This is a genomic window from Undibacterium sp. CY21W, assembly GCF_014284265.1.
Classification (GTDB): Bacteria; Pseudomonadota; Gammaproteobacteria; order Burkholderiales; family Burkholderiaceae_D; genus Undibacterium; species Undibacterium aquatile.
Genome location: NZ_JACOGE010000010.1, coordinates 1 through 48124, shown reverse-complemented (window position 1 = coordinate 48124; position 48124 = coordinate 1). Strand labels below are relative to the sequence as shown.

At 50.6% G+C, this 48124-nt stretch carries 40 protein-coding genes and 1 pseudogene; 6 read left to right on the top strand and 35 right to left on the bottom strand.

Going from position 1 to position 48124, the window contains the following annotated elements; genetic code table 11:
- Positions 1-419 precede the first annotated feature (419 nt).
- The 9 genes from H8K29_RS17655 to H8K29_RS17615 form a co-directional block, all read right to left on the bottom strand.
- Complete coding sequence (locus H8K29_RS17655; RefSeq protein WP_186898652.1) at positions 420-563, bottom strand: hypothetical protein; 144 nt, start codon at positions 561-563, stop codon at positions 420-422.
- A 138-nt stretch (positions 564-701) separates the two neighbouring features.
- On the bottom strand, positions 702-962 hold the full coding sequence (locus H8K29_RS17650; protein ID WP_186898651.1) for a hypothetical protein: 261 nt from the start codon (positions 960-962) through the stop codon (positions 702-704).
- Between the two features lie 125 nt (positions 963-1087).
- Positions 1088-2185, bottom strand: coding sequence for a DUF2220 family protein (locus tag H8K29_RS17645; RefSeq protein ID WP_255423446.1), 1098 nt, complete (start codon positions 2183-2185; stop codon positions 1088-1090).
- A 44-nt stretch (positions 2186-2229) separates the two neighbouring features.
- Positions 2230-5862 carry an SbcC/MukB-like Walker B domain-containing protein gene (locus H8K29_RS17640; RefSeq protein ID WP_186898649.1) on the bottom strand — a complete coding sequence of 1211 codons (3633 nt, stop codon included), beginning with the start codon at positions 5860-5862 and terminating at the stop codon, positions 2230-2232.
- Positions 5859-6530, bottom strand: a complete 672-nt coding sequence (locus H8K29_RS17635; protein WP_186898648.1) for a DUF4194 domain-containing protein — start codon at positions 6528-6530, stop codon at positions 5859-5861. Before H8K29_RS17635 ends, H8K29_RS17640 begins: the two co-directional genes overlap by 4 nt.
- Positions 6527-7999, bottom strand: a complete 1473-nt coding sequence (locus H8K29_RS17630) for a Wadjet anti-phage system protein JetA family protein (RefSeq protein WP_255423445.1) — start codon at positions 7997-7999, stop codon at positions 6527-6529. Before H8K29_RS17630 ends, H8K29_RS17635 begins: the two co-directional genes overlap by 4 nt.
- A gap of 1187 nt (positions 8000-9186) precedes the next feature.
- Positions 9187-9612 (bottom strand): cupin domain-containing protein, encoded by a 426-nt coding sequence (locus H8K29_RS17625; protein WP_186898646.1) that lies wholly within the window; start codon positions 9610-9612, stop codon positions 9187-9189.
- Positions 9613-9684: 72 nt separating this feature from the next.
- Positions 9685-10512 carry an SDR family oxidoreductase gene (locus H8K29_RS17620; protein WP_186898655.1) on the bottom strand — a complete coding sequence of 276 codons (828 nt, stop codon included), beginning with the start codon at positions 10510-10512 and terminating at the stop codon, positions 9685-9687.
- Positions 10513-10555: 43 nt separating this feature from the next.
- Positions 10556-11539: an aldo/keto reductase gene (locus H8K29_RS17615; RefSeq protein ID WP_186898645.1), complete on the bottom strand. Its 984-nt coding sequence runs from the start codon at positions 11537-11539 to the stop codon at positions 10556-10558.
- 101 nt (positions 11540-11640) lie between these two features.
- Between H8K29_RS17615 and H8K29_RS17610 the strand changes: the two genes are divergently transcribed.
- Positions 11641-12528 (top strand): LysR family transcriptional regulator, encoded by an 888-nt coding sequence (locus H8K29_RS17610; RefSeq protein ID WP_186898644.1) that lies wholly within the window; start codon positions 11641-11643, stop codon positions 12526-12528.
- Between the two features lie 66 nt (positions 12529-12594).
- Here the strand turns inward: H8K29_RS17610 and H8K29_RS18100 are convergent, their stop codons facing one another.
- From H8K29_RS18100 to H8K29_RS17595, 4 genes are all read right to left on the bottom strand, one after another.
- Entirely contained in the window at positions 12595-13152 is a 558-nt protein-coding gene (locus H8K29_RS18100; protein WP_255423444.1) for an XdhC family protein, read from the bottom strand.
- 129 nt (positions 13153-13281) lie between these two features.
- The gene (locus tag H8K29_RS18095; RefSeq protein ID WP_255423443.1) at positions 13282-13557 is read right to left on the bottom strand and encodes an XdhC family protein; all 276 of its coding nucleotides are present in this window, start codon (positions 13555-13557) and stop codon (positions 13282-13284) included.
- Between the two features lie 23 nt (positions 13558-13580).
- Positions 13581-15818 (bottom strand): xanthine dehydrogenase family protein molybdopterin-binding subunit, encoded by a 2238-nt coding sequence (locus tag H8K29_RS17600; protein WP_186898643.1) that lies wholly within the window; start codon positions 15816-15818, stop codon positions 13581-13583.
- 10 nt (positions 15819-15828) lie between these two features.
- Complete coding sequence (locus H8K29_RS17595) at positions 15829-16302, bottom strand: (2Fe-2S)-binding protein (protein ID WP_186898642.1); 474 nt, start codon at positions 16300-16302, stop codon at positions 15829-15831.
- Between the two features lie 217 nt (positions 16303-16519).
- Between H8K29_RS17595 and H8K29_RS17590 the strand changes: the two genes are divergently transcribed.
- Positions 16520-17488 carry an AraC family transcriptional regulator gene (locus H8K29_RS17590; RefSeq protein WP_255423442.1) on the top strand — a complete coding sequence of 323 codons (969 nt, stop codon included), beginning with the start codon at positions 16520-16522 and terminating at the stop codon, positions 17486-17488.
- 370 nt (positions 17489-17858) lie between these two features.
- Positions 17859-18461 (top strand): NAD(P)H-dependent oxidoreductase, encoded by a 603-nt coding sequence (locus H8K29_RS17585; protein WP_186898641.1) that lies wholly within the window; start codon positions 17859-17861, stop codon positions 18459-18461.
- Between the two features lie 1457 nt (positions 18462-19918).
- Here the strand turns inward: H8K29_RS17585 and H8K29_RS17580 are convergent.
- From H8K29_RS17580 to H8K29_RS17570, 3 genes are all read right to left on the bottom strand, one after another.
- Positions 19919-20698, bottom strand: coding sequence for a metallophosphoesterase (locus tag H8K29_RS17580; protein ID WP_186898640.1), 780 nt, complete (start codon positions 20696-20698; stop codon positions 19919-19921).
- An 83-nt stretch (positions 20699-20781) separates the two neighbouring features.
- Positions 20782-22098, bottom strand: coding sequence for a hypothetical protein (locus tag H8K29_RS17575; RefSeq protein ID WP_186898639.1), 1317 nt, complete (start codon positions 22096-22098; stop codon positions 20782-20784).
- 135 nt (positions 22099-22233) lie between these two features.
- Positions 22234-22662, bottom strand: a complete 429-nt coding sequence (locus tag H8K29_RS17570) for a DUF6538 domain-containing protein (protein ID WP_186898638.1) — start codon at positions 22660-22662, stop codon at positions 22234-22236.
- A gap of 243 nt (positions 22663-22905) precedes the next feature.
- On the opposite strand from H8K29_RS17570, the gene H8K29_RS17565 reads away from it, so the two are divergent.
- Positions 22906-24102, top strand: coding sequence for a site-specific integrase (locus H8K29_RS17565; RefSeq protein ID WP_186898637.1), 1197 nt, complete (start codon positions 22906-22908; stop codon positions 24100-24102).
- Positions 24103-24123: 21 nt separating this feature from the next.
- On the opposite strand, the gene H8K29_RS17560 is transcribed toward H8K29_RS17565, so the two are convergent.
- The 4 genes from H8K29_RS17560 to H8K29_RS17545 all read right to left on the bottom strand — a co-directional run bounded on the left by H8K29_RS17560 (position 24124) and on the right by H8K29_RS17545 (position 29245).
- Positions 24124-25068, bottom strand: coding sequence for a nucleotidyl transferase AbiEii/AbiGii toxin family protein (locus H8K29_RS17560; protein WP_186898636.1), 945 nt, complete (start codon positions 25066-25068; stop codon positions 24124-24126).
- Entirely contained in the window at positions 25061-25684 is a 624-nt protein-coding gene (locus H8K29_RS18090) for a hypothetical protein (protein ID WP_255423441.1), read from the bottom strand. The genes H8K29_RS17560 and H8K29_RS18090 overlap by 8 nt, the downstream gene beginning before the upstream one ends.
- Positions 25685-26398: 714 nt before the next feature.
- Complete coding sequence (locus H8K29_RS17550; RefSeq protein WP_186898635.1) at positions 26399-26776, bottom strand: hypothetical protein; 378 nt, start codon at positions 26774-26776, stop codon at positions 26399-26401.
- Positions 26777-27202: 426 nt separating this feature from the next.
- Positions 27203-29245 (bottom strand): hypothetical protein, encoded by a 2043-nt coding sequence (locus H8K29_RS17545; RefSeq protein ID WP_186898634.1) that lies wholly within the window; start codon positions 29243-29245, stop codon positions 27203-27205.
- Between the two features lie 402 nt (positions 29246-29647).
- Here H8K29_RS17545 and H8K29_RS17540 point away from each other — a divergent pair, with 402 nt between their 5' ends.
- Positions 29648-30577, top strand: a complete 930-nt coding sequence (locus H8K29_RS17540) for a PIN domain-containing protein (protein WP_186898633.1) — start codon at positions 29648-29650, stop codon at positions 30575-30577.
- A 118-nt stretch (positions 30578-30695) separates the two neighbouring features.
- Here the strand turns inward: H8K29_RS17540 and H8K29_RS17535 are convergent, their stop codons facing one another.
- From H8K29_RS17535 to H8K29_RS17470, 14 genes are all read right to left on the bottom strand, one after another.
- Positions 30696-35264: a hypothetical protein gene (locus tag H8K29_RS17535; protein WP_186898632.1), complete on the bottom strand. Its 4569-nt coding sequence runs from the start codon at positions 35262-35264 to the stop codon at positions 30696-30698.
- 312 nt (positions 35265-35576) lie between these two features.
- Positions 35577-36086, bottom strand: a complete 510-nt coding sequence (locus H8K29_RS17530) for a hypothetical protein (RefSeq protein WP_186898631.1) — start codon at positions 36084-36086, stop codon at positions 35577-35579.
- Entirely contained in the window at positions 36086-36844 is a 759-nt protein-coding gene (locus tag H8K29_RS17525; RefSeq protein ID WP_186898630.1) for a hypothetical protein, read from the bottom strand. The genes H8K29_RS17530 and H8K29_RS17525 overlap by 1 nt, the downstream gene beginning before the upstream one ends.
- Positions 36825-38477, bottom strand: a complete 1653-nt coding sequence (locus H8K29_RS17520) for a GspE/PulE family protein (protein ID WP_186898629.1) — start codon at positions 38475-38477, stop codon at positions 36825-36827. The genes H8K29_RS17525 and H8K29_RS17520 overlap by 20 nt, the downstream gene beginning before the upstream one ends.
- A 14-nt stretch (positions 38478-38491) precedes the next feature.
- Positions 38492-39679: a type II secretion system F family protein gene (locus H8K29_RS17515; protein WP_186898628.1), complete on the bottom strand. Its 1188-nt coding sequence runs from the start codon at positions 39677-39679 to the stop codon at positions 38492-38494.
- A 15-nt stretch (positions 39680-39694) separates the two neighbouring features.
- Positions 39695-40108 (bottom strand): type II secretion system major pseudopilin GspG, encoded by a 414-nt coding sequence (gene gspG, locus H8K29_RS17510; RefSeq protein WP_255423440.1) that lies wholly within the window; start codon positions 40106-40108, stop codon positions 39695-39697.
- A gap of 27 nt (positions 40109-40135) precedes the next feature.
- Positions 40136-40594 (bottom strand): type II secretion system protein, encoded by a 459-nt coding sequence (locus H8K29_RS17505; protein WP_186898626.1) that lies wholly within the window; start codon positions 40592-40594, stop codon positions 40136-40138.
- Positions 40595-40966, bottom strand: coding sequence for a type II secretion system protein (locus H8K29_RS17500; protein ID WP_186898625.1), 372 nt, complete (start codon positions 40964-40966; stop codon positions 40595-40597).
- 2 nt (positions 40967-40968) lie between these two features.
- Positions 40969-41454 (bottom strand): type IV pilin protein, encoded by a 486-nt coding sequence (locus H8K29_RS17495; protein ID WP_186898624.1) that lies wholly within the window; start codon positions 41452-41454, stop codon positions 40969-40971.
- Positions 41455-41456: 2 nt separating this feature from the next.
- A complete protein-coding gene (locus H8K29_RS17490; RefSeq protein WP_186898623.1) occupies positions 41457-43772 on the bottom strand; it encodes a cohesin domain-containing protein in 2316 nt (771 codons plus the stop codon).
- Positions 43773-43775: 3 nt separating this feature from the next.
- The gene (locus tag H8K29_RS17485; RefSeq protein WP_186898622.1) at positions 43776-44273 is read right to left on the bottom strand and encodes a hypothetical protein; all 498 of its coding nucleotides are present in this window, start codon (positions 44271-44273) and stop codon (positions 43776-43778) included.
- 25 nt (positions 44274-44298) lie between these two features.
- Positions 44299-44766, bottom strand: a complete 468-nt coding sequence (locus H8K29_RS17480) for a GspMb/PilO family protein (RefSeq protein WP_186898621.1) — start codon at positions 44764-44766, stop codon at positions 44299-44301.
- A gap of 185 nt (positions 44767-44951) precedes the next feature.
- Positions 44952-45125 (bottom strand): hypothetical protein, encoded by a 174-nt coding sequence (locus tag H8K29_RS17475; RefSeq protein WP_186898620.1) that lies wholly within the window; start codon positions 45123-45125, stop codon positions 44952-44954.
- A gap of 537 nt (positions 45126-45662) precedes the next feature.
- Positions 45663-45905 (bottom strand): hypothetical protein, encoded by a 243-nt coding sequence (locus H8K29_RS17470; protein WP_186898619.1) that lies wholly within the window; start codon positions 45903-45905, stop codon positions 45663-45665.
- Positions 45906-45943: 38 nt separating this feature from the next.
- Here H8K29_RS17470 and H8K29_RS18085 point away from each other — a divergent pair, with 38 nt between their 5' ends.
- Positions 45944-46075, top strand: coding sequence for a hypothetical protein (locus H8K29_RS18085; RefSeq protein ID WP_255423439.1), 132 nt, complete (start codon positions 45944-45946; stop codon positions 46073-46075).
- A gap of 1202 nt (positions 46076-47277) precedes the next feature.
- On the opposite strand, the pseudogene H8K29_RS17800 reads toward H8K29_RS18085, so the two are convergent.
- A pseudogene (locus H8K29_RS17800) lies at positions 47278-48124 on the bottom strand (hypothetical protein); the annotation flags it as partial.

Here is a 48124-nt window from a genome sequence, read left to right as displayed (position 1 = left end):
AGATGTATCGCCGCTGATGGATCTTGCTCGATTTAAAAGCGGGAGAACGTTGTCGTTGCTGAGTGTTGTGATGGCGACGACACCATGTCTTTTGGTTGAGAGTCTTCTGCTGACTCTGTTGAAGTCCAGCAGAGAGTGGTTTATTAAGACGGATACGTAACATGTAAGCTCTACATTCTATTAACAGTCACATGACTGCAAATACGTATAGAAACAACGAGGGGGGATAAAACGAATATTTTTTAAAAAGATGCGTTGCGATCGCATTTGCTACTTTGGATTTAGGACGCACACTCGTTTGCGTCATCTCCTTTTGCGCCTATAGGCAACAAACATGAGGACACTGACAAAGTGAGACCAACTATTGCACTGGACGCTGATGGTGTCCTTCTCAACTACCACCAAACTTATCAATTGGCCTAGCAAAGAGCGTTCGATGTGCTTCCAGCGTTACGCGATCCCATTGCCGGCTCATCGACCGATGGGATATGCGCCGATTCGGTGGCGACGAACTGGATCAGTTCCGGCGCTGTTTCGACTACCAGTTTTGGGTCAACAGACACAGCATTCAGTACATCGTCTGCATCAACGCCGTTCGTACATCTCCCGCCGTAACCGCTGCATCAAGCAGCTTCTGAACCACTGGTCTTAATCTCTACCGGAAGTAGTCCGGCAACGCACTGACGGTGGGATCGCCTGAGCTAGTCGCTGACGACGATAACGCCCTTCCACTGTTCCACGGGCAGTGTCGGCGGAGCCTTCGCTTCCAGCCAGGCCACACGCATCCAGACGTGTTCGCCATCCAGCTTGATGTCGAAATCGACGCCCGGAAGCCCTTGGAGGTCAGCTCGGCCCTTAAGGAACCCCTTGTAGCCCTGCAGCTTGAAGCCGCGAGGGTCAATTTCCTTGTCTTGCTCCAAGACGTAGCCCAAGAGTTTGTTCAGCAAGCTGTTTGGGCTCATCGGCCCTCCCTGTTCATGGTGTTTTGGTACGGCTGTAATCTGTGGTCATCTAATCAGCAAGTTACATTTTGGTGCGTCTTGCGGCAATACTCCTGAGCCCTGCCCCGCTGCGGTATGGCGAGGCGTTACAGGTAGATTTGCTCCTGGTCGACGAACTTGCCGTGGACCTGAAGGACCGGAATGAGCTGGGCATCCGCATAGGCACAACCAGCGATTTCGAGTGGCTTTTGACCTTGTTTGTCCGCAGCTTCAGGGGAGTGCCCCTTACCCTCTTCGAGCACCACTCGCATCAATGAGTAGCCGGGTTCCCAGGCGGTGAGGCTGGGGAAGCTTGTGCGCATAGCAGACAAGATTCGCATACCTGACCAATCCAGGTCACCCCAGAAGAAAGCGGGTGTACTACCCTTACCAAAGAGCCAGACCTCGAAGCCATCGCGGAGGTCTTGACTGATGCCGCCGCGGGCGGCGTAGTAGAGCGAGCAGCCGTCAGGCGTCCGAAGCCGCTGTGCGCTGCCCTTGAACCCCGACGCATAGACCAGAGCCAGCCCCTCAAATGCTGAGCTCATCGAACGGGTAGCTCTCTCAAAGCTCATCAGGTTCTCGATGAACAGGACGCCCCGATAGCCCGCCGGCGGCAGGAATACCTGCAGCTGAATCGGAGATTCTGGGAAAGGACATTCATCGACGCCCAGGATGGCCGCGACCAGTCCCTGTCGCTTGTCCAGAACTTTAGACATGCCCCAAAAGAGCTGTGACGAGACTTCGCGTAGCAGCAGGGGCTTGCCGGCCAGCGAAGGCAGTTCGTTCAACCGCTCGACGACCTCCGACATGGCACGGTCCGGCATGTCGACGCAGAACTCGGACACTGCTGCCTTGACTTCATCGGAGCCTTGAAGCCCTTCCCTGACAGCCGCGCGCCAACGCTCCGGCGCCGACTTGATGCGCTCGCCGCGGCTCACCGCCCTCCGCACTTCCGCCTCATTGGCGACCGTGACGCGTGGCGAATTGGCGTAGCCCGATTGGGAGCGAACTGCTGCGTCGGGTTTGACAGCAAGCCAACCCCATTTCGCCAGCTCTCCAAGGTAGCCCCATAGCTCTTCCTTCTCGGACTCCCGTTGCGCTTTGTAGAGCGCGGGCCAAGTTCGTTCGCCAAGCGCCACAGACTGCGCATTCGCGCTGCCGCGTTTCTCGGCGGAGTCAAGTCGGTCTACGAGCAGGTTCAACAACTGTCGGACAGGGACAGATTGAAGCCAAAGCGGTTGCCCTGTCACTTCTCGGCTCCCGCAGCGTCATCAGGCTCCGCTGAGTCAAAGAGCAACTTGGCCTGTTCACGAACCGCTTGCCGCTGAGCTTCCCAAAGTTCGCGCATGCGGTCCTTCTTGAAAATGCGCTCGTCGCACTCGGAGACGAAGTCAATCTCGCCGTTGTCCGGGACATTCATCCGGCTGAAGCTGAACTCGCGGTCGAACTCAGGCCGCAGCGCGCCGGCGTTTCTCGTAGGCATGGCACTGACCAGCTGCAGACCCATGCTGTCGCACAGATATCGCAGGACAGCGCGCGTCCGAGACTCGTCCATCCGGGCGAATGATTCGTCGCTGACGAGCAATTTCAAGCTGGCGCCCTTCTCGAAGAGCCGCAAGCGGTTCGTCACGACTGCAGCGCGGACGATGTACGCCGGCGTTTCCAGCTGACCGCCCGAGCCCGTTCCCCACGTCGACAACGCGATGCGCCCGCCGCTGTCCGAGTCGTTCCAGATTTCGTAGTGTCGGTAGTTGCGATAGTCAGCGATACGCAAGAGCTCCCGCCCTGCCCTGTCTTGGTCCGGGTCCAGCAGCAGCTTGACAAGGCGGTCACGGACTTCGACATGCTTGGCCGACAGTTTCGTCTCGCCGAACAGGTCCACCGATTCCGGTGAGTCGGCGAGTTCGGCCACTGCAGAGAAGAACCCGTAGTACTCCTGGAATTCAGGCTCCCACTTCGACCAGTCGATGCAGAATCGGTCAGTACCGAACTTCATCTTTTGGAGCTCGACGTTCAGCTGGCGGAGCATCCGCACGCCCTCATCGACCTTGCTCTTGATTTCGACGCAGAACTGCTTGGTGAAGACGTCGTGGAATGACCGCTCCGCTTCTCCCACCTTGGCGCGGTTGCTGTACAGACCGATACTCTCCAACTCGTTGTGGAGCGTACTGACTGCGCGGCCCAAGATGACCAATGGGCCATAGTAGGGGTCAAAGTTCTGTGCGTCGGCCAAATGCGGCAGTGCGGATTGAAACCGCTCATCGAACCGAACTGCAGCGTTGTATTCCGCCAGCAGTTCCCGCACGTCGCCCAAGTGCTTGTCCGGTTGTGTGCGGAGATGCGCCAATCTCGCCTGAACTGCCGGCACGTCCATGGTGCGTGAGGCAATGAGGTCGTCAACCTCCTGAGACATCACCGTGTAAGTCTTCTCCGAATTGGCCTCGCAGAGGTGCTTCAGCCGTCGAATTTGGCTTTCACGCTCCTGGAACCGGGCGTCACGACCGGAGTTGATGCGCTTAATGACTTCCTCAGCGGTCACGATGCGCTGCTCCGCCAACGTGACGGCCTTGTTCGCTGCGTCGATTGCCGCCTCATGGGTCGTAATGAGCTCTTCTAGCCGCGAAAGCTCGGTGCGGAGTTGCTCGACTTCAGTCAAATCGAGCTGTGACAAGGACCGACGAATCGAATCCAGGTCACTGGCGTGCTGGGCCAACGGCTGAGCATCAAACGTCGGCTCCTTCAACGTCGTAAGCATCCGCCGGAAGCCTTCCAGGGTTTCCTGTGAGTCTCCGAGCGCCTGGATGTCGCGGTCAGCGGTCTCCAGCATTTCCGTGGTGCGCTGCAACGCCCGTTCCCGAGCCTTGCGGCCGAGCACAAATTCCCGACGCTCGCAAATGAACATCGTCATAGCGCCGCTGCCCTTGCCGTCTTTGGTGAGCCCACGCGGAGTGCGCCGCAGCTCTTCGGAATCTGTCACCTTCACAACGGAACCGAACTGCTCAATCAGGTAGGCCTTTGCGATGGGATGGTCCGTGCGCAACTCATGGATGATGGACGTCCCCGGTACGCGGGATTGGTCGGCGCGCTCCAAGCACCGCTTGCCTTGAACAACCTTCGAGCGCGAGCCCCAGGACTGCAGGAAGTCAATCGTGCGGGCTTCCCATTCCGGCTTGACGATGAGGTTGAACCTCGCGCCATCCATGTACCCCTCGATGGCACCTTGCCACTCTTCGGACACCGGTTCGACCAGGTCACACAGAACCTGAACACCTGCTTCGGGCAGCCTTTCCCGAATACGGTCGAGCGCCGCGCGCGTATCCCGGTTGTAGTCGCCCGCGCCAGCCGCAAGCCGCTGCTTGCGTTCCGCCAGCTCACCCCGTTCCTTCTTCGCGGCCTCGACACGCTGGCCGAGCGATGCCGATTCCGCAGCAACAGCCATGAGCACGCTGGCTTCGGTGCCCACCAGAGAGGCATGGAGCTGACCCAAGCCAGTTTCGATGCCCTCGAATGCGGGAGCCAGTTGAAGGAGCTTCTCGACCGACAAGACGTCATCCCGATTGGCATCGAGCACAGAATTGAGCAGTCCCGCCAGTCGGTTCACATTGGTGGTCGTCAACGCCTTGGCGACAGCGTCAACCGCAGCCCGCAGCTTCAAGAACTGCTCGGGAACCGGTCGTTTGACGATGGTGTCGGCAGTGTTCTTGATGTGCGCCGCTGCGTGAAGGTTCGCATGTAAGTCGGCGAGCGTGCTTCGGGCTTCCGACGTCGCTCGACGAAGGTGCTCATCCAGCGACTCCTTCTCGGCATGTGCCGGAATTCCACTCAGCTTTGCCGCAATCTCGATGCGGCTGTTGTCCACATTGCGCTTGAGCTGCAGCTCGGTCTTCGAACTGAGCTCGTACTTTTCGGCCAGCGCCGTGTCGTCCTTGATTTTCTTCCGCTCAGCTGCGATACGGTCCTCGTCCGCGGCGACCTGCATCTTCGCAAGCAGCAGGTCGTACTGAACTTGCTCCTCGAAGGAAGCCGTGGTCTTGCCGACCACGTCCTTGAGTTCTCGAAGGCGGGTGACGGTCGATTCAATCCGCTTACCTTCGACCTTCAGGCTGGTCACCTGACGCATCAAGTCGCTGATGCGCGTGATGCTCTCTTGCAAGAGCTTTCCGTCGAATTCCAGGATTTCGTTCCGCACCAACTCGTGCACGGAGCCAATCGGCTGGTACGCAATGGACTGCGACCAGGCTCTGGCAGCGTTCTGAGCTTCGTCCCAAGCAATGGAACCACGGCCGCGGAACCTGCCGTACAGGCCGCAGAGGTAGTCGCGCTTGTCGTCGTCGTAAGCGACCACCTTCGAATGCTTGGCCTTCAAGCGCTTGACGACATCCTCGACCGGAATGCAGATGCCTTGGTCAACGTCTTCGAAGAAGTCTTCAACCGAAAGTGCTGCTTCTTCGACGATGATGAGAACAAGACGCTCTAACTTGATATCCCGACGGTCACCATTGCCATCCACCCGAGCGGATACGGCAACAACGGCGGTAAACATCTTGGCGGAGCCCTCGTTCTGACCAGGTCGAAAGACAGCTGCGATGTAGCCTTGGGCACCGGCGGGTCGGGAGAACAGGCTGTACTCAGCGCCGACGACGAATGACTCAAGCGTCCGCTTCGACTTCCCACGACGCTGGCCTTGCTGCACCTCTTCCTGGCCAGGGTTGTAGGCCACGATGCCGTGGTAGGCAGCAGTCATGATGGTTTGAATGCCGTCCAGCATGGTCGACTTGCCAGCACCGGTTGACCCTGTCAGCAAGGTCATGTTGCCCATCTCGTAGTTGCCCGGGCACAGCTGGCCCCAGTTCACCAGAACCAAACGGTCGAGCTTCATTCGTCTTTCCCCTCGGCAGTCGTTTCTTGGTCGACCACGCCATCTGCATCAAGCGCTGCACTCAGCGCATCGTTGGACACGATGCCCAAGATGGTCGGTCGAATTGCCAACAATGCGTCCTCGTCAGAAATCGAGAATTCGGCGGTGTAGCTGAGCAATCGGTGCCGTTTCAGCTCGGCCACCAGCGCCAGCTTGTCGCCCATGCCACTTGGCAATGGACGCTTCAACTGCGTTTGCATGGTCGCCGCGATTTCCTCGAAGTTGACCAACGCCTCACCTTGCGGCTGGATGTCGCCCGAATTGAGCTTGTTTTGGTACAGGAAGCGCAGCGCGAGGGCCATCGCCACGAAGTCGGGAGACACCCGAGCCCGCAAGGAGGGTGTCGGCTCCAGCGTGTCTTCCGTCAAGCCATCGACAACAGCGCCAGCCACGTACAGCCGGTAGAACTGGTTGTTGCTGTCATGATGCAGTCGGAAGCCTGCGACATCGAAGTAGTCCTCGAGCAAGTTCTCCACACGCCTCGCGTCGTCGTACATCAGTTGTTCGACGCGGTCTTCGTCACGCACGATGACGCCGTAGGCCATCAAGCGGTTGATGATTTCCCGGAACCGGTCTGGCTTGATGTTGGCAAGCTCAAGTTGTTCATTGATATGCGACAGGGTGCTCATTTTTTGAGGTCAATCTCGTAGTCGTTACCGCTGTACAGTTCGTTGTCTAAGCGGATGGAAAGCTTCTTGATAGATAGATCTGCGCCAACCTCGCTTCGAACCGCCTCCACGGCCTGCATGGCACGGAGTGTGTCGCGGGCGGTAGCCGTTGGGAGCGTTGAAATACGAATGGGATGCTGAAAGATGCGCAGGTCGCGCCGAAGCATCTGGGCAACCTCTTCGTTGGGAATGGAGAAGGCCTCAGCCTCAGCCTGGGCCATGGCTGCACTCAAGCGCTCTTCGCGAGAGGGTCGCGGCCGAACAGAAATCGTGATGGCCTTACGACGCTGGGCAGCGGTTCGAAGCTTGAAGCTTGCTGGGTCTAGCAATCGTACCTCTGCTGGCGCCAAGAACTGCCCGATATGCGTGAGCAATAGGTCCTGTCGTTCCTTGGGGGCCTCAGCGACCTGTTGAATTGCTGCGAGGTAGGCATGCCTAGTCTGACCTGCACGCAGCATCATCGACTGCAGCGCCAAACCGTTGACCCTCTTGAGGTAAGTTTCCATGGCCTTCAGGAAGCCAGGCTGCTTCGATTGGCACGCAGCATCGACGATGTCTTCAATGCGGGTCAGGAGCCAGTCATAGACGGACGTCCCCACGTGTTCCTTGACAGCCCAATGGGCAACGTCTCGCAGTTGCTCGTCCATCCGCTTGAACTTGCTCTCTGGGACGAGACGAAGCCGTTCCAGTTTCTGGACGATGGCCTGCCGGTTGAGAGTCGCGTTGTCGGAAGTGAGTTGCTTGGAGTAGTCGCGTTGGAAGCGGTCTAGGAACTCGACGAACTCACTCCATTGCGTTTGCACTGACGCTGTCAGCATCAGGTGCCGCACCAGCTCCTGGAAATAGTCGATGCCATCGGTCAGGTCCTCGATGACCTTCTCGGCGTACTCGTAGGCGTCGACCAGGTCGTGCGCATCTCCACGCTCGGACAGCGCGGCCTCCAGCGCATTGCGACAACCACGCATGTTCCGCTGCCGGCTCCGGCTCGGGCGGTCGAGCGACCACAGTGCCTCCGCAAAGAGCTTCCCTGGTCGGGAGAAGCGGAAGGCCGAGACAAGGCCGGCGCGGTCAGCAAACTGCTCAAGCCACGCGTCGGTCAACAACGCCTTGATTACCATGTTAACCAGCGCCTGCGGGTCTTCTGTTTCAGCAGCACTCAGTTCATCGTCGCCCCCCTCTTGTGCTTTGACGCTTTGGTACTGACGGACGACCGGCAACAGGAGTTCACGCAGCGCGTCTCGAGTTAGGTTGTGGGCATAGTCGGCCATAGGGCCATGCAGCCGGTCATAGAGCGTGCGCAAGCAGGCGGCGACCAGCTCTCGACGGACGCTGTTCAAGGGGCGGAAGAACCTCTGACGCTCCGCCTCAAAGAAGACCGGGTGACCCGCCGGCGGAGTCACTGATTCAGGCGATAGGTCTGTCGATGTCAAGGCTATCTGCTCCCATTGGACCTTGCATAGCCCAAGCATTTTTGAAGTATTATCTTAAAAGATAACTTATCTTGCAAGATAAAATATGAACGAGTCACTCACCCCGGCGCAGCTGCGCGTGCGAGACATGAAGGAGCTGCTTCGTTGGGAAGGCGAGATTGGTAACAGTCGCCTTCGCGAGGTGTTCGACGTTCAGTCCGTGCAAGCCAGCCGAGTTCTTGATGGAGTTCGCAGATACCTGTGGATAGCTATGACGAAGAGGATGTGGAAACGCTGACTATTGAGATCTATCAGCATATCTGGAGGGCGTACAAACCAGAAGGTCGAGTCGCCACGCGTTGGCCTGGCGAAGCCTCGGGGATGGTCATGCTCATACGTCATTGAGCCAGAATCCCCCCTACCCCACTTCACTCAAACGATGACAATTAAATTATTAATAAGTTAATTTTAAAAATGCAAATTTATGTGCAGGGTAGACGAGCTCTCCGACGTTAGAGAAGAGTCATGTGACCCCTGGTCGCTGTCCGACTTCATACAGGATGGTAATAAAGTGAAACGAACTGAGATTACACAATTGTCAATTAAATAATGATTGTGGATTCATTTTACGACGAACCTCTTCATGCTGCCCGTCACAAACTACGACACAAGCAATCTGAATAACAGAAGGCGGAGTACAGCAAAGGCATGTCTGGCAGGAGAAACACTTTGCACTGGAAAATACAAAAGTTGCTCGATAGGAGGCATGGGGTCTCGTTACGACTAAGCGGCTGACGAGTCGTCACACAAAGGCACCAGTGTGCTGACTTCATGATTCCAGTGTTGTCTCCCCTGCTCACAACATTACTGGTGCTGGCCAAGTCGCCACTCTGTTGACCCAAGTAGCAAGCGCGGTGAATCGTAAGTGACGTCTGAAGTGATTGTCTAAGAGAGTGACGCAGGCACTCAACAAGGAACGACAATTGACGCAATCTGGCAACCATGAGGTGCCTTGTGAGTCGCCTGCTTAGTCGCTTGATAGACGCTCAAGAGGCAACCAACAAAGCAACTAATCACGCTCTACCAACAGCAAAGTTGCGATCTGACCAGCATTCAATGTGGCGCTGCATGATAGTGATACCCTCCCCGCCTGGGATCGCTACCTCTGGTTTGTTGGCGACTCCCCTATTGATGTCGGATAAGGACGGTCAGTTTTTGTTCTTTTCTGTCACAGGCGAACCTGCAAAGTATTCCTCATCGGTGACCTTCTCCATCCAGATGACATTCTTTCCATCAAGCGCCTCCTGTACGGCGATATGAGTCATTGCTGTCGTGGGTGTGGCACCGTGCCAGTGCTTATGTCCGGGAGGACACCAGATGACGTCCCCTACTCTGATCTCAATGATAGGCTCACCTTCGCACTGAGTCCAACCGCAGCCAGATGCGACTATCAGCGTCTGTCCCAATGGATGCGTGTGCCAGGCAGAGCGGGCACCGGGTTCGAATGTGACGCTGGCGCAAGAGACACGTGAGGGAGCGGGCGCAATGTTAAGCATGTCGACGCGTACATTCCCGGCAAAGTATTCTTCAGGACCTTTTGCTGAAGGCTGTGAACCTGGGCGTTTAAGTTGCATAATTTGTGTCCTTGGGATTAATTATTCGTTTCAGTTTTATCGTGCGAGGTGTAACGCCGATATGCCTGTCAGTTACTTCGGAGCGAGTTCTCCGTACCAATAAGATGCCGTCACACCGCCATCCATCAGGAAATCGCTGCCGGTGATGAATCGTCCCTCCGCACCCATGAGTAATGCACCGACAGTCCCTACCTCGTCCGGTGTGCCGCCACGTTTGGCGGGTGACAGATTAATCATGCGGCGATACCCTTCACCGCGCGGGCCATTCAGTTCGTCCCTGGCGAGAGGAGTGAAGATAATGCCGGGACTGATCGTGTTGACGCGTGCGCCATGTTTCCCCCAGCGCACAGCTTCGGCCATAACCCGCAGAGAATTCCCGCGTTTTGCAAGTTGATAGGCATGTAACGAGTCTTTGACCTGGTCAGGCTGAAGCATCGGCAGCGCTAGCAAGTCTTCCGTCGGCGTCGTCGCGAGCGCCGTGTTTTGCTCGGTGCTCAGAGCGGGCAAGCGATGTCCCGATTGTGAGGCGATGACGACGCCAGCGCCTCCCTCTGCTGTCACGTTACCGAATTCTTCCAGAACAAGGGCGGTGCCGTATAGATCAACTTTAAGAATTGTTGCCGGAGAAGCTTGCGACGGTGAGACGCCTGCGGCATGGATCAAACCCATGACGCGGCCGATTGCTGTCGCGGTTTGTACGAGGGTATGAACCGACACGCGTGACGATACATCTACGACGGCCGTTGTTACCTCAAAGCCGGCATCAGCAAGAATCTTCGCAGCGGCATTCGCGTTCTCCTGTTTCAGGTCGGCGAGCAACACGTGTTGACCGGCGCTGACGCGGCGTGCGATAGCCTGGCCGATGGAACCGGTGCCAATAACAACAATCACATTCTTCATAGTCATTCCTTCTGGATAAATGATATTGGTTAGCGTTGGATCTTCACTTGCCGACCAGCTTTTGACGATCTGCAGAATAGCGCGCGCCTTGCACCGGAACGCTGGAAACGACGGCTTCAATTTCGCTCAGTTCATCTGGTGACAGCACGACATCCACAGCACCAAGGTTTTCCTCAAGTCGATGCAGCTTGGTCGTGCCTGGAATCGGAACGATCCAGGGTTTCTGCGCGAGCAGCCAGGCGAGCGCAAGCTGAGCTGGCGTGACCTGTTTGCGGGTAGCAATGCCTGCCAGCACCTCCACCAGCGCCCGGTTGGCCTGACGCGCCTCCGGTGCAAAGCGTGGTACGGTATTGCGGAAGTCTGTTGCGCCAAACGCCGTATTTGCATCAATAGCCCCCGTCAGAAATCCTTTTCCTAAAGGACTGAAAGGCACAAAGCCGATACCAAGTTCTTCAAGCAATGGAAGAATTTCTTTTTCTGGATCACGCCACCAGAGCGAATACTCGCTTTGCAAAGCGGCGACGGGCTGGATTGCGTGTGCACGACGAATGCTCTCCACCCCTGCTTCCGATAAACCGAAATGCTTCACTTTGCCTTCCTGGATCAGCTCTTTGACTGTCCCAGCCACATCTTCGATCGGGACATTCGGGTCAACGCGGTGCTGGTAAAACAAGTCAATACGGTCGGTACGCAAGCGTTTCAGCGCTTCTTCAGCAACCTGACGAATGCGCTCAGGCCGACTGTCGAGCCCTTTGCTGACGTCGCCCTCCCTGAAACCGAATTTGGTCGCGATCACGACCTCATCACGCACAGGTGCCAGCGCTTCTCCAACGACGCTCTCGTTGATAAACGGGCCATAGACTTCCGCCGTATCGAAGAACGTAACGCCGCGCTCGACACCGGCACGAATCAGTTTAACGGCCGCCGCCGTATCGGTTGCAGGTCCATATCCGAAACTCAAACCCATGCAGCCGAGGCCGAGTTCAGAAACGGTAAGGCCGTTACGACCTAGCTGACGTGTTTTCATGATGCTTTTCCTGTTGGTTATTGATGTCGTGTAGGTTAGGTCAATTGACATTCAATGACTAGACTGCTAAAACGACATTCACATATTAGGAGAACTAATCAATGGCAGTATTCGATGATCTTGCCGCCTTTGCGGCAGTGGTAAGAGCGAAGAGCTTTACGCGTGCAGCAGCACAGATTGGCGTTACACAATCCGCTCTCAGCCAAACAGTCCGGTCACTGGAACAGAGACTTGATCTGAAGCTGCTCAACCGCACGACGCGCAGTGTTGCACCGACGGAAGCTGGCGAGCAGTTGTTCCGGACGGTTGAACCAAGGTTGCAGGAGATTGAAGCCGAGCTGACAGCCCTCGGTAACCTGCGTGGCAGGCCAGTTGGCACTGTTCGAATCACAGCGACCGAACACGCGGTACGGTCTATCATTTGGCCACGACTTTTGCCGTGGTTACCAAAATATCCGGAAATCAAGATTGAGATCAGCAGCGACAACCGATTTGTTGACATCGTGGCGGAGCGTTTCGATATCGGTATCCGTTTAGGCGGCGATGTTGCTAAAAATATGATTGCATTTCGCATTGCACCTGACATGCGCATGGTCGTCGTGGGAAGTCCCGCTTATTTCGAACGTAATCCACCTCCACAAACACCATCGGATTTGAGCGAACACGACTGCATTGGATTACGTCTACCGACCTACGGCGGTTTGCTGCCTTGGGAATTCAAGTATGGTGAACGAATCTCTTCCATTCACGTTGATGGCCGCCTCGTGTTTAACCGTAGCGACCTGATGGCCGAAGCCGCCATTGCTGGGAATGGACTTGCCTGGCTTCCGGCAGACATGGTGCGTGAACACATTGACGCAGGACGGCTGCTGACAACGCTCAATGACTGGGAGATTACTTTTCCTGGGTATCACCTCTATTATGCAAGTCGTCGCTCTTCGTCAGCGCTTTCGCTTGTGGTTGACGCATTGCGACTTCCTCAGTCTTGAGATTTAATCTGAAAGAAAGTCGCACTGGTCACTCTTGATGGAGGACTGATAACAGAACGCTGAAGATTACTGATGAAGTCCATTTTTAATAGATACAATTTCAGCGATAATTGACAGCGCGATTTCTACCGGAGTCTTACTACCAATAGAGATACCTGCCGGTCCATGCAATGCATCTAATTCAGACTCGGTAATATTAAAGTATGTACCCAAACGTTCTCGTCTTAGCGCACTGTTGCGACGTGAACCTATAGCACCCACATAAAAAGCTTGGGATTGCAATGCATCTATTAATGCCAAGTCATCCAATTTGGGATCGTGTGTTAGAGCAACCACCGCGGTACGTGTATCCGGTTGCAGTCGCTCAATCAGATCATCTGGCATTTCTTGGCTGACTTCCACGTCGAGCAATTGCCAGCTTTTAATATATTCCTCACGCGGGTCGCAAACAATAACTTCAAAGCCTAAACTAAGCGCAAATTGGCATAAATAGCGTGAAAGATCATTGGCACCGATGACAATGGCCCTGGCTTGCGGACCAAAATAAGTAATCAATTTTCGTTCATCTAGCAGAGGCAAACCATCGTGCTTACCAGCACAATGGCTGACATTACCAGTTTGCAAATCCAGTGTCCTTTCTATACTGCGCCTCTGTTCGCAAGCTACCAATAATTCATGTAGACAACTATGAGCTGACACTGGTTCTAGCACCAGTTCCACTGTGCCACCGCAGGGTAGTCCGAAGCGATGAGCCTAGTCTGCAGAGACACCGTATCGCAGCACCAATGGTAAGGCATCAGAGCAAACTGCCGATATTCCTTCCTCTCTGATTCGATGGATTAGGTCGTCTTCGATGCAACCACCAGATACCGAACCTACGGTTTCACCACTTCCATTGATCCCCATCAACGAACCAGGTGGGCGAGGTGAAGACCCCCACGTACGCGCCACTGTCACGAGAATGACGGGCAAGCCCTGCGTATGCCAGGCCAAGGCAGTACGTAATACCAAGGTGTCGATATTTTCCATGGTGCTTATTCCTTTTACTCTGCCTAGCTCACATTGAACGGCAACCGGCGTACTGGCTTGCCAGTCAGCTTAGCGACGGCATTGGCAAAGGCCGGTGCCAGTGGCGGTAAACCGGGCTCTCCCATGCCGGTTGGTGGCTCAGCACTGGGCACGACATGCACATCAATGGTGGGCATGTCGGTGATGCGTGCAACCGTATAGTCACCAAAATTGCTTTGCTCAACCACACCGTCCTTGAGCGTGATAGCCGCCCCCGGCAAACACATGCCCAACCCCATCAGCGCCGCACCCTGTACCTGTGCTTCTATCGTGCGCGGGTTGACAGCCAAGTTGCAATGCACACCAGCCGTTACCTTTTTTAGTACGGGGCGGCCTTGCTGCATGCTCGCCTCCACCACATAGGCCACAACGGTAGAGAAGGATTCATGCACCGCCACGCCCCAGGCACGCCCGACAGGAAGACGCTTCTTGCCATAACTACTTTTATCCACCGCCAGTTGCAAGGCAGCGCGGTGACGTGGGTGTTTGTCGCCAAATAAGTTCATTCGATATGCAACAGGGTCTTGCTTGGTCGCCCGGGCAATGTCATCCAGCAATGTTTCCATTACAAAAGCCGTGTGCGTAGAACCTACGCTGCGCCACCATAGCACTGGCACATTCAGTTTGGGATGATGCACAGTCAATCGCATTGGAAATGGGTAAGGATCACGCATACCTTCGGTAGCAGTTGCGTCGATACCATTCTTGACCTGGAATTGTTCAAACACCGAGCCAGCGGTGATCGACTGACCAACGATCACATGATCCCATGCCAGTACATTACCCTTGTCGTCAAAACCGATGCGGGCGCGGTGCAAATGCATGGGCCGGTAATAACCGCCGCGCATATCGTCTTCACGGCTCCAGATAGTACGCACTGGCACATTCAAACCTGCTGCGCGGGTTGCTTTCGCGATCTCGCAGGCTTCCACCACAAAATCGCTGCTGCTGGCAAAGCGGCGACCAAAGCCCCCCCCTGCCATCTGCACATGCATGACTACCTGTTCCGGCTTGATGCCCAGCGTACGTGCCACCGCTGCCGCATCCAGTCCAGGGCATTGCGAGCCGGTATAAATATCTGCGGCATCATCCTTCAGTGCAACGGTGCAGTTCAGCGGCTCCATCGCGGCATGCGCAAGGTAAGGGAAGATGAATTCAGCTTCCAGATGTTTTGGCGCAGTACTTATTGGCGCAATGTCTGCATCAAACTGGCGTGGGCCCGGCTCATTGGCCAGCTTGCGGTAATCAGCCAGTTGTTTTGTGCTATCGACCTTTTCGATACCGGCAGTATCCCATTCCAGCTTCAAGGCATCACGTCCCTGCTTGGCGGCCCAATAACTATCGGCTGCCACGGCCACTCCTTCGGCACCACGGTCCAGCGGCAAGCGGAAAACTGCCTTCACACCTCTGATGGCGCGTGCTGCACTGTCATCGACAGTTTTCAGTTTTGCGCCGAATACCGGCGGGCGTGCCACCACTGCTGTCAACTGACCGGGTAAGTGCATGTCGATACCGTAATCCTGTTTGCCGCTGCTTTTGGCACGCGCATCCAGGCGCCCCGTTGGCTGGCCGATCAGGCGAAAGTCTTTCGGATTTTTGAGTTCGACTTTTTCTGGTACAGGCAATGCCATCGCAGCTTCGGCCAGTTCGCCATAGCCCAGCTTGCGGCCATCTGTGGTAATCACATTACCTGCCTGCGTACGCAGGGTAGCAACATCGACATTCCAGCGCGCTGCTGCCGCAACCAGCAGCATGGCGCGGGCGCGTGCACCCAGTTCACGATATTGCATGAAGCTGTTCTTGACGGAATTGGAACCGCCGGTGAGATGGATGCCAAAGAAAGGGTCGTGATAGGCCGCATCACTGCTGCCATGACGACTGCGAACCAGGCTCCAGTCTGCATCCAGTTCTTCTGCCAATATCATCGGTAAGGCAGTCTGCACACCTTGACCAAATTCCAGGCGGTTGATGATGACCGTGATCTCGCCATTCGTCGCAATTTGCACGAAGGCAGAAGGCTGCTGTGCCGGTCTCAAACCTGTTACTGCCTGAGCCAGCGCAAGTTGCGGAAATGCACCCAGTGCCAAGCCACCTATGCCGGCAAATTTAAGAAAACTGCGACGTGTCAGCGTGGCTGTCTCGACGGTTTGGTTGGCTTGGTCGCGCTCTAACATATGCTGTAAGGCACGTGGCATTTCGCTGTAATCAATATTTGGCAACATGATATTTCCTTCAGATAATGGCTTTGGCGGCATCGGCAACGGCAGCACGGATGCGGGCATACGTACCACAGCGACAGATATTGCCGGCCATGGCCGAATCAATTTCTGACGCAGTTGGTTGTTTGCCACGCGGCAGCGATTTTAAAAACGCCGTGGCGCTCATGATCTGCCCGCTTTGGCAGTAACCACATTGAGCGACATCGTGCTTGATCCAGGCGGCACTGACGGCATTGCCAACCTTGTCATTGTCACCAGTTGCTGCTTCTATCGTGGTGAGTTTTTTGCCTTCAACCGCAGAAGCAGGCGTGATACAAGAACGTATCGCCTGCCCATCCAGATGTACAGTACAGGCACCACACAAGGCTGCGCCGCAACCAAACTTGGTACCAGTCAGTTGTAGCGCGTCGCGTAACATCCACAACACAGGGGTGTCAGGCGAGACGTCGACACTGATATTCTTGCCATTAATCGTTGTGGTAATCATTTCAATCCCCGGTGTGAGTAAGAAAAAATAAAATAGAAAGAATAAAAATCCCCTCGAGTCAAGATGCCTTTTAATTAATTCACGTCGGATAAAATTTGCAAAATGCGGCACAAGAGATAGAAAATTTTTATTGATTGCTATTGTGTCGCCAGCGTTATAAAAGTCGATTGCCTGATTCGATGCATTTGTTGCCGGATTCAACGGATTGCCAGCGAGAATGAAAATTCCGGCATCGAAAATGGTAGGCTTTAACTATATAAAAATTTCTGGGACTAGCATGCAATCTGGACCTCAAACATCATCTTTGAATAGCCATACGCTAGCTGAGTTAATCAGCAATATTGCCCGAAGTGACGGTGACTACGATACTGATATACCTGGTGTAATGATGTTCCGGCGAAGCAAGGTCACCGATCCCATGCCGTGTATCTACGGCCTCGGTCTCGGTGTGACAGTGCAGGGAGGTAAGCGCGTCATGTTAGGGGATCAAATTTTTGACTATGTGACGGGACAGTCACTTGTGACTTCACTTGATTTGCCGGTGGTGTCTCACGTAACACGTGCTAGCATTGATCAACCATTTTTGGGATTAGGTCTGACGCTGGACGCTCACGTCATTACTCAGTGTGCAGCCGACATGAATTTTACAGCTCCGTTGAAAATCTCAACATCTTTGGCGATGTCGGTTGTTACTCTCGATCAGGGTTTGCTCAATGCAATTACCCGCTTAGCGAGTCTGGTAAGCGAACCACAATTGATACCTTTGGTTGCACCATTGATAAAGCAAGAAATTATTGTGCGCCTACTCAATAGCGAGCATGGTCCAATATTGCGCCATTTGATGGCGGCAGGCTCACCTGGGCAGCAAATTGCCAAACTTATTACTTGGTTAAAACGACACTACACCGAAAATATAGCTATAAGCGATTTGGCAGACAAAGCTCACATGAGTGAGTCTACGTTTCGCCAGCATTTTCGAGCTGTGGCAGGTATGAGTCCGTTGCAATATCTAAAACATCTGCGCTTGCAGGATGCTCGGCAACTTATGCTTAATGAAGACATTGACGCCGGCAGCGCAGCACTGAGGGTCGGCTACGAAAGTGCATCACAATTCAGTCGTGAATATACGAGGTTGTTTGGTGCACCGCCTTTGCGCGATATCAAACGCGTTAGACTATCGATATAGTCATAGCAATGTAATTTTTTATCGTAGCTAACTTGTCATTCGTTTAGGTACAGATCAAATACAACTTCAACGAACCCTTTCGGTTAACTACAAAGGATTGCTGAAATAAGAAATTGCAATCATTCCAATTGAGGCATTTCAATCCAACTCTTCCTCCCCCTATTTGAATGTCATTTATTGAAACTAACACTACGAACAAGTTTAGTTTCTAGAGTGATTGCATTCTTTGTTTTGACAGACATTCATCGAAATAGGCAGGAAATGCGTCAAATCTAGCAATCGGTTTTACGACTCGCTACGGCATACTACAGTCATTAAATGACCATCAATCGCATGCATCGGATTCCGTTGCAATCTCGAAGGAGTAGTAATGAAAAATATCTTGATCATCAACGCACACCAGTTTTATGAAGGCATTTCTTCTGGAAATCTAAACAAGACGATGGCCAACGTTATTAAAGACGAAATGGAAAAATCCGGATATCAAGTACAACAAACTAACGTTGAGCTTGGATATGAGATTGAAGCAGAAGTGCAAAAGCATTTATGGGCGGACGTCATCATTCTGCAATCACCAGTCTACTGGTTCGGAATGCCTTGGATATATAAAAAATATGTTGACGAAGTCTTCACTGCAGGAATGATGCAAGGGGCTTTCATTATGGGCGATGGTAGAACGAGAGAACATCCGAGTAAGCAGTATGGAACTGGTGGGAAATTGCAGGGGAAAAAATACATGCTATCCCTTACTTGGAACGCGCCAAAAGAAGCGTTTGGCAATAAAGAGCAAATTTTGTTCGAAGGAAAAACTGTTGATGATGTATTCATCGCGAATACTGCCAACTATAAATTTTGTGGAATGGAAATACTCCCTTCATTTTCTAGTCATGACGTTATGAAACAACCCGATGTTGAGGGCGACATTTTATTACTTCGTCAGCACTTGACGAACGTCATTAAAATAACCGCGTAAGGGATCGCACGTTGGTAATGGCCTTCCCCCAGCAGCACGGACACTTAGCATTATAAGTAACGCGATGGCAAATCTCATGAGCATCCTAACGTACAAGCTCAGCGGACGGCGAAGGGTTGCACGTCACAGCAGGCCAGAGCCTCAAGCTCGCGAACATGCAGAGACCGGGGCAGTCCTTCCCCGCCGCCTATGGCACAACTAGCGCACCAGCGATCGCCTTCCAAGGCGCGGAGTATTGCTTTCCTGAACTGCAGAGATGCTGCCCGGGCATGCGCTGCCTGAAGTGCTACTCCCGCATAGTCGCAGTCGCGAAGCCAGCCAAGTCGATCCGATTCAGTTGCCAATTGCGCGAACAGCGGGGAAAGAAGCGCTGGGTCTTGCGAATGAGCAATTGCCTGCACCACGGCATCAGCAGTTGCGGTGCTTCCGCCAGTCGCCTGAACTTCGTTGCGATATGCGTGCAGTTCATCCATGACTTTCAACGTCGAAGTTGAGCCGCGAGCTGCGGCTGGGCAAGGAAGGCCCAGAATGAAATGAGGGCTTGGAGTGACCAGCCGTTGCGAGCCGGCTCGAACGCCCGGTTAGCCATCTTCGCGCCTAGCGTTCGCATTGCATTCCCTCATAGTTCCACCGACCTCCGCTGTCGAGGCAGCGATCAACCTGGACAAACTGATGGACGCTTGGCCAAACGCCGAGCACTGCTGAAACTACAGCAAGGGCAATTGTGATTCGCGAAAGCGCTGGAATCTCTCGAATGACGCGGAAAACGGCAAATCCAGCAAAGGCGACTGCGCCTGCGTATGCCAATTGAGCCTGAGATCGCATTGCCCAGCCTTGTGGAAATGGATTTGGCGGCCCGCCCGACATCCACGCCGAAAACGCCGCTCCGTTTAGAAAGAGTAAGGCGAATCCGAGGGCCACAAGAAGCAAAAGCCAAGCAGCGCCTGCGCGGATGATGGAAATTGCTGCGCTCATATTCACCAGATGGCTAACGTGTTTTAATTTTCATTTTGCAACATTAACCGTCAGTGATCAACATGTCAACATGTTGCCCCCCCTTGAAAAGCGCATGAACATTGACTGCACTTGTTTATACTGATAATTAATACAGTATAAAAAAATGGACAAAAGCATCACCCCACAAAAACCGCGCTTGCTGGATCAGGTTCGCGAACGTTTACGTTATAAGCACTACCGTTTATCGACTGAAAAGTGTACGTGTACTGAATACGTTTTTTCATACGCTGGTCCGGGATGCGTCTTCCGGCGATAAAAGTCACGGACCGAATTCTCGGTGACGTTCTCGCTGCAGCGTACGACTTGGATGGAATGTCCCCCCATCTGAATACTTGCCTGCCTCGTGGCTCACAGGGCGCATGCCAATCGGTAGCTCAGTCTCAAGGACAGCAAGCATACCCTCCCCCTAAGGGATCTAATAGACGGCATTGCTGCAGCCACTAAATTTCCACAATAAGGTTTGGATCGAAACCACCATTCTCTGCGTTGCCACCACGCTTCATATAGCCACACGGGTTGCAAACAACCCTACACTTTCCCAGTTTATAATCAAACGAGTCGTGCATGTGCCCATGTATCCATAGGTCTGTTTGCTTGACCAGTTCATCTGAGTTGGAAGCGTATGCCGCAGAAACCATGTCATCGGCGTATCGTTCAGCAACAGAAAGCATCGACGGTGCCATGTGGGTGACGACCACCGTTTTACCTGAGAACTCTTCCGCCAATTTCGTTTTAAGCCAGTGTTTTTGTATCGCATGCATTTTTGCCGTGTCGGATGCTCTTAATTTCCGATATCCAGCGTTGGCCAGTCGAATGCGCTTGTAATCCGTCATGACCGCCTCTGCTTCCCGCATTGCCGCTTGCCTGGCATCGTTCCCAAATAAACAAAAGTCAGTCCACATTGTGGCACCAAGAAAACGAACGCCATCAACAATGAGTTCGTCTTCATTGAAGAAATGGACATGGCTGGTTGCCTCGCAGGCTTCTGCGATCTCAGCTTGTACGCTATCGAGATTTTTACCGTAGGCTTCGTGATTCCCGTGGACATATAAAACAGGAATACCTGCAAAAGTCTGAGCGGCCCACTCCACTGCTTTCGCACCAGTGTGGATGTCGCCGGCCAGAACAACTACGTCAGGCCGGCTGATCGAGATATCAAACTTCGGTGCGAACTCTTTCCAAAGTTCGAGATGTAGATCTGAGAGTGGAAGAATACGCATAGCAGTGCTTTGGTTAGATTTTTTAACGACGTCGGTCTCGCCAGTCTTAAACTCTTCAGAAAAGAGTCCACATTAAGCCAACACTATCGAGGATTATGCTTCGCGCGAGAAACACTAATCCGTAAATGCTGAGATACAGGTAAAACACCTCCCAACCACTCTTTAAATTTTGGCGGCAATACTACGTTTTCGTAATCAATCCTACTAACATAATCGACCATCTTCGATGGGTCATACCCTCGCCCGTAGTGAATCTCGCTACCCTGTTCACGGAAGAAAGCACGGTCGGCGTCCCTAGGCATTCTTCGACCGGAATATAATTGTCCGAGTCCTGCAGGCCATTGTTGCACAAGCTGTATATCTCGCAAGCAATCTTCCAGAGAATGCCTGAAGCTATGGTTACAATAGCCAGACGGAAAATTCAATTCTTGCTTGAGAAAGCGTAAAAACGCTTGACTATAAGAACGACCAAGTACGGGAGACTTACTCTCATCATCAGGAATAGATGAGGGAAAGAGAACATTGGTTTCCTTCCAGGCTGAGCAGTGCTTTACGTAATCGAGCAATCCTAACTCAATCAACTTCGGATGAATTGGAACTACCCTTTGTGTTGCTTCATTTTTCAGCGTACGCTTGAGATCTCCGCTCTGTTCCTCCTCGTTCTCGTCAACTGCGATTCTCAGCATGGCGGGCTCACCAAGTACGATATCCGATTTAAAAAGCTGTAGGGCTTCGGTAATTCTGAGACCGTGATAAAGACAAATTAGAGGCACCCAATAACGCGCAGCAAGGTCACCACGCATTTTCCCGTGCCAATTGTTTGAACTAGGGTCGTACCAATCTGACGAAAAAAGTTGGTTGAGATGAACAGATTCAAAAGGAACCCTTTTTTTCTTCCTTTTGGACTCCTCTTTCTTGCTGATTTTTGGATTAATTATTAGTTCCAGCACAGGATTTTTATCGCACAACCCCTTTGTCTGTGCCAGAGAAAAGCCATCTCGAATCAGGCTTTTCGCTTTCAGCATTGTCGAGGAAGCCCAAGGGTCAACATCATCTTTTAGACGACTCTCCAAAAAATTAAAAACGTCTCCTACTGACACATCAGCGAGCGGCTTATCGCCACAAAATGCGATGAAACGCTGCCAGAACGATACCTTTGCATTCTTGTTTTTCGTGACCGTCGTCGAAAAATGATTACTGAGAAGAGGAATAACATCAGACAACTTAGGTGCCTGTTTCAAAGTTTTTCTCTTTGTGTCTGTTATAGATTCCCACGCAGCAGGAAGCGCCTCGACCGTGAAAGGAACGGTCGGCTTGACTAAGTTACCTTCCTGCCGTTCAGCTAATGCACGATAGCCTGCTTGAATGCTCACCAGCACATCGTAAGTCAGCGTTTGCATCTCCTCCAGCGTTCCGTCTAGCGTGTAGCCGCGGCCTAGCAGTAACTGCGACACGACAGGGAAAAAGGCCTCCACCTCACCAGTGGCAATGGCTCTATTTATCCGTGGGAGCATATCCTTGATATTTTCGGAGAGTTAGTCAAACTCGTCGCCGTCAAGTGCTCGAGTACGCCGAAGCTCCAAATCGACATCGAGACCGGCCAGGTACAAGGACGAGACTTGCTCGCTTAACCCTGCGGAGTTTGCCTTGATGGTATTTAGTCGGGTGCCTGGTGATCGTTTGAGATAGCTATCAATCGAATTCTGGCCCGCCATCATCTGACGCGCGTCCTCAATCATCTTCGTGACCTGAGCCTCAAGCTTAGCGCACTTCGATTTGGCTAAAAGATAGTCTTTGCCAAGGGATTTCTTGAATTCGGATTTATTGATGATGTGCCGGACATCGGCTGGAATTAACTTGCGGTAAGCGTAACCGCTGCTCGTTTTTACCATATTTAGAGGCATATCGACCTTTTCGATCAAAGCTACCTCTAACTGCTTCCTTGTACCAACCATTTGTACCATTCCTCTTCTCTAGAGGCTTGATATTAAAGGATTTCAAGGACTTTGCAAATTTTGGCGGAAGCTGTGACCGCCATTAATAAATCCAACCAATTCCAAATTGGTTGGATTTTATCTTATAAATCATACAGTTAGATCGCAACCATTCCAGTAAAGTCCAATTTATTCCATCAATATCTCACCCAAAATGGCATACCAGATGGCATACTGGATGTCATACTGACTTTTCTCAAAATCAAACTCATTATGGCTATTCTCAGCGATGCAAAAGCACGCAATATCAAACCGGATTCTGGTGCCCTCCCGCACGGTGGCATTATTGGACTCTCGTTAGTTCCTTCGAACTCGAAAGGTTCTGGCAAATGGGTTTTACGTTATGTCAGCCCCATGACGGGCAAACGCAGGAATGCCGGGTTAGGTAGCTATCCAGAGATAGGTATTGCTCAAGCAGGAAAAGCAGCGATCCTCATGCGCGAAAAAATTGCGAATGGCGTTGACCCCTTGGAAGAAAAAGCAAAGGAACTTCGCGCGCCGTCGATGCCAACATTTCAGGAGGCAGCTGAAATTCTCCATAAAGAGTTGCTCCCTGGCTGGAAAAATACCAAACATGGCCAGCAATGGATTAATACGTTGACGCAGTATGCTTTCCCACGTATCGGCAAATTTCCTTTGGACCAAATCCAGCCGAGGCATATTGCAGATACGTTGCGTCCTATCTGGTTAGAAAAAGCAGAAACAGCCAGTCGCCTAAAGCAAAGAATTCATGCGGTAATGGCATGGGGATGGGCGCACGAATTCTGTCGTTCTAATCCGGTTGATGTCGTTGATCATCTACTGCCACAACAACTTGGAAAATCAATACGCACTCAGCATCAACCAGCGATGCCTTGGATGGATATTCCCGAATTCGTCAAAACAGAATTACACGTCGGTAGCCGTTATGATGTTACGCGTCCAATGCTTGAGTTTTTAATTTTGACGGCAGTTCGTTCAGGCGAGGTTCGTGGAATGTGTTGGAAGGAAGTGGATCTGGTGAATGCGGTTTGGACGATTCCAGCAGAGCGGATGAAAGCGCAATTGCAGCATCGTGTGCCGTTATCGGATCGTGCTATCGAGATTCTGAAAAATCAACAAGGAAGACATGAGAATTTAGTATTTCCCTCCCCTCGTGACCAAAAAGAACTCTCCGATATGGTATTGACCAGTTTTTTGCGTCGGGTGAAAGCGAAAAGTGATACCGCTGATCGATGTGCGACAGCGCATGGTTTTCGTTCCAGCTTCAGGGATTGGTGCAGCGAACACGGCTACGCTCGCGATCTGGCAGAACGCGCATTAGCGCATATGGTGCAAAACAAAGTGGAAGCAGCCTACCATCGGACTGATTTGCTGGAACAAAGGCGACCGTTAATGGAGGCATGGGCGAGGTTTATTCTAGGGATATAGACGAACCTCTGTCACGTCCAGCTACATCTTGTCGATGAACTGATGAATTCGCGCCAGAATATCTTCCAGGTCTGGCTGTCCGTTGTAATACAAAGCTGCCGTTTTTTTGTATTCCCTGGAAAAACGTCCCCGCTCCTCAGGGTTCTCAAGCAAGAATGCAGGATTCTTGGCGGCGACCAATTCATCCCCACTTCGGAACCGTTGGATTTTTCTGGCCTCATAGGCTGACGTACCAATAAATTCCTGCACTTCAGGAAGCATCAACAGAGAATAGATATCGTAATAGTGACGCATGAAGTTAGCAGGAAATGCCTCGCCCGCTTTCTGTAGCCGATACTTGGTTGATACGGTTTGCAGCTTTTCAACAAAGGTGTACGTTGGCAAGTAGCATGGGACATTGACTGCGCGATTATCGTAAATCTTTACACCTGCACTCACTGCCGTATCGTAAGCCCAGGACGAGATCGTCACCGGACGATTTGGTGTTGTATCGTCAAACCCCAGTTCCAACAAAATGCCATCCTTAATACCTTCCTGTTGCGCGAATCGATTGGGATAACTCAAGCGAATCCCGGCACTGCGCATTTTTTGATCGTCGAACGCAGTATCACGTTCTACCGTTTCGATTCCCGGAATACGGATGTGTTGTGTCAGCCATTCGTAGTAAGTACGTCGAGATTCAATATGCGCAGGCTTATCATGGTTTCGCCCCACTTTGACTTGTAAATCATCTGGTGGCTCAATGCGAATATCGATGTCTTCCGAAAAACGGTGAATAATACCGAAGCCTTTCGAGAGAGACGTTCCACCTTTCAACTCAAAATTAAAGTGCAGCGCCTGCAAACCCCATAGGCAATGCATAATCCAGTAGTCTTTCTCAACGAGTACGGGATCAATTCCTCGCTGCTCCGCAACGATAGCCAAAAGGTCTTTGAAATCACTTCGTGTGTGCAACAACTCAGCCATGTAACCACCTCTTGAAGCGTTTTTTGGTGGCGACAGATGCAAAATCAGAGATGGCACGTTTCAACTCACCTTGATCAAATCCCGATAGCTTCCGCTCGACCATCTGAAGCACTTGACTCTTATCTTCCGCCAACTCGTCCAAGTTATTGAGTGCATCAACCAATAGGAATTCGGAGGTGAGCTTTTTCGGAAAGCGCGGTTTGACACGAAAATCGAACTGGCGATTTCCGAAGGAAAAAATGCCATGGCGCTTGTGGTTATACACCAGGGTTTTGTTATACAACTGCGACGTTCCCAAACCCAAAGTGTTGTAACTAGAAGGAGAAAATACCAAAAAGTCTTCGTCTCGCAAGAATGTAGCCACCAGTTCATGATCGTCTGGAGGGAGCATGCCAAACACGGATGTCTTAGGCGCATAGTAAAGCCCTTGCGCCAGTCGTTTCAACGTACCGCCAGAAACCAGCGCTCGCAAATGCCGGTCAACGGCATTAGAAACTTGCGCCAAGTCCTCTCTGCGATAGACCTTACCGGCATGAAGCATCCCCGCCACTTGATCTACAGCGTATTGTTTTACAGGTAGTGATGAATCCGAGATGGATGTATTCCGCCGTTCCATTGAATGAATCCTTATTGACGTTTCATGCAAATTATAACAATTACCAGTGATCTATAGAAAAACTATGAGTAACCAGCATTCTGTGTCACCGAAAATCCAAAATAGCTCCACACGTTTCGTGACATTTATTTGCCACGAAACTTGGCTCAATAATCGTCACTCCGCAATAAATATAGAAAAAGTGCAAAGACCAGTCCTATCGCAAAAGCCAGATCGACTCGTCGAACTAATTTCAATACACTATGAGACGCTGACATAAATGCACTTCTACAAATTACCGGAGATAGCGTGTTACTGCAAACCTTGCAATGAATGATCCTGGCGTCAGTAAGCGTGCCAACGTGACATCGACAGGATCGAAACCTGCAAGAATCACTTTGTTGAGCTATTACTCGCGGCGTTCAAACAGGTAAGTTTCTCTCCACCCTCCGAATGCCACGTTTAATGTTGAGAAGACATCTCCGGTCACTGGGGGTTTGGGAAAATGTGATAAACACCGGTTGTGCAGGGTGATATAGCATACCGTGTCGTCCTCTATGGAAGCGCCAGCCTGATCGAATCAATTTTGCGACGAGTTGATTAATATCTTTGTCTTTGCAGTACTGCATAGCTGATCCTTTGTTTTTCTCTAATAGATCAAAAGAATCCAGCTTTTCAGCCATGCAGTCCCGACAGGCTACCGAAAAAATTTATCAAAATGTTCTTTTTCAAAACCTACTTGTGAAATTTTTTCTGCCTGCCCATCAAGTAAGAAACAATGGCATACCGCCCATGGTCAATCCCAACCCAGAGCGCATCAAAGCGTTTAATTGAAGATGGTGGCATTAAGGTCAAATCAGGATCGCCACGATTTATGCCAGAATGCTCAACAAGCATCTTGAAGACTTCAATATCTCCTACTCCAGCAACGAAGAGTGTTGGCGCCCATTCAGATAGATGGTGCGACACAACCTTGTAGCGTCGGTTCGCATTTTCTCCACCTTGGAGCAACGCTTGAATTACCTGACGATAGTCGTCTGCTGGTCGAATGAAATACTCTTTCACTTCCTTAAATATCTTGCGATACTCTTCTGAACTATTAACCATCGCCATTTATGATTGCCGCCGCACCACTAAATCTACGTCCAAAACCGCACCATCTTTCGCATCGTACACATCACTACGATGTCTTTCCCATGAGATATGCCAATTTCTGAGTGAGGTCATCTTTGTGCAGGCTGTTATCTGACGCCAAATCAATTTGCAGACAGTTTTTAACCGCGGATTCTAAATTGGTTTCGTACTAATTTTGGGGGGCAGGTCACAACGTGCAGAGAGGGGCGGGACGGTAGAGTCGTAGCAATCCCACGTGGACGACACGGTGCAGAAGGGCCAGACGGTCGTGTTAGGCTGGTGCCAAAGCGTTAGCACATGAGCTGACGCTCCTCCATCAGTGTCGGTTCGCGCGACACTGGAAGGGCGCGGCTGCCGCGTCAGTGGAATTGCCCAACGCCAGTTCAGCGCTATGACGAAGTCGAATTATTCAATGCGAGGATCGGGCACTTCTTCCAGTGATGCCGCAAAACTGCACTCCCGCAAGTGCTTTTCCAACAAATCCTGCTCGGGAATATCTATTTCCACAGCTCGGTAGTAGCCTTCGATATCAGTATTGTCGAAACCCTTTACTCGGAAATCGACCGGAACTATACACCGAGCAAAAAACTCTGCCTTGGGCGACTTTCTCAGGGCACTAATTATGCCATCGACAACCGATCCCTCCGGGCCTATTTGGACCGGCATTTTTAAAGTGTACTCTTCGAGCCCCCGAGTCACTCCGAAATGGATTCCGCCTAAAATAACGTTATACAGTGTATCCCAGTGACAATAGCATATATCGTCGTCATATATACCTTCGCGCAAGTACGAATTTGTGACAACCAGACCAAAAACCTTAGTTACCTTCTCGCGCAGAGAATCATCGTCAGCCCACTCAGCAATTTGATTTAAATCTCGCTTCAGGGCAGCGCATTGCTTACGGCATTGGTTCGACTTTTTCTGGAGCCGATCCTCTATATCGCAAAATTCATAAGCTTCGGCTGGCGAAGGAAGGGAAGCAGTCTCGATGACGAATGCCGTATCATCAACTATAATCAGCAAGTCTATTTCCTCGTCAGACTTTTGACGCGGATGCAAACTTGTTCCTATGAATTTCATGTGATCCCGATGGGGGCTCTTTGCGATTGCATCACGTATCGCCTCGGCCAATAGTCGTTCGTTAGCAGGTCCCTTGCTATCGAAGGCAATCTTCAGTTCTTCATGATTTTTTGACCAAGCATTCAACAAACGAGCTTGATGCGCTCCTTGCAATGGCCACCAGAGCAACAGCACATCATCCCCGGCAGCGAGCAAGGGCTTATCCCATAGCGTAGCAGATTTAGATGGTGTGAAACTGAGAAACTCAATACACTCTTTCACCCTATCTGCAGACAAAGCAACACAGTGTTTAATAGTTTCGATGATTTGATCGCGCAGCAATCGGCTCTCGATAAGGATTGATAACTTATCCTTATCCTTCACGATATCTAACGGCGATGTTAACCGATAAATTTGAGCTGCCATCGTGGACAGCTCGGTCCAAATGACAATGATTTCGCTGATATAAAGTCCCACCTGCGGATGCATTTCTCGTATAAAGTCTGCCAGCGAGGCATCCTGCAATATGCCGTGTGAGCGGCGTGCTTCAAGCAATAATTTTCGTTCCTCATCAGGCACGAGAAAAGCTGGTAGTGGCTGCACAACCAGGCGCCCTTTATACAGTCGCACGTAGGGAACAAAGACGTTGTTATCGGATGTCTCGCTGTTCTCCCTCTTGAAGCTATCGATGGACCTTGTCATCAAGGCTGGCCGTCTCGATAAATCAACGGTTGCGCGCACCGCTAAGTCACTTGCGCATTCATCGACGAAGTAGCTACCGCAGTCATGGGCGACAACAACGGCAGTTCGCCACCAAACTACCGAGTTCCATACGCGTTGAATCGACAGACTGTGCTGGGCTAAATCCATGAGATTTCCAAGCACGTCTTCGATAGTCATACCTGCATGTTGCTCGCTTTTTAGTTTTCCGAGTCCGCCGGTACGTCCGAGTAGTTTCAATGCACTACCGATGGCATCTACAACAGCCTCCATCGGTGGCTGAATTGCATGAGAGTTCCCCGCTGCATCAGTGTAGCATCGCATTTCACCAACACGCTCGCTAGCAATGACATCAACCCCTTTCAGCGCTTTTTCGAGACTCTGGAATACTTGAAGCTGCACGCGGTTTATCCGCGCGGAGAAAAACCGGCTTAATTCTTCAATCGTTCGAAAATGAAGGCTTTCGGAAAGCCTTTCAACGCTTGCGTGAACACGCTCGGTTTGATTAGCGAGCATGAGCCCTAAAAGGTAAACGTTATGATCTTCGGGACTGCCGTCGCGTTGTGCCTCATATGCCTGTTGCCAAACATTCTTGTCAAACCCATATCCCGTAGGATTAGGTATCGACTTTGGTTTTTGCCGAATTGTTTCGATAAAGTTCAATCTCATGAGAAGTCTCCTTCCATCTATAATTCAGACGCAACTATACTTGCAATATTTCGACGGACAAGCTCGACATAGGGTTTGTGGCCCAAAAACTGGGAATCCGCGGATGCTGACGCGAACTCAACTCGCCTTTCCTAGATTGCGTTGCTTTGCATCGGAGTGCTCTGCTGCTGGCATGTGCTCGCGCTCAGAGTTGCCCACGGCTCTGCCCTGTAAAGCGGCCGTACGAGAGGTTAGACGCGCCGCCGAAGATAGTATCCGAAGCAATCGGGGAAATCGCACATTGATTGAGAAATTTAAATTTTTACCGTCCTTTTTCCACATTTATCGAAAAATTCGCACAGTTTCCGGAAAAGCCTTAAGTTGAACGCCCCCCCTGCGAACGTGCTCCCCCTGAGAGACCGAATGAACACCGCAATAACAGACGCAACCACAGCACTGTCTGAAAATTTTCTCGCCGTACGTTCAGACAAACTGAAAGAGTTGCGCATCTCTATGGCAACCCTGCGCCAATTGAACTATCCGATGGCAGCTATCGCCAAGGTTTCGCTAGTAATCGATACGAATATTCTTCTCGGAGAATTGCGCTGGCTATCTTCGAAACGGCACACAGAAGACGCCAAAACGAGTCTGATGGAAGTGATAGAAGCCGAGACAGTGACGCTGTACGCTCCACCAGTTTTTTTTGAAGAGGTAGAAGAAAAAATTCCGCTTATGGCGATAACCCAAGGTCTGGACGCCGAAATTATGCAAAAGCACTGGGAGGTGTACAAGGCTAAAATCATTCTCGCAATTCCCGACAAGAACCTAGTTGAGTCATTGAAAGCCGGAGTTGACCCGAACGACGCCGAGTTCGTGGCGCTACAGCAAACGCTTGGGGCCGATGGGGTCTTAAGCAAAGACCCGCATATCGCAGCGATGGGCGGAAATAAGGTCTCGCTCGATTGCATCTTTTATCTGAAAAACTACTCTCGCACAGCTGCCATCGAACTCAACATCAAAGTTGCTGGCGCAAGCTTTACCCTCGCCGGTCTGACAGCGATTCGCGCATGTGTTGGCGGCATCCAAGCGCTCTCGCGAAGAATTCAAACAGCACCCGACTGGCTGAAGTTTGCCCTATTCCTCGGCGCCCTGCTCACACTTGCAAATCCGCGCAGCAGAGCCAAAGTGTTAAATGCCGTTAATGCCTTGTTGGAAGGCGCGGCCACTACCCTGCCTGCAGTACTCGACTTAGTTTCGGTGGCTGCGCAACTAGCAAACGAAAAAGAAAGCCAGTCAAAAGCTCATCTGGATAAAGCTCTCGCCGATATATCAAAGTTCAAGAAAGCCGGTTAAGCCGATGCGCCTAAAACAAATTTTCTCAACAAAGGGTTACCGGTAGCCGCAAAACCGGGACGGTAAAGACCAGGTGCCAACGAGAAAATTGCACTTTCATCGAGAAATCTGCACACCGTTAATGCAGCCACCATGGACGTTTTTTTCCATACAATTTTTCTCGACGCAAGCGACTCCATTTCTCCAGACGGCCATTCAATTCCGCATTTAGCGTCACAAAGAATCGTCCGAAAGGACTTGCAGCCTCAGAGCTCAATGGCCACATCTGATAACGGGCATCGGCTATCTTCAAGAACAGGCGCGAGTACCTCCAGAAGTCTTCTTGGGATAGCGCACCCTGCATTAAGTCGAACCAATGGCGTGTCCATCTATTTCGCTGATAAGCCTGCCAAGCTGCCTCTCGTGCCTCGCCAATCATCCCGGTCGCTTCTACATACTGCTCCAACAACCGGAGGGACTGCTGGCATTCGTCGCGGAAGCCAGCAACAGTGAGAGCACGGCAAAGATTGACTGGCTCTCCAATCGCTAATTGCTGAGCGATATAATAGTCAAGCGCTCTTCCTTGTTCCGCACTCTCCGCAGCGTAAACCTCATGTGCGATTTCAGTGTCGCTCTGCGCGAGGTTCAATCTATCGAAACAGATTTGAGATACGTCGGACAAATCTGCGCTGCGCCAGAGTAACCAGGTAAAGACTGAAATGCCGTGGTAGCTACGAACGACCGTCGTCAAAGGCTGATGGTGCACTAACGCCAGCAATGGCCTAGTATCTTTCTGGACATGGGCAAAACCCATTACCAGCTGCTGCCAAAAATGAGCAATCAAACGTTGCTGAGTTGGCCCTGCAGCCCCTATCCATCCAAGCCAGGTCTCAGCAGCAACGGGATCCGCGAGGACGATAGCGTCCACGCAATCCTGGCTGAGATGGTCCAACGCCAATTTGGCATCATCGTCAGACAGCTTGGACTCAAGAGCAAAATAGCTGGTCCACACGGCATCCTGCCAAGCATCCCACGCCTTCTCATTCTCGTCGTCCGTCATCGATTCAAGCAGATTGCGTGACCGTTCATTTGGAATACGGGTAGAAAGCAGTGGGGGCAGCAAATCGAAGTCTCTAACTTCCCCCTCTTCGATGGCTTCCAAGTTGGGGGCGTAATTCAGATTGAGAACACGTTGTAATGCGCCCGCCACTGCAGCGGCCACAGCATCGATACCGTCAGCGCCGCACCGAGCTATGAGACCGTACGAAGACAAGGCCATTCTTTGGAGCGCAGCATTTGGCTCAATCATCCGCAAGCGACATGCCGCGGCTAATACGCGTGAACCGGCGTGTCCCTCCAATGCCTCACGGCGGTTGTGCAGAGCGGACGCACTCCAATCCGAATCAACGACTATTTGAATGAGGTGAGAGTCCTCGGTTCGAGCAACGGCAGCAAGTGCGTGCGCACGAATTAGCCAATCCGAATGACACACCAACTGCGGCAACGATTCCTTGAGCGTCCCAGGGAGCGAAGTATTCGAGTAAGCAATGAAGAGCAATGCGTTACTCAACTTCGTCGTGTCGCCTCCATCTTCTATACGCTTCCAATCTCTTTCGATAACGCCTTCTTCAGCAGCGTTCAACATTTCCACCGAGCGGCGCGCAATACCTGTATTGGCACAATTTTGAAACAATGCGAATTGCTCATTCCCATCCAGATGAGGCAATACCGCCTTGGTCGCGTAGTGCTGCACGAACGGTGCGTCCTGCTTGTTGAGTCCGCGCGAGGATTCTTTCGCACTACACTCGATTGCGATGTTGGTCAGCGCAGGGAAGAGCGAAGGCTCTATCAACGCACTGGCAGCTAACAGTGGTTGAATGCCTTGGCGGAGCGGCAATTTATCTCGCGTCAACACGTCAGCTATCAGTTCCCTATATTTTTTTGACGCCAATTCAGGCATGAATCGGCAGATGCCTGTTGAAGCATTTTGAAAGAAATGCTGTTCCGTCGTTTGTCCGATGAGCGTGTGTAAATCATCGGGTTTGGCGTCTGCAAACTTGGTCGCGGTTTCAGCCAAATTTGCGGGAATAATTGTTGTAGGGTCGCACGGGTCGACCGCACACATCTTTTCTCTCAACGACCATGATTCACTCCGGCCGTCGGATTGCGTTAATTCATCGTAGAACGCTTTTGCCTCCGCGCTGTCGAGTAATGCTCCGGTCGATGTCAACAGACGCCACAAAGCCCACTTTCCTTTCTCGGACACTTCTGGTTCGCGCAGCCTTGAGCTCGCACGCAAAATAGCACCGCGAGTGTTTTCCCAGTCTTCAGTGTTGTGCTGGACCAATTGCAGGAATTCGTCATGCAAGCTGTAAAAACTCGATAGCAAAGAGGTCCCCAAAGACCAGGCCACCATCTGTTGAGCGAACGGGGCTAGTGCGCGGCCGCGCATTAACAAGAACGCCAGCGAATGGTAGGGTTTAACGTCACGGCTAATGCATACGCCGTTCACTTCATCCAGAATCGCCCTCTCCGCTTGCGACAGGTTGCGCAGCCGTTCCTGATATTCTTTCTGGCGATTCTGAACTCGGACCCTTTTCTCCGCCTGGTCAACGCCGCCAATATCATCGACAACATCGGACCGTAGGGTAAGCCAGACCGCTATGCGCTCATGCATAGCGGTCCACGCTTGACTATCATCACGAATCGCGCTGAGGGTGGCTCCGATGAGACCGCCATCCGGGGAATGTCCTTTTTCAATCGCGACTTCTGCAGCATCCAATACCAAGCCAGTTCGGCGGCGTGCTAAGCCAAGAAGTGCAGCTTCTTCGCTCGAAGGTCTGTTCTGCAGATTGCAATATCTGCAGAACAGAACAGCTCCAACCTTAGGGTCCCTTGCGGTATCCAAAAACGCGACCATCACGGCCGCGAGCATTGCATCGGCAGTAAAATCGAGCGCCTCAATCGGCTCAATCAAACGTTCAAGGTGCTCAGCTGGGTCACGATGATTGCGTGCCTCCTTGTCCAGCTCGGAGATAATCCAAAACCCTAGCGCGAGTGACAGCCCCTCCCTATGGATAGCGTAGTGATTACTTTCCCATTGCACTGGTTGGAAAAATTGGCTGTCAGCAGCCGCAATCACACCCGCAGCGAAATCAGTGGAATACACATGCAAGTCATCGGTTTGATTTTCGTTGATGCGCCGCATAAATTCGGCTGCAAGCCCCTGCAAAGTCTGCGCGAATTTTCTCGGTTCGAGCTGCACGGCGCTATCTCGACACGCTTTATTCATATACTCGAACAACAGTCGCTCAGGATGCAATTCTTCGAGCCCATTTATTTCGCGTTTATCCAACACTTCAAACGCAATACCCAACAGACGTGGATTTCTGAGCGCCGCAAACACCTGTGGCGTCATTTGGGTAGACTCAATCTCTAGCGACTTCAAAATTTCAGACAGCTCTTGCTCAGTCCACTCAGGGACGTTTAGGTGTCGACACGGCGAGGTCACCGTATCAGCTAGACGCTGTGCTACCTCCGGCCGTGCCGAGACAATGAGCCTTCCACCAATCGACTGAACGTAGGCCGAGAGAGATTCAATCCACTGCCGCCAATTTACCTCCGGAGATTGATTAATACCGTCCAGGTAGACGACCAACTGGATGCGCTCAGTCTGCGGCAATGTCTCCCATGTTTTCAGCCGACGGCGCCAGCGCTTTAGAGCATCGCCATGTATGGTCTGCTCCGACTGCATCGCAAGCTTACTTGCGACGAACCCTTCCAGGTCATACAGACGTGCAGAGTCTCTACACTCGTCAGGAAGAATGAAAACTAGAATCGGTGGGCGCGCCAGTTCATTCCAAGTCGAAGCTAATAGCCAAGTCTTCCCTGCCCCTTCGCAGCCTTGCATCATCCAGAATCCTTCGTCTGGTGCCGAGGTGAGCGCTACCGCAAGCTCGGTCGCCAACGCAGGGCGCGCTCGGTAGTTGCCGGCGTTGCTATCGAAAGGCGCGACCGGCTGATGAAGGATTCCTCGAGCATCTCGAACGCTGGCGAAAATTTTCTTGAACCATTTTTCACTACTCTCACGTGCATAGCTGAAAGATGCGAGAGGGCTAGTTAGCTTCGACAACATTTCCGCCGGCAATCGGTTGTCGACCCTGGATTCCAATTCAGAAAGTGCACCCGCTATCCTCTCTGCTTTGTCGGGAAGATTTTCCGCAAAAAAACGTCGAGCGACTTCGATGGCTAAAGTGAGTAGCACTGCCAATGCTGGCGTGCCTAAACTAGATTCCTCCCAGTCCAACAGCAGCAGCTCGATGCCGATGTCATCACAGGCCTGCGCGTAGAATTCAGCGTGCTGTGCGCTTACAGGACACGTAACGGCCAGCACGAAGAGGTCAATATGCTCGACGCCTCGCACACTAAGTTCCAACAGCTTGTCTGAAACGGTGGGCCTCTTCAAGTCGCTGATGTATCGTTTTGCCTCGAAATACACGATCCCGTCGTCACCATCTCGCCCGCCCTGCGAACCGCTCGCAGCAAGCCTAAATGGCCGGCCGCAGGCATGGGTCAAAACTTCCGCGACCAGCCCTTCGAAGCCGTCAAGTCCCGCAGCATTCAACGCTGTCATTCCTTCCCGCAGCACATCTAAGTAATCTAGCGGATTGCCGGTGCTATCTGAGTTTTTCTCTACGGGTGATTGCATACGTCGCGAAAGTAAGAGGTCTGGACAATGGCAGCACGTTACCGAATTCGGATTCAGTTGCTGGGCTGGTCGTTCTGAATAGAATACCATTTTGCCTGCATGAATAAAGCGTCTAGCGAGGACCTCTCTGAACCAAGCGAAGGTAACCAAGGGCCCAACATTGCAAAAATTTGTAAACAAGCGCATGAAGCGCCTCAGATCAATGAGGGTGCTGATGGGAGAGGGTTGTCGATTAAAACCTGAGGTATGAGATGGCCATGAAACCAGTCAACTACAACAACAATTTCTCAATCTTCGTATTACTAAGTGCCTCTAACGTACTTCTGCTTTTATCTCAAACGAAGTTGTAATCAGACGCTCCCTCTCAATTCTCTGTTGATGTAACAAGTGCACATTTTTGAGCTGCTTTTTTTCTGACAACGCAGCGATAAAATGAATAAGTGCAGCTTGATCTTTCGCCTCACCACGGAGAATGATCAGCCTACTGCTCTTTGCAGGTTCAAATTCTAATAATTCAATGTCGTTACCAGCAGTATCTTCCATCGCCTCAAAAATTCCTGGCCACGGAAAACTCCGTTCAGCCTTAAATACGCCCCACTGTTTTTTATCGTCCGCATCACTCTTTTTTGGTGTCGCCCGATGTTTAAACTCGTTGGATGATTGAATTGCCGAGAGCAATACATTCATTCTTTCGTATTGTTGACGCTGCTGATAAATCAGCGTAGATAAACCAACACCGGTCACTATCAAACATGCGATGGCGAATTTGAACTTCGCACTTGTTCTATGTATTGGTTTTAAGAAGCGGGTAGATATTTCCATCAATATCTCTCCATCTGTGATTGTGCAAATTGAACATTGGCATCAGCAAAGAAATATTGGAACAACGATTTTAAATTAGCTTCGGAGACAACCTCGGTGGCTGACCAGCAACTGATTCTCTTTATCTGGTGATCAAGCTGCACCCGGGTTAATAATCGACGAACTGAAATGTCTTTTTTACTCGTCAATACCTCAACGTCACACCCGAGCAGTCCATTCTTCCCATAAACGAAACTACTGACCCGGTCTTTCTCAAGAAGAAGGAGTAATCTTGTTTCATTCCATTTTTTTCGTTGAACGGCATAAAAAACAGAAGCGGATTTTGGCTGAATATTCTCTATGCTGACATGTGCTGCTTCAGCAATCGTGATCAGACGTTCGAGGCTATCTTTTTTCAGAGCATACGCAATGCCTGGTTGGTTGTATCGAATGAAATCTGAAAATATCACCCACGACTCATCGAGCACAATGCCTTGCATCGCAAAACATATTTTTGCGTAGGCATTCAGCTCTGCTGCGGTATTCAGGTTATCTTGCCATGGAAGAGTAACGATACGAAAAAATGCGTCAGAGAGCGTCATCGACAGGCGATCATTTTTCTTTAAAACGTGCTTTGATACGGTGAGCAATTGTTCGAATGAAGAATAAATATCGAGGCTGACATCGTTGATTTCAGCCACTTTCTGATTCCCATGACAAAGCCAGCTGTGATCGTTAAAGACGCCTAGCTGCCACCTTTTAGGCCACAAACGTAACACGATTGACCTCCTGTAAGGTTGTTTGCCCATTCCGGACCAGGTCTAAGGCAACGTCGCGCAAAAACCTTGTGCCATCCAACCTGGCTTGTTCTTTCAATGCCCGGATCGATGCGCGACTAATGATCATCTCGCGAATTTCATCTGTGAGTCTCAGTACTTCAGCAATCGCTTTGCGGCCTTTGTATCCTGTATTACGACAATGGGTGCAGCCACGTCCTGCATGAAAGCGATAGTTCTCCGGATCGTGGATACCTGAATCCAGCAGCAGCGCTGAGGGTATTTCTGTTGGTGCATTACAGTGGGTACAGTTTTGACGAACCAATCGCTGAGCGACGACACCTGTTAAGGACGACACAAAGTTGTAAGGATCCACCCCCATGTGAATAAAACGCCCAATCACATCGAACGTATTATTGGCATGAACAGAGGTAAAGACCATATGTCCGGTGAGTGCGGATTGCACAGCAATTTGTGCTGTTTCCGAATCACGAATTTCCCCTACTAAAATTTTATCCGGATCATGACGAAGAATTGATCGTAACCCGACCGCGAATGACAATCCTTTTTTTTCATTCACAGGAATTTGCAACACTCCTGGCAATTGATATTCAACTGGATCTTCGATCGTGATGAACTTGTCTTCGCCGTGATTAATTTCCGTCAACGCCGCATATAGCGTCGTCGTTTTGCCACTTCCTGTTGGCCCAGTAACGAGCATCATGCCGTACGGCTCGGATGCTAATCTTTTGAGTAATGTGATCGTAGCATCATCAAATCCCAACGAGTCGAGCGTCAGGCGCTGCACGCTATCAATCAACGCTTTTTTATCGAGAATACGGAGAACGGCATCTTCACCGTGAATGCTCGGCATAATAGAGACACGTATATCAATGTCTCGTCCTTTCGTGGCAACGCGAAACCGTCCATCCTGAGGAATACGCTTCTCAGCAATATCCAATTCCGCCAAAACCTTAATTCTGGCAATAGCATGTTCCGCTAACGTTGTGTTGTTGACGGAAGCGATATGCGTCAATACGCCGTCAATCCGGAATTTAATTACAAGACCTTGTGGTAATGACTCCAGATGAATATCGCTCGCTTCAATACGGAGCGCATCAAACACAGTGGAATTGATCAGACGAACGGCAGGACTTGATTCCCCCTGAATCGATGAGAGAGTCAAGTCTTCACTGTTGTCGCGAACAAATTCATCAGGCTGTCCCAAGCCAACAGCATCGGCGACGGCGCTAAATGAAGATTCATGCTGTTCTAATTTCTCTGATACTGATTGTGGGTCAGCAAGATAAATTTCAGAAACACTGGCTGTTAAGCTGGCAAGAAAAACACCGATTGTCTGATCCAGTGGCGCGCTGATCACGGCGCATAATTGTTTTTCTTTATCGAAACCAACTAAGGTCGAACGAGATACCATGTCCGCATAGCTAACCAGATCAAACGCTGGATCGAAACTTAAAACGTCATCATCTGACAACACAGGATAAGCGGATAATGCACCCACGTCCCTCAATGCATCATCTCGTGATTGTTCAGTGAGCAGCGACAGCCGTGATAACCAATCCTCTCCTTCATGCTCGACAAGACAGACCTGACGTAATAACTCCAGCGTGACCATATATAAAATACTTTCTATACCGCGTTTGCCAAATCAAAGATCGGCGAGTACAACATCAAAACAATTGCGCCAATCACTAAACCGATACCGACCATTAAAATTGGTTCAATCAAACGCCCGGCGGTATCAACCCATGTCGCGGTTTCCTGATCATAAAAGTCAGCAATTTTTTCCATCATTTTGTCGAGATTCCCTGAGGACTCCCCTGCGATCAACAACCTGAGCGCAATCTCACTGCCTAACTGAGATTGCTTCATCGACGATGAAATAGAATTACCCTCATTGACCGCCTGCGTGGCATTTTCTAAATTTTTTCTCATGACCATTGGCAGTGATTCACCCGCCATTCTCATCGCAACCAAGATACTGACACCGCTTTGCAACAGCATACTTAACGTCCGATACATGCGAGCGAGTTGTAAAATCCAGATCTTGTCACCTAACCACTTAAAGCTCAGCATCTTGATAAATAACGTATTCCGGATACCTGGATGAAGAACGCTGCTAACGAGTATTCCAACAAAGGCGAATACCCCAAGCCACGCTAACTCTGTGTTGTAGCGGACAAACCGTCCCCAGGTCTGAATAAATCCGGCAGTAGCATTTTTTGTTAATGCCACATCATCGAAAACGACGCTAAACCGTGGCACGACATACAGCATCAGAAACACGATCACAATGAAACCAACAGCAACCAAGATGGCGGGGTAAATTGCAGCGGAGACCAACTTACGCTTAATATCATCTGCCTGCTGCTGATAGGTCATAAATCGTTTTACTGACGCATTCACCGTTCCTGTCGTCTCACTTGCGCGCACCATGGCGACATAAAGAAGAGGAAAAACTGACGGAAGTAATGCCATCGCATCTGAAAATTGCTTCCCCTGCCTCAGGCTTTGCAACAGAGAATCGTAAATAGCGACGTTTTGTTGGTGACGGTCGTTTTTACCTAATACTTCAATTGCCTCGACAATGGGCTGCCCTGCCTCCAACAAGGTATGCAACTGCTGATTAAAGACGGTCAGATTAAAAGAAGTGGAACGCCACCTGTACTGATTCATCCCGGAACGCAATGGTGTAACACTTAATATTCGACCACCGGACGATCCGACAACGTTATTGATCTCCTCGTCGTTCTCTGCCTCTAGTTCGAGAATTTCCACTTTCATAGAGGCATTGAGAATTTTTACACGGTAACGCATACGTGTATTGAACGATTAGTTCGTAATATCAGCATCATCACCCATACCGCCTGCCTTACCATCTTTACCGTAAGAAATGATGTCGTAATCTTTGCCCGGTGTGCTACTGGGAATTTGATAAATATAAGGATTTTCCCAAGGGTCTCCCGGAACCATTTTCTTTAAGTAAGGCCCTGCCCACTTTGGCTCATTAGAAGGCTGTGTAAACAACGCAGCCAATCCCTGTGCTGCAGTAGGATAATGGTTTGTATCGATACGGTACTGATCAAGTGCTTTGTCAAACGCTTCGATTTGTGCGCGTGCCACTTGTGTCTGGGACTTATTGATTTGAGAAAAATATTTTGGTCCCACAAATGCAGATAGCATGCCAATAATTAAAAGGACAACCAGCAACTCCAATAAAGTAAATCCTGATTGACGTTTTTTCATGTCGTTCTTCATATCCAATAATGCCTCTTAATTCGGTTGATAAATAAACTTCCAGTCCTGGTATGTTTTTGCATTGGTAAAGTGAAGATACTCACTTTGAAACTGACTTACTTTAATCGGTACGAATGTTGATAAGGAATAGACACCCATAATTCCTCCATCTGGCGCAGTAACAATACCCCAGTTATGACTTCCACTGATGGGGTCAGCGTAGAGCTTCCGTAAATGACGATTCAAGCGAGACGTTCTGCTATCTTCCAGAAGCGACGCCAAGTCCCTTGGAAACTGCTTCGCTGTACCCGGTGTATTGTCGTAATAATTTTTTATTGCAGTTCGATAAGCATGCCCAACATATAACAACTCCAACTCCTTCATCCGTCGCTCCTTGGTTACAGTGACTTCGACACCACGTACCGAAACGACCGCCAGAACCGCGACCATAAATAGCGCGACCAAATAACTAAATCCTTGTTGATGGGAACTCATCTACCAATCCTTGAACCAAGTTCCATCTCTTGCCTTATTCGGCGCACTACTATGTACGTTGTAAACACCTCCCATACTGGTGTCTGCCGGTGGCGTTACGACCCAGCTGTTGGAACTTTCCGTCATGGGATCTTTGGGAATATTTCGCAAATAGCGTTGTGTGACCAAATCTTCCAAGGTACTTGGATAAACATTTTTATCTGAAAAATACTTATCAATGGCGTCGCGCAGAATATATAAATCCTCTCGCAACACGGCTTCTTTCGCGTTATCGACATTATTAAAATATCTTGGTGCCGCAAGAGACAAGATCGTCGCAACAATGACCAAACTGACCAAGAGTTCGATTAAGGTAAATCCACGCTGTCGCATCACTACCACTCGTTGTAAGGAATACCGTTCAGACCATGTTGTGTCGACTTTGAAGAAATATCGAACACATCATCGCCTGGGCGTGGATTGTCAGGAGGCGACTGAAAACTTCTCACCCGCCAGGTGTCAACAGAAGAAACTGAAGCATCTTGAGAAAACGGATCTCTCGGAATTCTTCTCAAAAAATAGAGTTTGCTTCCTGGTTGTGATGCATCATCAACACCCGAGACCAACTCCTCTAATGTCTTTGGATACCCACTCTCCTCCGCACGCTTTGCAATTTTCCCGTTTATGCTGGCGGCTTTATATGCATCAATTCCTTGGCGAATATCCCGAAGTGCCGTTCTCAGTTCGTTCTCCTTTTGACGACGAACAGTCGTTTCCGCCAGCGGCAGCGCAACAGATGCCAGCAAACCCATGATCGCGACCGACGCTAAAAGCTCAATAAAACTGAACCCTTTCATCGCAACTTTTCCAGAGGCAGTCATCGTCATTGCGTAATATTGATTTTTAACGGTGCAAGAGTCTCTGGTTTACCTATGGCTTGACTGCTGCCGATGGGCGTAACGGCCAATAACTGAATTTCAGAGGATGGGTTTTCTTTTTTAGCCTTGAACTCTACTGCCATCAGCGTCCCTCCTCCTTTTGCACCACCGGCGTCCGAGGTTGAGGTGCCGACTGAGACGCGGCCACTAGGTTTATCAATTACGTGTGCAAACGTCGACTTACCACTTTTACTGAAGAAATTACCTTCCCTTACCGCGACGACCTCCACATCGTCAGGATTAAATCCTAATTGAAGTGGTGTGGCGCGCAATGGCTCACGAGAGTCAATAGACAATTCAACGGTAAATGATTCTCCCACTTTCACTTGTGGTGCACCTTTCCAGCTAAATTTCAGGCCACTTGTATTGACCGTCGAAGGCGATGATCCTCCCTCAGATGGTGTTGCCTGAGTCGGATTAGTCTTTACTGGATTTTGAGCAGAACTAGTATCTAGCGAACGTAATTGCAACGGCTTGGTACGTAAGGTTGACTCCGTACCCGACCAGAACGATTCACTCGATGGATCTTTGCGTTGAATGTTTCGGATTAAATGCGGGGTGATCGACATCACAATCTCAGTTTTTCTGCGATTATCACTTTGACTTGAAAACAAGCGACCAAGAACAGGTAAATCTCCTAATAAAGGAATACGATTCGCGGAAGATCGATCATCATCGCTAATTAATCCGGCCAGAAGCTGTGTTTCACCGTCTTTCAAACGCAAAGCGCTGGAGTAGTTTCTCGTGCCAATTTGGTACGCCTGAGAACCGTTATTGGTTTTGATCGCAGAGACTAAAGAGCTGACTTCAAGGGAAATCTTTAACCCAATTTCATCACGCAAATGCATATTAGGTTCGACTTCTAATTTCAGGCCGACATCCAGATATTGAATATTCTCAGCAACAAATCCATTCGCAGTACTGGTTGTGGTCACGACGGGGACCTTGTCACCAATCATTATTTTGGCTTTTTCCCGGTCACGGACACGCAAACTTGGATTTGCCAATAAATTGGCATCCCCATCTGTCTTTTGGAAATTGAGCGTCGCCGTTGGCACGGTGATTCCCAAAGTGTCACCGTTCAGATTTCTTAAATCATTTAACTTAAAGGTCCGTATCCCACTGCCTGTTGTTCCTGATCCACTTGAGGTAACAGTTCCCCCCAAGGGCGATACAGTGAGCTGATCGGGAAACTGAACTCCGAGGTTTAATAGACGTGAGCGATTAACCTCTAACACCGCAACTTCGAGCATGACTTCGGGTTCATCTAAGTCATGCAGTGCGATCAGTTTTTCTGCAAGCGCAATCGTCTCGGGATTTTCTCTTAAGATGAGCATATTGTATTTGTCGTCAACAAATACCTCTTTGACCTTCAAGACTGTTTTGAGCATACTCGCTGCCTGCTTCGCATCCACATTCGCGAGATAAAATGCTTTCACCATTAAGTCCTGATACTCTTTCACTTTGGCTGGCGTATTCGGATAAATCAGCACACTGGTTGCATTCAATATCTTTTTTTCTAACTGATTCGTCGTCAATATCACATCAATCGAATCTTCCAGCGAGGTTTGCTTTAAGAATACCGTTGTGCGTTGATCTCCTTTGACTTCGCGATCAAAGATAAAGTTAATGCCAGTGGTACGGGACAAGGCTTCGAACACCATTTTGACGTTGGCATCCCGAAACTCCAGGTTGATCGGTTTTTTATACAGGGCACTGAGACTCTGCGTCGTCTGGATGATCTTCGACTGCTGTAATTCGATCTCGCGTTTTACTGCTTTTGCTTCACTCTGATCCGGGTAGTTTTCCAACGCTCTTGACGCCCACAGGGACGCCTGCGCAATATCCCCTTGCTTCAGCAACTTTCTCGCTTCCGTCGCTTCTTCGTTCGCCTGCCCGATTCGGGCGATATCTTGCAGCCCTTTTAGCGCACGGGCATTTTCCCGCTCATATTTCAAAATTGTTTTGTAATGATCGGTTGCCTCGGGCAGATGCCCTGCATTAATCGCTGCGTCCGCTTTACTGAGTAAAGTGGTGGTTGCTAATTCGCGTTTCTGCAGCCAATCCTTTTTGAATTCGACATCTTTAGGCGCTAAATCAACCGCTTGCTTCAATTCGTTGATCGCAGTCGCATAATCACCTTTATCCAACGCCGACATCCCGGCACGATGATGTGAGTCGGCAGCACAACTCGCCAGCAACATGACGGAGAGCGCGATAAATGAAGTACGTAAAATTGCAGGCAAAATGAGTAGAGACATAAATTAGTATTCGGAAGCCGGAAGTGCCAAAGTTTGCTTTTCACCGCTCGGCAAATACTCAAACTCAATCTGCTGTTGTGTGATGGAAATGACCTTATAACTACTATCTAAAACGTCACCGACATGGGCTAACACCATTTGCTCACCACGATTCAAATACACCACTTGATTACCTTCATCGTTCATGCGTCCAGTAAATTTAAATGGTAATGGCGGTGGCCCGGTCACAACCGGGGGCGGCGTCACGGTCGCATTCACCGTCACCACAGGCGCTTCGACGATAGCCACTGGCTCCACTACCCAGTTTCTGGCAGAAAAAGGGTCCACCTCTGCAACAGGAGTAGGAGTATTTTTTTTCGACGGATCGGAATTAACTTGCCCTGCCGTTTGTTCTGTTTTAGTCGCAGTGACTCGTTCAGGATGACGTTTGCTTCCGTCTTTAATCGCCTTCTGGTCAGGATAGAAACTGGCAATCATGGTCAGCGTTAATGCGATCAACAAAATAGATCTGCGCAACCTGACCCGCTTATCCACCGGCAGGCTTTCGATAAAAAGCCGATAGACTCAAATCACAATTCAGCGCTTTCACCCCGATATCGTCTTTACGGCAACTGATGCCATCCAAAGAAATTTGCGGTTGAAGACGTTGAAGTTGCTCAACGAAATGACGGACAACTGGGTAACTGGCATCAACAGATAAATTAATGTGGTATCGAAAAAATGGCTGGCCCGCATTCGCATCGAGCACATAGGTAATTTCATCCACAGGCATCTTGGATTCCTCTGCGACCTGATGCACAACCGCGATGAGTTTTGCATTATCAAAATCGGGAAGAACGATGTCTTTTTGCTCTTGAGATAAGGCGAGTTGCGCTCTGACAAGAGTCTCTTTTTTTACGTAAGAAATCTGATCATGAAGTGTTTCAGATCGGTAATGATATTGTCCATAAACAAGCGCTAACGCCAGATTTAAAAAGACAAAAATACAGATCATGCTCGTGATGCCACGTTGCAATCGCCAAAAACGAAAACAGTAAAAGCGAGCTGGCAACCACAACGCAGAAAACATAATCAGATGAAATAGATGTGCAAATATAAAGATAAAAAATTATATCAGACTGACAATGAATAATTTGATTCATCTGTGGAAATACAACGGATTTTTTTAAGGTTACACAGTCAGTAGGTTTTAACTGTCGCCTGACCATTGTTGATGTCGGCTTCTTGTGCTCCGGCGTAGTAGGTGGTGGTGACTGCCGGGTTGCCATTTGGCTGGCTGGTTTTGGTGTGTTTTCTGCGCGCTGGAGATTGACTGCGGAGAAACGGTAAGCAGCGCAGTAACACAGAAAACATCAGTCAATCAGACATTTTCAGGGGAGTATGTGGCAAAGACGCCTTTATCTCCTTATAAATAAAGGGCTTTTATATATACCCCAGGGGGTATATTTTTAATGTCAGAAGCCATTTCTGAGCGTTGCGGGCATAAAAAAGGCGGAACCTGTTGCTGTTCCGCCTGTGAGAATACGATGTTAGCAAGTATCTGACCGGCAAGCGTCACGCGCCTGCTTCGTTGGAAGCAAGACACACATCGCTTGCCTCGATTAAACTACTGCCAGCCGACGAGCATCAATATCGCCAATTGGTGCGTATGACTCACCCTACGCTTGCTGACTACTGGCAAAGCGCAGTGGTAAGCGAATTGGTAGCGAACTTTGTTTCACCTGACCAGGTTTTGCTGCTCGTCGAAGCTACAACCATTCCGACTGGTTGGTGCTAGCTTGGCGCACTACTTGCCCCGTGTGCCTGGTCAACTTCTCTGCACGAACCGCAAGTAGTGTGACAAGCGGTTTACAGCGCAGGTTGCACCCGCACTAACTTATAAATTACTACTTATCGCGTTGGCTCAAATACACCTGCAAATGGTGGATCAGGTCTTACGAGACGCCATACTTCACCGGAATCGATATGAGTAAACCATTTTTCGTCTAACGTTGATGCGCCAGCATAACGCTGCTTAACAAATGTTTCACTGGCGTCATTTGCAATTACCTGTTCATTCATCCAAGCTACAAAACGATTGAACTCTGAGATGCTTTGAAATGCATCAATTTTTCCCCAAGGACACTTTTTCATCTAATTACCCAAGCAGGATTAACATTTTGCATGAACACTTGATTACCGCCACCAACCAAACCACCTTGACGAGCAGCGACACCTTCAAATTGCCGAAGCAGAAGCAGCGCTTCGTCGTGGAAATGCTGGAGACCATGCTGGCCCAGGCGAGCGCCAACGCCAACGCATAGCCGGCTTCCTTAGCAGCTAAAAAATAAAGCCGCACCCATCACCCGCGCCTTCGGCAGCGGGTTGGGGACGGCTTTTTTTATTTCTAATAACAACTACCTGCACGACCCGCTTCCCTCTACGGGGTTTGGGGTCAGCCACCAGCATCGCCATACCACCGTGTTCCATGCCCGCGCTCAACCGGCCGCCGCTTTGCCGGCAGGGGCGATTTGAGCCGAGCGAAGGCGAGGTAGCCCGCCAGGGCGTACCCCTGCGTCTGCCCGGCGCTCCTCCAGAGCGACCGGCCGATATCCGGCGAATATCGATAGCCCGCGCCGCTCCCGAGCGCCCGCCCGCAGCGTCAGCGAGGACGGCCGCACGGAGGCGACGCGCAGCGTCTTGGTAACAACACGAAATCACAGGCCGCTTTTGGCATCTGCAAGGCATGAAATACTGTTTAAATTTATACACTTAACATCAGAATGATGCAACGCGAATCGGCGCGAGTTTGTAGGAATTCATCTGGCGCGGGCAACATGCCGATTGAGCCGACTGAGGGACTTGCTGGAGCGTTGGGGCGGTAGCATGGCGCATCAAAAGATCGATGCCGGGTGGCAACAGAGCGCACCCGAATGCGGCGATTTCGACCTGGTTTTTAGCTTTGAAGCGCGGACCGGCAGAAACGGCCCCCCATCTAATAATATGGGGGGTAAATACCCCTTCACCCCCTATTTTTACCACCATGTGGAAAATAGTCGAATTTCATACCGCGATGTGAAATATAGGGCATGGCCAAAATGTTTGGTGTAGGGCCGTTGAAATGGTTGCCCGGCCAGTGTGGCCGGTGTTGTTTTTTCCGTCGAGTGTTGTGACCAATGCAAAAAACCACCCTCGCCGAAAATTCCGGCTGGGTGGTTTTTAATATTGAAGCCGACAACGGCCCGAATCGATTAGCTTTGCGTCACGCAGGACCTAGGCTTCGCGCAATCTCGAGGACCACTCGTTGAAGTCGACTTCCGTGTACAGGAAGTCTCGATCTGACGCAGGTAAGTCGACTGCGCCAAGGTCCTTTAGAACGTCCCAAGTTACACCATCGGTCACGCGAATTGAATCATCCTCGATGATTGAAACAGCCCAAGCGGCGACGTCTTCCCGCTTCGTTTTGCCCGAACACAGATTCTCCAACATGAGAAGCAGATCATTGCGCGTAGGTATGCTCGCCATATTATCGTCGTCCAGTGTAGTTGCCGTCAGCATCGAATATCCGATGGTTTAAAGGTTCTGTAACAGGCTTGGGTGCGACACTTCGCACGTTCCCTGCATGATCGAGTGTTTCATACCACGTGCGTGTGGCACCGTTCGCCGGGTCCCATTCCCTCACCAGTCGCGCACCCGCCATCTCTCCTTGTGTACGGGCAGGCGTCAACGTGTCGTAGTAACGAATTCGCCCACTTTCAAGTTCCTTAAAGCCGGCTTTCCCATATTTTTCAAGATACCCTAAATGCTTGGAAAGATTCGCTCCTGACGCAGCGCTTTCCGCCCCACTTGAGGCAGCTTCTTTGCCGAAGAATGCCGTAACTCGCGCCCACAACGTAGGTGCGGCTCGCGCGATGCCAATACCTCCCTCCGCCGCCAGAATCACATTGACGCCGACGTTGATCGCCTCACCTTCTTTCGGAATGGCTTCCTTAGCACCAGGAATGTTTGAACGACCTGCCGCAGCTAATGTCTGGGCAACAGTTACGTTGTTTGCCGAATTGTTTTTCGGATTTATCTTACCACTTCCGACTACGTTAAACATCGTAGGCGTGGATGGGGGAGTGGAACTAGACGGATTTGGTTTCGCCGGAGTCAATATGGCAGTTTGTATCCCGCCTTCAATTGACGCATCTCTCATATGCGTTTGACAGGCCCTCTTATCACTCTCACTTTGAATACAACTAAAAAACCCAGTTGGATCGGTCAAGTTCGTCGGGTTATTGAGCACATAACTATACCGGTTATAGTTCTGCCCGTTCACCGGATCTTGCACCAACGGATCACCACTGAGGAATTTACCCAGCAAGGGTTCG

Bases quoted from the DNA above. Each gene is read 5' to 3' on its own strand.
- H8K29_RS17650 (WP_186898651.1), bottom strand. From the start codon at position 962: ATGAGCCCAAACAGCTTGCTGAACAAACTCTTGGGCTACGTCTTGGAG.
- H8K29_RS17640 (WP_186898649.1), bottom strand. From the start codon at position 5,862: ATGAAGCTCGACCGTTTGGTTCTGGTGAACTGGGGCCAGCTGTGCCCG.
- H8K29_RS17635 (WP_186898648.1), bottom strand. From the start codon at position 6,530: ATGAGCACCCTGTCGCATATCAATGAACAACTTGAGCTTGCCAACATC.
- H8K29_RS17625 (WP_186898646.1), bottom strand. From the start codon at position 9,612: ATGCAACTTAAACGCCCAGGTTCACAGCCTTCAGCAAAAGGTCCTGAA.
- H8K29_RS17620 (WP_186898655.1), bottom strand. From the start codon at position 10,512: ATGAAGAATGTGATTGTTGTTATTGGCACCGGTTCCATCGGCCAGGCT.
- H8K29_RS17615 (WP_186898645.1), bottom strand. From the start codon at position 11,539: ATGAAAACACGTCAGCTAGGTCGTAACGGCCTTACCGTTTCTGAACTC.
- H8K29_RS17610 (WP_186898644.1), top strand. From the start codon at position 11,641: ATGGCAGTATTCGATGATCTTGCCGCCTTTGCGGCAGTGGTAAGAGCG.
- H8K29_RS18095 (WP_255423443.1), bottom strand. From the start codon at position 13,557: ATGGAAAATATCGACACCTTGGTATTACGTACTGCCTTGGCCTGGCAT.
- H8K29_RS17600 (WP_186898643.1), bottom strand. From the start codon at position 15,818: ATGTTGCCAAATATTGATTACAGCGAAATGCCACGTGCCTTACAGCAT.
- H8K29_RS17595 (WP_186898642.1), bottom strand. From the start codon at position 16,302: ATGATTACCACAACGATTAATGGCAAGAATATCAGTGTCGACGTCTCG.
- H8K29_RS17590 (WP_255423442.1), top strand. From the start codon at position 16,520: ATGAAAATTCCGGCATCGAAAATGGTAGGCTTTAACTATATAAAAATT.
- H8K29_RS17585 (WP_186898641.1), top strand. From the start codon at position 17,859: ATGAAAAATATCTTGATCATCAACGCACACCAGTTTTATGAAGGCATT.
- H8K29_RS17580 (WP_186898640.1), bottom strand. From the start codon at position 20,698: ATGCGTATTCTTCCACTCTCAGATCTACATCTCGAACTTTGGAAAGAG.
- H8K29_RS17575 (WP_186898639.1), bottom strand. From the start codon at position 22,098: ATGCAAACGCTGACTTACGATGTGCTGGTGAGCATTCAAGCAGGCTAT.
- H8K29_RS17570 (WP_186898638.1), bottom strand. From the start codon at position 22,662: ATGGTACAAATGGTTGGTACAAGGAAGCAGTTAGAGGTAGCTTTGATC.
- H8K29_RS17565 (WP_186898637.1), top strand. From the start codon at position 22,906: ATGGCTATTCTCAGCGATGCAAAAGCACGCAATATCAAACCGGATTCT.
- H8K29_RS17560 (WP_186898636.1), bottom strand. From the start codon at position 25,068: ATGGCTGAGTTGTTGCACACACGAAGTGATTTCAAAGACCTTTTGGCT.
- H8K29_RS18090 (WP_255423441.1), bottom strand. From the start codon at position 25,684: ATGGAACGGCGGAATACATCCATCTCGGATTCATCACTACCTGTAAAA.
- H8K29_RS17550 (WP_186898635.1), bottom strand. From the start codon at position 26,776: ATGGCGATGGTTAATAGTTCAGAAGAGTATCGCAAGATATTTAAGGAA.
- H8K29_RS17545 (WP_186898634.1), bottom strand. From the start codon at position 29,245: ATGAGATTGAACTTTATCGAAACAATTCGGCAAAAACCAAAGTCGATA.
- H8K29_RS17540 (WP_186898633.1), top strand. From the start codon at position 29,648: ATGAACACCGCAATAACAGACGCAACCACAGCACTGTCTGAAAATTTT.
- H8K29_RS17535 (WP_186898632.1), bottom strand. From the start codon at position 35,264: ATGCAATCACCCGTAGAGAAAAACTCAGATAGCACCGGCAATCCGCTA.
- H8K29_RS17530 (WP_186898631.1), bottom strand. From the start codon at position 36,086: ATGGAAATATCTACCCGCTTCTTAAAACCAATACATAGAACAAGTGCG.
- H8K29_RS17520 (WP_186898629.1), bottom strand. From the start codon at position 38,477: ATGGTCACGCTGGAGTTATTACGTCAGGTCTGTCTTGTCGAGCATGAA.
- H8K29_RS17515 (WP_186898628.1), bottom strand. From the start codon at position 39,679: ATGCGTTACCGTGTAAAAATTCTCAATGCCTCTATGAAAGTGGAAATT.
- gspG (WP_255423440.1), bottom strand. From the start codon at position 40,108: ATGAAAAAACGTCAATCAGGATTTACTTTATTGGAGTTGCTGGTTGTC.
- H8K29_RS17505 (WP_186898626.1), bottom strand. From the start codon at position 40,594: ATGAGTTCCCATCAACAAGGATTTAGTTATTTGGTCGCGCTATTTATG.
- H8K29_RS17500 (WP_186898625.1), bottom strand. From the start codon at position 40,966: ATGCGACAGCGTGGATTTACCTTAATCGAACTCTTGGTCAGTTTGGTC.
- H8K29_RS17495 (WP_186898624.1), bottom strand. From the start codon at position 41,454: ATGACTGCCTCTGGAAAAGTTGCGATGAAAGGGTTCAGTTTTATTGAG.
- H8K29_RS17490 (WP_186898623.1), bottom strand. From the start codon at position 43,772: ATGTCTCTACTCATTTTGCCTGCAATTTTACGTACTTCATTTATCGCG.
- H8K29_RS17480 (WP_186898621.1), bottom strand. From the start codon at position 44,766: ATGATCTGTATTTTTGTCTTTTTAAATCTGGCGTTAGCGCTTGTTTAT.
- H8K29_RS17475 (WP_186898620.1), bottom strand. From the start codon at position 45,125: ATGTTTTCTGTGTTACTGCGCTGCTTACCGTTTCTCCGCAGTCAATCT.
- H8K29_RS17470 (WP_186898619.1), bottom strand. From the start codon at position 45,905: ATGAAAAAGTGTCCTTGGGGAAAAATTGATGCATTTCAAAGCATCTCA.